This is a genomic window from candidate division Zixibacteria bacterium HGW-Zixibacteria-1 (genome assembly GCA_002838945.1).
GTDB lineage: Bacteria > Zixibacteria > MSB-5A5 > GN15 > PGXB01 > PGXB01.
Genome location: PGXB01000032.1, coordinates 1 through 41,171 on the forward strand (window position 1 = coordinate 1; position 41,171 = coordinate 41,171).

Here is a 41,171-nt window from a genome sequence, read left to right on the forward strand (position 1 = left end):
GTAAATTACGTGATTGAAAGACTGCTAACACGTAATTTACGTGATAGCACGTATGTCGGAGCAATTTCGTCTGCAATGGCGGACCGGCATATTAGCTCTATTGCCGACATGTGAAATATAAAAAAACCCGCCGGGCGGCGGGTTTGTATCGATTGTATCGCAAATAGATTCGATGTTCTTTTATTCGGATTATTCCCCGGGCTTTTCTTCCGGCGTCGCCCCGGTTGGAGCATCGGCAACTTCCGCAGTCTTTTCGACAATCTTCTCTTCGGCCTTGGCCTTTTTGGCTTTGGCTTTTTTGCCTTTGGCGGTTTTCTTGGTTGCTATTTCATCCGCCCCATTTTCGATTGTCTTGTCTTCGAGTTTCTCCGTAATACGCGCCGATTTGCCGGTCAGTTCGCGCAGATAGTACAATTTGGCCTGACGCACTTTACCCTGGCGGGTGCGCTCGATTTTGGAGACATTGGGCGAGTGAATCGGGAATATTCTTTCGACCCCGATACCGGCGGAAACCTTGCGAACCGTGAAGGTCTCATTGAGACCGCTGCCGCGGCGTCCGATAACCGTCCCCTGAAAAACCTGAATACGTTCCTTATCGCCTTCCTTAATCTTCACATGCACCTTGACCGTGTCGCCTGGTTTGAAGATCGGGAGATTCTCCTTCATGTAACCCTTTTCAATCTGGGCAATCCGTTTCATTGATCTATCCTCTCAATTAGCTGTTCTTTTCGTTTTTCTTTAGTTTCTCAATATATTCTATATCGTTTTTATCCAGTTCTATCTCGTCCAGCAGTTCGGGACGGTTCTCAAATGTTTTCTTTATCGCTTCTTTCCTTCTGTACTCCTCAATCAATCTGTGGTTCCCGCCCAGCAGAATTTCCGGGACCCTTAATCCTTGAAACTCTTCCGGCCGGGTATAGACCGGGGCGCCGAGAATATTCTCGCTGTGCGAGTCGGCCATGGCCGATTCGAAATTGCCCAGCACACCGGGGATCAGCCGCACCACGGCATCGGTAATAACCGCGGCCGCCGCTTCGCCGCCGGTCAGGACATAATCGCCGATCGAAACTTCTTCTATCTCGTAAAGCGCCAGAATTCTTTCATCAACACCGAGATAGTGGCCGCATATTACAATCAGCCGATCAAGCAGCGAGTATCCGACCGCCTTTTCCTGTGTGAACTTCTTCCCGGCCGCCGAGGTGAGAAGAATCTTTTCGCCCTGGTTCGATTTGCCGGTGCACCCGAGGTCCTTCAGGCAGGCATAAAGCGGTTCGACTTTGAGGACCATGCCACCGCCGCCGCCGTACGGCGTATCATCGGCGGTGCGATGTTTATCGATAGCATAATCCCGCAGATCGATGATTCGTATGTCAAAGAGCTTATTCTCCAACCCGCGGCCGATAATCGACTGGCTGATGACCGAATCGAACCAGCCCGGAAAGAGAGTTACAATCTCAATCCTCATCCGGTGAGTCAAAAATGCCCTCCGGCGGATTTAATTCAATCAATTTATTCTCTATATCAACTTTCTTCACAAACTGCTTCACGGCCGGGAAAAACCTTCGTTTTCCATCTCCGTCTTCAATCACCCAGACATCATTGGCGGGGAATTCCTCGACAGCCGTCAGTTCCCCAAGCTCCCTGCCGCCGGTATCGACCACCTTGCATCCGACCAGGTCGAAATGATAATAGGCTCCATCCGGCAGCTCATCCAGATCAGTCCCTTTAATATACAGGTAAATGTTGGTCAGCAGCTTCGCCTGTTCGGGACTGTCGATCCCTGTTATCTTCATGGCCGGCCTTCCGGCAACGAACTGGATCGATTCCATTTCGATTTTCTTCCAGCCGGCTTCCGATTCCATCCAGAACGTTCCTTCTTTTTTGAAACGCTCCGGATTATCGGAAATCGGGATTACATATATTTCGCCGGATAAACCCCGGGGTCGACCGAATCGGCCCACGACGATATAATCCGGTTTATTGTTCAACTATTCCAGAATCTCCAAAACTGCTCTTTTGCCTTTCTTGGCCGAAATAGCAGCAATCAGCGTCCGAATCGACTTGGCGGTCTGTCCATGTTTGCCAATGACCTTACCGAGATCTCCTTGGCCGACGCGAAGCTCGTAAACAGTTGTCCGCGCACCCTGAACTTCAGTCAGGTCCACCTGATCAGGATTGTCAACCAGAGCTTTGACGATAGTAACGATGAACTCTTTCACAACAATCTCCTTTGTAGTAGCGGTTTCTGGTTTTAGTTACTGCTTGATAATGAGCACTAATACTGTTATTCTGATTTAGTTGCCTTCTTACTCTTACGCTTCTTGGGACGCTCAGTTATCGTTTCCGCCAGGGTCATTCCCGAGACATCCTCTCCCTTTTTCTGCAAATCATATTTTTTCAGAAACCCGACCTGCTTAAGCAGGCTCGAGACGGTATCAGAGGGAATCGCCCCGTGATCGAGCCAGTAGGTCATTTTATCCTCGAAGACCTTTATCGTGGCTGGTTTTTCAATCGGGTTATAAAAACCCAGGGTTTCCACAAATCTTCCGTCGCGGGGCATTCGAGAATCTGCCGCAACAAACCTGTAGGTCGGTCGTTTCTTCGCACCCAAGCGCTTCAGCCTAATCCGTACTGCCAAAATTCGGTACCTCCATCATCGTATTTCATCACATCTGGAAAGGGTTAGCCCCTTTCGGCAGACCTTTAATTTTGAATTTATTTACGTTCTTTATCATTTTTTGCATAGCGGCAAACTGTTTCAGGAGCAGGTTGACATTCTGGACCGAATTGCCCGATCCGGCGGCAATACGGCTCTTACGACTGCCGTCGATTACCTGCGGATTCTGCCTCTCATACGGGGTCATCGATTGAATTATCGCCTCGACTTTCCGCATTCCTCTCTCATCTATTTGTACGCCTTTGAGGGCCTTTCCGATCCCGGGAATCATGCCGATCAATGACTCCAGCGGCCCCATATTTTTGAGCTGCTGCATCTGATCGTAAAAATCCTCTAGTGTAAAAGCGTTTTTGCGGAGCTTCTTTTCCAGCTTCTCGGCTTGTTCGAGATTAATCGAACTTTGCGCTTTCTCGACCAGCGTCACGATATCGCCCATGCCCAGAATTCGCGACGCCATCCGATCCGGATGGAACGGTTCGAGGTCGGACAACTTCTCGCCGGTCGAAACCATCTTGATCGGGCAGCCGGTGACCCTTCGAATCGAGATGGCCGCGCCGCCGCGGGCATCACCATCCATCTTGGTCAGGACCACGCCGGTCAGGTCCAGTCGTTTATGAAACTGCTCGGCCAGATTGACCGCATCCTGGCCAGTCATGGAGTCGGCCACGAGAAGCATCTCATCGGGCGAAACTTTGGCCTTGATCTGATCCAGTTCGGTCATCAGTTCTTCATCGATATGCAGGCGGCCGGCGGTATCGAGAATGATCAGGTCAATAAAATTCTTCTGCGCATATTTTTTGGCTTCAAGGCAAATCTCGGGCGGCTTCTTGCCGTCAAGGCTGAAAACCTCGACCTCAATCGATTCGCCCAGCACTTTCAGCTGTTTGACCGCGGCCGGGCGGTAAATATCGGCCGCGACCAGAAGCGGCTTTTTGTTTTTGCGTTTGGCCTGAAGCGCCAGTTTGCCGGCCAGAGTCGTCTTGCCGGAACCCTGCAAACCGCAGAGCATATACACGGTTGGCGACTTATCGATCGGCGCCAGGGGGACCGCTTGTTCACCAAGCACCCGAACCAGTTCATCATGGACAATTTTGACAATCTGCTGACCCGGTTCGATCGACTTAAGAACGACTTCGCCGACTGCGGCCTGCTCGACCGATTTGACAAAATCCTTGACGACTTTATAATTGACATCCGCCTCAAGAAGCGCCCGGCGAACTTCACGGAGCGAATCCTGGATGTTCTTCTCCGTCAACTTCCCGGCGCCGCGAAGCTTCTTGAAAATGCCGTCAAATTTATCTACTAACTCACCAAACATATTTCAATACCATAAAACGCCAAAAAGGGGAAAATAAGGAAAAAAAGGCAAACTTCCCCTATTGGCAGAAAACCAATATATATAATTGGCTCAAAAGCGCAAGCGCTTTCTAACCCTTTATTTTACGAATAAATTCAGTGTAATCGGATGCCTTAAAAAACGAAGAGCCGCTTACCAGAATATCAGCGCCGGCTTTATGGAGCTCGGCGGCATTATCCAGCCCGACCCCGCCATCAACCATTATCTCAAATTGCAAGTCGTTGTCTTTGCGATATTTGGCGGCCGTTCGAATTTTATCATAAACATTATTGATAAAGGTCTGACCGGCAAAACCGGGATTGACCGACATCAACAGCAACAGGTCAATTTTGTCAAGATAGGGGTAAACCAATTCAATGCTGGTGGGCGGATTAAGCGTCAGTCCCGGCTTGGCGCCGCCCTTTCTTATTTTGTCGATCAGGGCCATGATTCTGGTCTCATCCGGCCGGTCGCCCAACACATAAACCCAGCGGCGCTCGCCGAGATCCCGCCGGATACCGTCTATTTCGAGATGAAACGTAATATAGTCAACCTTAAGCTTAAGGAAGTCATCGATATAATCCTCCGGTTCGGTCACCATCAGATGCGCGTCATGCGGCAGTGAGCAGGCTTCCACCGAAACTTTCGAGATGGCCGCGCCGAATGAAATATTGGGCGCGAAATGGCCGTCGATAATATCCAGGTGGATCATATCGGCGCCGGCCGCTTCGGCCTGTTTGACCTGCTCGCGGAGACGGCCGAAATCGGCGGCAAGAATGGATGGGGCGATTTTTAACATCCGTTATAAATTCCTATTTAGAATTCTATCTGCTTACGTGGAATATATTTTCAATTAAATTCAAAAGCCAGAATAAAATGGATGTGAACCTTTCAGAGGTATCTTTGTTATTTATCTCAAGTAATCAATAATTTCAAGCGGAGGATTAGCAATGTCAGATAATATACCGGCAATCGGAAGTAAGGCCCCGGCCTTTTCATTACCCAATCAGGACGGCAAAATCGTTAAATTAAATGTCTTCACCGGGAAATGGGTGGCTCTGTATTTTTACCCGAAAGATAACACTCCCGGCTGCACCACTGAAGCCTGCGAGTTCACTGACGGCCTCAAAAGTTTCGAGAAGCTCAATGCCGTCGTTCTCGGGGTTTCGCCCGATTCGCCCACAAGTCATCAGACATTTATAGAGAAGCAGAACCTCAAAATCACTTTATTGAGCGATTCCGACCGCAAGGTAATGATGCAATACGGCGCTTTCGGGACCAAGAAAATGTACGGCAAGGAAGTGCAGGGAGTAATTCGAAGCACTTACCTGATCGATCCGAAGGGGAAAATTGCTTATTCATGGAGCAATGTCAAAGCGGCCGGCCACGCCGACAAGGTCAAAGAGAAGCTGGCGGAACTGGCGAGATGAGCGCCGGCTTTCGAAAACAGTTTACAAATTTCTATGCATTACCGAAACGGGGCGGGTCAATCGACCCGCCTTTTTAATTGGATTTGATTTTATCAGTGATTGAATCTTGATGGCGCCGCGTTTGGTCAATCAGGGAGACAGGTTGCAACCCGGCAAGGTCTTTTCAGCCTTGGCTTTTAGTTCGTTTCGCATCCTTTCGATTACCATAATCAAGGCGCATTGATTTTTAACGAGACGGTAATAAGGCGCCGCCATTCGAGGATCAAGTCTAATATCACCATGGCACTCTTTGAAAAATCCCGAAATTATGCCATCGACAAAGAATGAATCCGAGAATATCTCATATATTTTTTTAATGTCATTCGTTTTTGATTTTTCAAAATCGTCCAAGGCATCGGCCAACTCCTGTTTATTCTCGAAACGAGTTCTTCCCCCCGCAAGAATTGAGGATCGGTAGCGATCCAGAAAACGCGCCACGACAAAGGCGCTGTCACGCGCACCGGAAAGATCATCCAGATAGACTCGCAGCACATCATTGAGCTTTCTATAAGACCGGCATTTCGGCAATTCACATTCAACCGCCCTGGAGTAGAAACGAATAGCATTTATTATATCATTCTTTATATAGTATAAATCGCCAAGCGCATTGAAAGCAGGCGTAAAGGTGGAATCATCATTAATGATCGCCCTGTACGCACATTCGGCCATCTGCAGTTCATTTTTGGTCTCATACGCCTGAGCCAAAGCAAAACGAATCTGGATGCCGTCACGATTAATTGCAAGAGCATTATGGTATTCTTTGACGGCCTCATCAATTTTGCCCATCGTAAACAATGCCTGACCGATATTGTAATGGGCCTCGGCCATGCTGCTGCTGTCGGAGGAATATGCGAGCGATTTGCGCCAGGCCCCGACAGCCTCAATTTCATTTGAAATCGGCTTATTATAAAGGGCATAACCGAGGTTTTGATATGCCAGCCCATAGCATGAATCAAGTTTTATTGCATATCGCAAAGCAGTTACGGCATTGTCGTACTGATTAAGCTTAATATAAACCATTCCAAGAGCATTATAGGCCTTCGCAAATGCGGAATCTTCACTAATTGCCTCATTCAACTCATTCAACGCCGCCCGCATATTGCCGTTCAAATAACAGAAGACTCCCCTTCTATATGAATCCGCCGCCGATTCTCCGGAAAAACAAATTTCGCGAGATAATGACAACAGCGCAAGGAATAGCAATAATGAGATTCTATATATTTTGACCATCCATTTATTCCTTCTTTATATCTTGCAGGCACCCGTATCCGGCCAATCCACGTGAGATATATTTCGATACAAGTTTATCAAAGAAGGCGGGAAATGAAACGCTGTCGGATTGCAGGTAGATAACTGTCCCGATTTCGGTGGTATTATAAAAATGTTTTCTATACTGCTCTTCTTTTACTTCCAGCGGAAAATCCAGATAATATCCTTTTTCAAGAATCATTATGCTGGAACGTCCCGATATTTCATTCTCTATATCGCCGATTAATGAGTGTTGATTACCCGTAAATTGCATCCAGCATAAAGGAACGGGGATTTTCTTAATTGGCATAATTCGAACATGTTTGGAATGACTTTTTGCAACTACCTGCAGACTATCTTCGCTGTATTTCACTTTAAATTGAGCCGTATCGCAATCATCAATCTTTACATATAAGTCAAAAACATGCGGAATAAGAGTATTTGCGGCGGAACGTGCCGCGACGCTTTTTGCGATGCAATTGATATTTACATAGACTGCGCTATCAACAACCATGATTTGGGAATAATAACCAAGGTTATGTAATACCACTTCTATAGTCAATTTATCTGTGGATGCGTTATGATTAATGATAATATCACAGCCGTCAAACGGCTCCGGATTAAGCGCCTTCCAATCATCTTTTTCTACAAAATGACTGCTTGACGGCGGCCTATTGCTTTGCGGATCATTGCTCTGCCCGTAGGCGAGATAACTAGATAACAGAGCAATGGTAAATATTATTATATATTTTCCAAAACCATTCAAAACATTTTTATATTTTGTCTCAAGGAACAATTTAGACCCCGTTCTGAATACAATTTTAATTTATAATGATTATTACATATTGCCCAAACAACAGTCGTGACAGAGGAGTCGAATCATTATTGCTTCTCGACACCGGTCTTTCCCCTGATGATTGGCGATGATTGGAAATGATGCAATTTCAATGATGATGACCGGCCCCGAAAGCCTGTCCGACCCTTAATCCACTTATCCCTTTACAATAATAACGTTATCGTTATCCATTATGTCAAAGAATATTTTCGTTTTGTCAAAAATCATTTATATTGACCGTAATTGTTTTGTATTTGAAGACGGAACAATAGCTTACGGAGAATTGTAAACCTCGACCCCGATACGGGTTGAGTCTCTTATGGACTACGAGTATTTCATAAAAAAGCCGGGTTGAGTAAACGCTCAATCCGGCTTCGGCGATTCGTACCGGCCGCTATATCCCCATCATCTGCCGGACGTATTTCGGGGGCGGGGTGCCGTAGGACAACAATTTGTCGTGGAACTCCTTCATGTTGAATCGGTCGCCCATCTTCGCCTGGTAGTCTTTCCTGATCCGGTTGATCTCGATATTACCGACATAGTACGATGATAGCTGCACCGACGACAGACAGGCACGGCGCCATTTCCCGGCCGCTTCGCCCTGCTCCTGGTAGCCCTCGTTCATCATCATATCCATCGCTTCCTGTTCGGTCATGCCGGCGGTATGAATTTTCCGGTCGATGATGGCGTTGATAAGCATCCGCAGGCGCATCTTGAGCATCTGCATTTTCAGTTCCGGCCCGCCGAAACCTGCGGCCACCATCACCTGCTCGGAGTAGGTCGCCCAGCCTTCGGAAAACGGCCCGGATCCGTAGATGACGCGCACCAGCGTGGGCGCCTTGAACTGGTTGGCGTGGGCCGCCTGCAGGTAATGCCCCGGCATGGCCTCATGCACCGTCAGGTCATAAAGCATGGTGTTATTGTACTCGCGGAAATATGAGGTCACCTGATTCGCATCCCAGTCGGACGGCGGCGGCGAGATGGAATAGAATGTCTTCTGCCCCTTTTCGAGCGGTCCCGGCGATTCGCAATAGGCGACTGCAAAACCGCGCTCGAATTCCGGCATGATGACCACCTCGACCGGCTCACCCGGCAATGTCACCAGTTCTTTATCGCGGACAAAGTCTTCCGCTTCCTTCAGGCAGGCGGTGGCGCACTCGACAATATTGCCGGCATCGGGGTGATCCTCGGCCATTCGGTCAAGAACCGCCTTGACCACTTTTTTCCGGTCGGCCAGGCTTTTCGAATCGCTCTTTTTGGGGAAATACTGTTTGTACAGCGGCAGAGCTGTTTGATAAATCTCTTCCTGGGTGGCAACCATTTCCTCCTCGGCCATCCGGAGAATATCTTCCATGGTCAGATCGGTTTGGAGCCGGTGATGCATCTTGCGGCGGTACATATCCTCGCCTATCCGGAAATCGCCGTTCGAGCGCGGCAGAAGATCCTTTGCGAGCCATTCGGCATAAGTCTCCAATGCCGCCACGGCTTCTTTTTGCACCGGTTCTATTTCCGCCTTCATCTCAGGGACAGAGTCCAGCCAGGCATTGAGGTCATTTTTGACCAGATTGATGGTTCCTTTTATCTGTATCAGGGCGGTTTCGGTCTGGATTTTCGGCGGATTTTTCAGATTGGTCTTGGCCTGTTCCAGTAATCCGGGGACAGCCTGAAGTCGCCCCTTGACACTCTTGAGCCGTTCGGCCAGCGGCGCAAAGTCATTAATCAACAGGGTGTAGATAGCTCCACCCGGATTGTAGCGGCCGGGAGCCCATTCGTAGGCCCGAACCGTATCATCATCGAAAATTCCTGCTTTTATTCCATCGACCAGCAGAGCATAGTCGATTTTGTTGGTATCGTTCAATTTTGCGGGATCGAAGGTCTTTAACGAATCCAGATAGGCAAGATCGTGAGTCATATTCTTCGCGATATTTTCCATGCTGTAATCATTCAGCCGGTGGTCATAGCGGTGGTCGCCGAGTTCGGTGGCCCACTCGGGATTCATTTCGATCATTTTTTCGATATAGCGGTTGGCCAGTTGTTCAAACCGGACGTCCTCGCTTAAGGGCTGGGCGCAGGATAACAGCGCCGCTGCCAGGAATAATAAGAAGATAAAATAATTGTGCCTCATGTTTCCTCTCCAGTCGTGTTGTTATAAAATTTATATGAAGATAATTATGGCAAGGCGGCAAAGCAAATAGAATTTGCCGGATCGGCTGGGGCACCGCTCGAAATAGTATTAGGAATTTCTTGCATTTATTCGCGTATTATTTATAATGTTGAGTTATCATCCAGGGAGTGTTGTTTATGAATAACAAATTGACCGGATACGTTATTGCATTTTTTCTGTTTACCATAATTATTTTAATCTCCTGTGCCACGCTGGGATCCAAGGTCAGGGTTCAACAACCCGAAACGCTGAAACAGCTAAAATGCATTGTACTCACCGAGCCGGTGTTGACGCAGAAATCAGGGGAAACCGTAACTGCCGCCACTGATGAAACCTGGCACGAACTTGTCGACACCAGATTCCTGTATGCTCTTGAAGAAAACGGGCTGGTCGATTTCATCTGCGACGATGACCTGAAAGATGTTATAAATAATGCCACCAAAGATCAGGCTGATCTGGATCGGTATCACCAGGCTATCGAGCGGCCCGTTGCAAACGCCGAAGCCATCCTGAAGACCAAGATGGAAATCAGACTGAAGGACGACAATAAAGGCGATTCATATGTAACAATGCAACTGCATGATGCAAATACCGGCGGAATCATCCTCGAGATTGAATTCAATACCATGTGGGGCAAGGGCTATGTCAATAAGCCGACCACACTGATGACGATCAGGGACGGCATCAGCGGCGCCGTTAAACTGCTGGCTGATCAACTAAGAAAATAATTCACTGAAATCAAATATTCCCGAACTGCCCGTATCCGGATCCGGGTTTTCTATGTAAGTCTAATCCTTTCTCGGATAGATGATAATTATCGGCATTGATGCATGCGCGAAAACCCTCTGGTTGGGAAAATAAATGGCATAGGGATAGCTCCCGAACATGTTAAAATCGGCCGGGACCAGCGCCGATGCCTTATTGTCAGGTTCGATCGAAAGCATATTTGTCCCGAAAATACGCTCATCGGGAAATATGATTACGGCCGGGTCCCGAGTAAGATTATTAAACGTGACCGTGTCGCCGGGATACAAAGTTATCTGACCGGGCGCGACCGTAAAACTGCTGCCATCGGACACAATGGCCGCCAACTGATTATTGACGGTAACGGGATCAATCATCTGCGGACCCTCCTTGCAATGATGGGTTGACTGCACCGATTTAAAGATTGGCGTCAGAAAATATTAATGGTTTTGACTTTCCTTAAATTTATACGCCGGATATATCGATCATCGTGGGCTATTTGAGCCCGTTTCGAAATGATTTTCAAACCGCGCATCAGCCAGCAATCCCTTTAATTCAGGCAGGCATTTCACAAAAGTAAACGGGTAGCCGCCGTCAAGCGCCTTCATAATCAATTTCAGGGCCTTGTCACGGAATCCAAGTTTTTCAAAAACAACACCGGCGCGGGCCATGATTATGATATTTTCGGGGGCCAGGTCCAGTGACTGCTCAATCAATGACAGCGCCCGGGCGCTGTCGCCGGTCACGGCGCTGCATTCGGCCAGGTTGGCCAGCAATTCAGGGTCGCGCGGGTTCACCCGCCGCAGTTCCTCGGCCATATTGATGGCCTTTTGATAAGCGGCATCGGCTCTGGCGGCCTGCCCCGGTATCTGGCCATAGGCAGAGGCAAGATTGGCCCACACCTGATAATCGGTACTGTCGAGCGCTTTGGCCTTTTCATACATGGCAGCGGCATCGATATAGCGATGCTCCATAAAGTGCAGTGTCCCCAGGTTGGAATAGGCGCCATAATTCGGCTCAATCTTCAAAGATTTTTCCCACATCGAGCGGGCATCATCCCAGCGCTCATAATAAAAATAAAGCGCCCCGACATTATTGTAATCGCTGTCGCTTTCGGGCAATAATTTCATAACCATATCCATTTGTTCAAAGGCTTCATCCGGCCGGCCAAGATTAAAGATAAAACAGTCCCAGATCATAATATGCCGTCCAGTAATCCGGTTTTAATTTAATGACTTTTTCATACGTTGTTCTGGCATCTTCAATCCTGTTAAGAGTTACATAGGTGTCGGCCAGTTCGCGGTAAGCTTTGTGCGACGATGGATCAATATCGATGGCCCGCTTAAACTCATCGATGGCGTCTTCGTACTGCCCGGTTCCCTTGTAAATAGAACCCAGAATCACGTGCGATACTGCCACCTGATTGGAGATAGCTATCGATCGCCGGCAATTTTTCAGGGCGGGCTCGATCCATTCCGATGAATTGCTTATTTCATATTTCTCCCAATAAGCGCGACCCAGATCGGCATACGCCAGCGCATATGTCGAATCCTCTTGAAGCGCCAATTTAAAGAGGAAGATGGAGGTATCGATATTTTCGATTTCATTGGAGTGCTGAAGGTAGCCGCAGGCTTTAATGTACAGCTCGTACGCCTCCGGATCGGTGGTGCCGCCCAAAGCCAGGATACGCCTTTCTTCAGGCATAACCTGAAGTTCCAGCACCTCGGCCAGTTCCAGAACGGTTGAATCCTGAAGCGCCGCCACATTGAATAGAGAAGCATCAATGACAATAGAGTTCAACTGCCGCCCGTTTATGGCATCTATGAGATTAAGTGTCATACGAACCTCATCGCCGGCCAGCTGCACACTTCCGGTCACCGCCAGGGTAACGCCAAAGGCCCGCTTGGCCTGATTGACGCTGACTATACGCCGCTCACGCACTTCGCTGGCTGGAATGACCCAGAAAGAATCCTGGAATTGTTCCAACTGTGTTATTTTGCTGGTCAGGGTCTCCATCAGGCCGTCGCAGAAAGCCTGGTTTGCATCATTGTTTCCGATATTGGCAAAGGGCAGCACGGCCAGAAATTTTCTGGCTGGGACCGTTTTAATCCCGAACGTTTTCAGCACCCCGCGCCGCATCGATGGTACAGCCAGCATTGCCGTTGAGACGATAATCAACACCACCAGAAGCGAGGCCAGACTGATCCACAGGCGCCGCCGTAATGGATGCATCGCGGTATAGAATTCCGCGCTGTCGAATCCCGGCAACGACAACTCCCGCCTGATGCGCTTGAAATCGGTAAGCATGTCCCCGACATGCTGGTACCGCATTTCCGGATTTTTGTCCAGAGCCTTATCAATAATCTTTTGCAGACCGTTTGGTACGTCGGCCTTGTACCGCGCCAGTGGTTCGGGAACGGATTGAGTGATGGCGCTGAAGGTTTCCTGGACAGTTCCCTTAAGAAAAGGCTGTCGTCCGGTTATCATTTCATACAGGACGATACCGAGTGAGAAAATATCGCTGCGATGATCGGCCTGACGGCCGTTGACCTGCTCCGGCGACATATAGCCGACCGTCCCGATCGCTACTCCCTTGGGTGTCTGCCTCTCGCTTCCAAGCATCGCAGCCAGCCCAAAATCCAGAAGGCGGCAGCGTCCCTTACTGTCGAGAATAATGTTGGACGGTTTTATATCACGGTGAATGATGCCAGAATTGTGAGCCTCATTCAGCCCTTCGCAAATCTGAATGGCGAAATCGACGATGTTATCCAGGCCAAGCTCGCCGCACTTGATGACATCATGGCAGTCCCTTCCCTCGACCAGTTCCATGGCAAGAAAAGGCCGTCCCTCATACTCGGAAACCTCATATATGGTCACAATATTCGGGTGATTCAGTTTGGCCGCCACCTGAGCCTCACGACGGAAACGAATGCGACAGCTTTCATCGCGGCAGATATCGGACCTGAGAAATTTGAGGGCCGTCTTACGGCCCAACTCGGTATCTTCGGCCAGATAAACTTCGCCCATTCCGCCGGAACCTATTTCTTCGACAATCTGATAATGGCCGATTCTGGTTCCACGGGGAAGAATCATGTACGACCGGGTCTCATCATCCTGGTTGTTTTCTCTATGCAACTAAGACCCCCTGCCTGAAAAGACAACTGCCTTGAAAAGGCAGTAAGACATTTCCAATTTAATAACTATCCTCAAATAAGGCAATATGGAAAATATAAAAATAACTGTCCATATTCGGCATATCTTAAGAATCGAATCTTCAGCAATTTATACGGCATAAATAGGATAATTCCTCGTCGGTTTTCATTATTTACATAAGTTATTATGGTATTTGCACTTCCTAATGGGGGGGCGAACAAAAAAACAGATCGGATTTGAATTTGCCTGATAACTATCGTGGATGTATTCTTCATTAATCGGCATCGATATGGATCGAAAATGCCGTACATTCATCGGAATTACATTGACAAAAAATCTACTTCCGGTTATACTTTATTGGATTCAATCAGGCTGCCACTCAATAAGCGGCCCTGATATTTGGAATATACTACCTTGGGAGGACAACATGAAGTTATCCGGAAAATTAATCTATCTGGTCGTCATGTTTTTTGGCAGCGCAATTTTCGCCATGTCGGCGACTATTAATGTACCGAGCGATCAATCGACAATACAGGATGGTATCGCCGCGGCGGTCGATTATGATACTGTTATGGTTGCACCGGGAACTTATAACGGTCATATAAATTTCAATGGTAAGCTGATCGTTGTTAAATCCAGCGATGGTCCGCTGGAGACGATTATCACCGGTGATGCCGTAGTTTACAGCGCTCTGGTGACATTCAACAGCGGCGAAACTTCGGAGGCGGTTCTGGAGGGATTCACTCTGCTCGGGGGCTGGCTGGGTGTATATTGTGAAGGTTCCGGTCCGACGATTAATTACAATATATTAAAGGATCAACACACGACCGAGTGGGCCGCCATCAGCCTGGCCGCGCCGGGTTATCCGCCCGGTGCCGGTATCGGCCCTGCCCCGGCCGTAATCATAAATAATACGATCATCAATAGTGCCAACGGCGGGATTTCATCATTCTCGACCGAAGCGCCTATTATCAAAAACAACATTATTGCCTTTAATGCGCATTATGGTATTCACCTGCAATCCGTTTCTCTACCGATAGAATTTTCTTACAATGACTTGTATGGAAATGGAGTAAATTATCTGAATTTGTCTCATGATTCCACTTCAATCAGCGAGGACCCGGATTTTGTCCTCGATTACAGGCTCTCCCAGGCTTCTCCATGTATCGATGCCGGCGATCCCGATCCATTATATAATGATCCCGACGGCAGCCGTAATGATATGGGAGCGCTTCCGTCAGGCGAAAACTTCCTGGCTGTTGACAACATAAATTTCGGCCCCGACATTGCCAACCTGAGCATTCCAACTCTAATCCCGGAAATATTTTGGTCTTATCTCAGTTATCCGGAAACTGAACAACAGCAATATGAAATCGAAGTCGGAACGGATGATGACTGGTCCGTCGCCGAAATGTGGGCTCCTGGTCCGGTAAGCTCGAATGAAACCAGTGTCGTCTATAACGGCTTACCGCTGACCGACAGAGGAGCATACTACCTGCGGATTCGAGTGAGTGACGGCAGTAACTGGAGCTCCTGGGAACAGGAGATGTTTATAATCCATACCACTATCATTACTGTCAACGTTCCACTTGATTTTGCCTCAATTCAGGAAGGCATCGACTATGCGTTGAACGGCGATACGGTTCTGGTGGCTCCGGGGACCTATGAAGGACTTATCAACTTCGATGGGAAGTTGATTGTGGTCAGGTCCAGTGACGGTCCGCTGCAAACAGTAATTACGGGCAGTGATTCGGTGTACAGCGCGCTGGTCACATTTAATCACGGCGAAACGCAGGATGCTGTGCTGGAAGGATTCACCCTGCTCGAGGGATGGCTTGGAGTGTACTGCGAAGGCTCCGGTCCAACCATCAAATTCAATCTTTTAAAAAATCAGCATACAACCGAATGGGCGGCCATAAATCTGGCGGCGCCCGGCTATCCGCCAAGCGCCAGGTCCGGTCCGGCTCCGGCGGTGATTGTCAATAACACCATTGTCAACTGTGCCAACGGCGGAATATCGTCATTTTCGACCGAGGCGCCGGTTATCAGGAACAATATTATTGCCTTCAACGGCGGTTATGGAATCCATCTTCAAAAGGCAAGTTATCCTTCGATTTTGGCCTTTAATGATGTTTATGGCAATTCAGTCAATTATATAAATGTCTATCCCGATTCCGGTTCGATAAGCGATGATCCGCTTTTCAATCCCGATTTTACACTGGCGCCGAATTCACCTTGTATCGATGCCGGTGATCCCGACGCGCAGTACAATGACCCTGATGGAAGCCGAAGCGATATGGGGGCCTTGCCGATAGTAAACAATTATCCATTTGCCGCAAATCTCAATTTTGGCGCCGGTGTTAATCCGAATGCCGTCCCGACCCTGACTCCGGAATTCTTCTGGACCTATATCGATCCCGATGCAACGATGCAGCAGCAATATGAAATCGAAGTGGGGACGGATGACGACTGGTCGGTTGCCGAGATGTGGGCCTCCGGTCCCGTTTATTCAGGTGATACAAGTGCTGTTTATGACGGAACGCCGCTCGAAGAACGGGTCCCCTATTTCGTGCGAATCAGAGTCAGCGACGGTGAAACGTGGGGCGGCTGGAATATGAAAGAATTCAAAGTCCGAACCTCCTTTGTCACCATTCTGGTTCCCGGTGATTACGAGACGATTCAGGGGGCCATCGATGCCTCGGATGACGGCGACACGGTCCTGGTGGCGCCGGGAACCTATGATGGGCTCATCAATTTTAACGGCAAGCTGATTGTGGTTCGATCCAACAGCGGCCCGCTGATGACCGTTATCACCGGCAGTGATTCGATGTACAGCGCACTGGTGACCTTCAACCATGGCGAAACGCAGGATGCGGTTCTGGAAGGGTTCACTCTGCTCGAGGGGTGGCTCGGTGTCTATTGCGAAAACTCGGGCCCGACCATAAGATACAACCTTTTCAGGGACCAGCATACGACCGAGTGGGCGGCAATAAACCTGGCCGGATCCGGCTATCCGCCAAGCGCCGGTATCGGCCCTGCCCCGGCTGTGATTATCAATAACACTATTGTCAACTGCACCAACGGCGGGATTTCATCCTTCTCGAACGAGGTCCCGATAATCAAAAACAATATAATTGCCTTCAACGGCGGTTATGGCATCCATCTGCAGGATTCAGCGCTGTCGTCGGCGCTGTCATATAATGATGTTTACGGTAACCCGATCGACTATATCAATGCGGAAGCCGGTTTCGAATCGATAAGCGCCGATCCGCTATTCGATGAGAATTTCAATCTGACCGAAGGTTCACCTTGTATCGATGCCGGTGACCCCGACCCGCTGTACAATGATCCCGACGGCAGCCGCAACGACATGGGCGCCCTGGCGGTCGGAGGTTTCATTCCCGGTGATGCCAACAACGACGACGCCCTTAATATCATGGATGCGGTCTGTATTATCAAGTTCCTGTATAAAGATGGATCTTTGCCGGAACCACAGGCGCAGGCCGATGCCAACGGCGATTCCGCGATTAATCTGCTCGATGTGGTCGTCCTGGTCAACTACCTCTATCGATCAGGGCCGCCGCCGACCAGCCCGAACTAAAAAGGCAGCGATATAAGAAAAGCAGGATCGACTTCAAGTGATCCTGCTTTTTGATTTTATTGAATATAGACGACGTTATATCGAATCGGCAACCAGGGCTTCGGCATGGGCGCGTCCGGCCGGCCAGGCAATCTCGACCACAAACATTCCGCGCAGGTCATTGATTTTATATCCGACCGCGGCGTCATCGGGATACAATTCGGCCAGTTTGGCCGCCGTTTCCGGTTTAATATCGTTCTTCGATCCATGGCAGTTCAAACACATTTCCTGCACATATATCGGTTTGTAATAATAATAAGTCTGCTTACCGGAAATCCTCTTCCATCCGGCGATAAAGGGCAGCGGCTGGGTCACCCGATAGAATTCGGTAAGAATATCAAGTTGCTCGGCGGTTGCCCGGTTGTTCCGGTTGCGGCTCTTGTCGGAGATGCGCATAATCGACCAGCCCTCTTTCGCGTGCGCCATGGCAATCTCGGGCGCCAGTTCGCTGCAAACGGCGATGGCATTGACCGGCCCGCCGGTACGCATCGCTTCGCTAAGCCCTTTCTTCAACGAGAAGGCAAACGACTCGATCTCTTTTTCGGCCGCTCTATTCAGGACGGTTGCATCGGGATACTCGCCGGCCAGCCGTTTTTGTTCGAAGTCTTGGTCGTCGGTCTTTTCCTGATCCTTGCCGCAGCCTGATACGAATAAACCGGCGGCAAAAACAAACGCCGAGAAAAGGGCCATGTACTTTTTCATGAATTGCTCCCTCCAAATCTATAAATGCCGTGCACTAATCAGACATTATTCCGTCGTGGTGACGACCAGATCGATTTCTTCGCCGACTTCCAGCTCGGTCACTTCCTCGACCGACTGCTCCATGACCGTCTCGGGAAGATAATTCTCATTGCGGACGTGCGTCACCAGCCCGACCTTGAGCCCCAGTCCTTTTAGCATCGAAACCGCTTCCTCGAGCTGCTTTCCGACCAGATTGGGCATGAAAACAATGCCCGACAACCGCCCTCGGTTGACCATCAGGTTGACCGGCGACCCGATCAGGATTTCGGTCCCGGTGGCAGGATACGAAAAGACCACCACTCGTTCCGGAAGCGAGTCGGAAAAGGTCCAGGCGACATCGCCCAGTATCAGGTTGGCCGCCTCAATATTGAGCTTGGCCTGCCGCACCGAAAACCCGGCCAGCTGCGGCACTTTGATAAATTTCTGCCCGATCGAGGTAACCACCTTGATAATACGGCCCGATTTCACCATCGTCCCGACCGGGGGATATTGCGACAACACCGTTCCCGGCGGTTTGTCCGGGTGATATTCCTCGGAAGTCACTTCAAGACCAAGATCGACCATTTTCAGAAGTTCGGTCGCATCTTCTTTTTGATAACCGACAACGTCGGGCAACTCGAATTCGGAACCGTGGCGGGTGACGATCGGCATAACCATATCATCCATGAATAAGAACAGGATAATAAAGACCGCGAAGGGATAGCCGGCGAAATGCACAATCCTTCGCTTCCAGCTTCCAGCCGGAAGCCAGGCGGCATATTTCGTTCTGAAGTCGGTCTTACCTTTTTGGTCGCGGTCGATCATATATTTATGTTACAATTTTTTAGCCAAAAGTTCATCAATTATTTTTTGGGCGCGCGATCCTTGATTTTTCGTTTCAGCCGCGCCGCAAATGAGCCGGAGAGGTTGGCAAATCCGGGATATGTTTTCAGAAACCCTCTTTCCGAAACGACATCCCCGGTAAAATACTGTCCGGCCGATTCGAGAGTAAAATTTTTGTTGCGAACGATGAATTCCTCGACAACATCATCGTTTTCCTTGCGGATAATGGTGCAGGTGGAATAAACCAGCAATCCTCCCGGCTTGACCAGCCGGGCGACTCGATCGAGCATGGCCGACTGCACTTTGAAAAGTTTATCGACATTTTCCTGCGTTTTGGTCCAGCGCAAATCGGAATGTTTCCCGGCATTGCCCCACCCGGAACAGGGGGCGTCAAGAATGACCCGGTCGAACGGGCCGCCTTTGAAGTCGAGATTATCTTCGAGAACCGGATTGACGATTTTGACGCCCATCCGCTTGCAGTTTTCGATCAGCAGTTCCAGCCGCGGGCGTGATTTATCGACCGCGGTAATCATCCCCTGGTTGCGCATCCGTGAGGCGGCATAAGTTGCTTTGCCGCCGGGAGCGGCCGCGGCATCAAGAACGTTCATCCCCATTTTGGGGTTCAACAGCCTGACTGCCATGCCGGCTGATTCATCCTGAATATAAATTTTTCCGGTTTTGACAAGTTGATCCTCGAGCGGAAAATTGCCCTCATCAAGATGAAAAAATTCCGGCAGATATTCACCGCCGGCATACTTCAGACCGGCTTCATCGAGAATTTGCTTAACCTCCTCGATCTTGGTCTTGATCAAATTGGCCCGGAATGAAATGCGCGGCGGAAGATTCATCTCGGCCAGCATTTTCTCGGTTCTCTCGAAGCCGAATTCACTCAGACAGTAATTCACGAACCAGTCGGGGAACGAATACATATTGCCCAGATACGAGGCCGGATCCTCGTTCTTATTCCGGAATTTGATTCGTTTCGGGTCCCTTAAAGTCGCTCTCAGGACGGCATTGACCAGGCGGGCGCGCGAGGCATCACAAAAATGATGCGCCAGGTTGACCGATTCCGAAACCGCGGCGGCATCGGGAATGCGGTCGGTAAAAAAGAGTTGGAAAAAACCCAGCCGTAATATGTCGACGAGCCTTTGCGGCATTTTTTCGGATGGTTTGCTGAGAAAAAACCTTATATCATGATCCAGCCGCCTTTTTAACTTGACGGTGCCGTTGACCAGTTGTCGAATGAAGCGTTGATCAAGATCGGTGAATGATTTGCCTTCAGTGGCCAGTGAGATGGCCTCGGCGGCGGTAAACTGACCGCTTTCGATAAGACCCAGAATTTCAATAACCGTGCCACGGACCGGATCAAATTTTGCTTTTTTGTCCGTCATTAATCAAAACTCCATCGGGGTCAGCCGTCGGCCGGTATCATCAATGTACAAAAGTTCCCGGCGGTGACATTTCACGGCTTTTATAGTTTCCTGATCGGCAATACCGGCCGCCAGAATAACTTCGGTGGGCCGCGCATAACCCCCCTCGCCGACACCAAGTTCCATATAAAGTTCCGCCATCCCCGGTTCGGCGGCAGATTCTTCGCGATACTCCAGCGAGAACAGGGCGCCGCGAATATCGACAATTCTGGTTTCCGCTTTGCCGGATCTCTCGATTTCGATCATATCCCGGGCCATGAGCGCTTCTATCATCGCAGGATAATTATCATCCCTGGCCACAAAAGCCTGATAAACCGCCCGGTTGAGACGTCCCGAGAGCGAAACCTTGTTATCTATAACGCCGCGACTGTCGAGAATGAAAAATCCGGGTGGCAATTCTTTGTTGAAGGCGGACGCCATGACCGTATCGAACGGGCGCTCCAGCTGCAGATCGAAATATTCCGCTTCTGATGAATAACCCAGCTGCAGCGGCGGCCCGAATGACAGCTTCATATGCGGATGAAAGCCCTGGGAATACTCCACCGGCAAACCGGCGCGGCGGATGGCCCGCTCGATTACACGGACATTATCCAGATGCGACAGGAAACGAACCAGACCCTTTCGTCCCCATCTGACCCGCACCTTGCTTTTGGTCGGGATGGACGTCGAGCGCGCCGCAAGTTTTTTGCGGGACCGCCCAAAACCGTACATATCATCGTCATCATCATCATCATTTGTTTTTTCGAGGGCAATAACCGCCTGCTTTTTAGGCGGCGCCATCAGAAGGGTCGAAGTACGGTTACGTTCTTTGACCAATTGCTCAGTCGATTGAGCCAGTTGTATGTGGGACCAGGGCAGGATGGCGGAAAATGATTTGCCCTTCAGATATTCATATGGATCGATATTATTTTTCGCAAAAGAGCGCCGCCACAGCTCAAAATCAAAAGTCTCGCCCCAACCGTCGAAACGGGCGCCGTCTTTGAAGGCGGTTTCGATGACATCGGCTAGTTCCCGCCCGCCGCGCCCGATGATTCCTTCCAGAAATGAGAGCTCCGGATCACGAAGTTTGATATTGACCAGAGGATGATGGGCCTTTCTCCTGAGGTAGTCGTTTTTCTCGCGGATGGTTTCCGGCGAAGCCTGCTCATCCCACTGGAACGGGGTGTGCGCCTTGGGGGAAAAGGGCGAGATGGTAACATTGATGATATTCCTGCCCCTGATATTCTTGCCGACATTGACCGAGCGGCGAATCATCTGCACAATGCCCTCGATATCCTCCTCGGTCTCGGTCGGCAGACCGATCATATAGTACAGCTTTACCAGGTTCCAGCCGTTGCGGAAAACCAGATCGATGGTATCATACAGGGCCTGGTCGGTGATATTTTTCCGGATCACCGCCCGCAGCCTTTCCGTCCCCGCTTCCGGGGCAAAAGTCAATCCGGTCTTTCGGGTTGCCTTGATGGCATCGGCCAGTTCCTGGGTAAAGGTTCCCGGCCGCAGCGATGGCAGCGACAACGTGACTTTTTTCTGCTCCAACTCGCGAGCCAGTTCGATGGTCATGGGTATGATATCGGGGTGGTCGCTCGATGAGAGTGACATCAACGATACTTCATCATATCCGGTGCGGCTCACCTGAGCATGAATCTGCCCGATAATATCCGTCTTGGAACGAATCCTGACCGGTTTGTAAATGCTCGAGGCCTGGCAAAAGCGGCATCCATGCGGACAGCCGCGCATGATTTCCACCGCCAGCCGGTCATGCACCGTTTCGATAAAAGGAACAATCTGCTGGTCAGGATAATAGTCGGTCTTTATGGAAGCGACCTTATTGCTTTTAATTTTCGCGGGAGCAAAATCGACCAGAGGCTGATGCGTTAGAGGATCATAGAAGCGCGGAACATAGACCGACGGGAACACCCCGACAACCGCTTCGAGACGGGCGGCGCGTGGTCGACCTTTGGTTTCATTGAGTATTTCCAGCAGCCTGATCAGATCATCCTCGGCCTCACCAATGTAAAAAAGATCAATGAATGGTGCGGTCGGCTCCGGATTGTGCGCCACCGTACCGCCGGCGATTATCAGCGGATGATCATCAGTGCGGTTTTCGGCGCGAAGAGGTATTCCGGCCAGATCGAGAATGTTGAGCATATTGGTAAAGACCATTTCATAAGCAAGCGTAAATCCGACCAGGTCGAACTCGCCCAGCGGCCGGAATGATTCCAGGCTGAACATGGGGATATTTTCGCGCCGCATGACCGCTTCGGCATCCCGGTCCGGTGCAAAGATCCGCTCGCACAGGAACCGGTCGTCGGCATTGATAATATTGTAAAGAATCTGAAGGCCGAGATACGACATCCCGACATCATACATATCGGGATAACCGAGCGCGACTTTGAAGCGGTTTTCGGGATTCTTGACTACTTGTCCCAGTTCGCCGCCAATGTAGCGACCCGGCTTGTTGACGAATGGGAAAAATTTATTTTCTAACAGGTGCTGCATTTACCAATAATGTTTATAAAAAAATACCCGCCTGCAAGAGCGGGGTATTTTATATTATGCCGACCTTAAATCAGCCATAGATTTCCGCGTGATTGCACTTGCAAACACCGACGTTAACCGTGCGGAATCTCCAGCCCTTGTCGGATCTTTCGGCTTTGGCATATTTAACATAGGTAATCATCTGCTCGCATACCGGACAGTTTACCGAATGTTTCTTCTTCGAAGCCTTATCCGCGAAACTCTGTTTCTTCGCCATTAATCAGAATCTCCTCTATCTCAATCGTTTCGTTTTCAAGTTCAAAAATTTCATCTTTGACGGCCAGCAATAGCTCGGTCGCCTCGGATAATATACGTAATTCCGGCCTTTCCGCAAACTGATTTTCGGTAGTTTTTAAAAATCCTGTAGCGGCGCGGTAATCTTTTTCCTTAAGTGCCTGCAGAGCCCGGTAATAGGCTTTTTCGGCGTCATTCAGCACGGCCGCCTCCAAGTCGTTCCTGTTCGATTTCCTTGAGCCGTTTGGCGAACGGGGTCACCTTATAGCCGTTCATTTTGAGAAAATAAATCATCGAACCGGCCAGATGGATAAACATCGTATCTTCTTTGGCCGCAGCCGATTTCAGGACATCGTCGAGAATCTGCAGCAAATGCCACCCTTCGAATTCACCGGAATCGAGGTGTTTTATCTCACGCCCCATAAAATCAAGGAATCTGCCCAGAAGGTTGTCCTCGACCGGTTTTGCCTTCATTTTGAGGATCAGTTTGCGCTTCGGAACAACCCCTTGTTCCCGCCAGTTGTCGATCTGGTCGGAAAGTTTCCGCGAAATCGGATCGGCCGGGTCAAGTCCGGAACGAATATCGCCTAAAAGATTACCGATCGACGCCAGCGATGACATGTCACATTTTTTGGTTTCGACCTTATTGCGGTTTTCGGCAAACCAGTCGCCCAGCCGGTTGTTGATAATCCGCCCCTTGAGCGAATCGCGCGCAATTTCATCAAGGGTATCGACACTTTTAAGCGTACTCATCCGCCCTTCTTCCGATTCGACCACTTTGACGAGAAAATTCTCCAGGGTCGATTCCAGTTTTCTGAGTGTTTGCAGTCGGCTCAACGCTCTTCCTCGATCGAGTTTGGCGCCAGGTCCGCCGGGGACAGGCGGGAGTGAACCGTTTGCTGGATATTTTCAACCGTAGTTTTTTCAGCTTTGGACGGTTTCGACTTCAACGATAGATATTCTTCCAGAAGTTGCGAAACCCGGTCAACCATCGACTGCAGATGATCGGTCGGCTCCTGTTTTTTGCCGCCGACTTTCAGCAGCCCGGCCAGTTTAAGCGCCCCCAGTTTGCGAAGCGTGTCCATCCGGGCAAGCGGTGAGATCTGGACGATTTCCTCGATGGTCCGTTTGCCGTCCACCAGTGAAAGCAGGTTCCATTCTTCGGAATTAAGCGATATACTCGATTTTCTTTCCGGCGGCGTGGCCGCGATGACCGGAACGATATTAAAGTCAGGCATGGCCTCTTTAATCCGATTCAATTCATCGATCCGCCGGTAGCCTTCGAGAATGGCATTCTCGACCGAGATATTGACCGTGATTTCTTCCTCGGTCGGATACTGGTTCTCATAAAACTTGAAGGTCCCGGTCTCCCATGAGAGAAGGGAGTAAATCAATTCTTCCACCTGGCTTCGGACAACATTTTCCAGATCGGCGCGGTCGATATACTTTTTTTCCATCAGTATCTGACCGAGTCGTTTGGAAGAAGCCTCTCTGGCCTGGGTATTGACGGCGTCTTCGAGCTGCTGGGCTGAAAGGCGTCCGCGATCCTTGAGAAGCTGTCCTATATGATAAGTCTGGCGGGGGCCGTAGCCATAGATAATCCGCCCCGACTTGAAATATACCATTACGATATCGTCGTCTTTTTGGATCCCGAGAGTTCCGGTTTTTCGGCTGTTGGCGACAAGCTGAAATATCTCGGGCAACGTGAAACGACCGATATTCCCCTGCAACGCTTGCTCCATCTATGCTCCGATTATTTATAAGGTTTGAGCATAGAATATATACAGTATAAAGACTTTGTCAATTAATGTTTTGGAGAAAATTTATATTCTAAAAATTTAGTCTTTCTTGAGTGTCTCGAATATCTTTGGGAGGGCAAAATGTCCCGACAATAATCCGGGTCTTATATCTTTGCAGGGCGCCTGATCAAAAATGGAAAAACATAAGGCGGGGTGAATACCCTGCCTTTTTAAATATCGTCAAAAAACAATAATTCCGATATCTCACGACGTAATCTATATGAAAGGCAAAATCCGACAAAATCACAAGGAGAACTTCTGTGAAGCGGATAATATGTCTCCTTCTGATTGTCTTTGCCAGCATCATCTTTGAAACATCATCCGGACAATCAAGAAGAAATATTACAATTGAGTCCTTGAAGCAGGATTCGATTCGCATAAGCTGTCTCGATTATCTTGAATACCGCAGTCATCAGCTGAGAGATTATTTTTGTTACCATATTGACAGCGCTAACGTCCTGCAAATATGGGTCGAGGCAAATCTTGATAGTGCAACCCTTGCTTCGGTGAAGGTCGCCGACAGGAATATTGCCATGAATCTAATGAAGGATGTGGGTGAAGCTGTAGCCTTGATGGCCAAATCATATCACTATATTAACCTGTGTCAAATATGCAGGAAACGACCCGACCTTAAGTTTCTGTATGATTGCATGGGAATAAAGAACACTGATTTCGATCCAAAAAAGGCTGAGGAAATCGTCATTGTCGATAGCGTTATTATATTTAGAAAAGTCATATCCTATAAAGAAAATGAAATCGACCCTAAAGAGTTACGTTTTGGTAAATATATATTGGAAACCAGGGATTTTGAGCTTTATGAATAGCAATATGTCAGAAGCAACCCGTGGCGTACCACCGGTATTAGACAAATTAATTATAATATTGTTAATTGTAATTGCCGCTGCCTTAAACTGCAATGAAGCTCCCCGGCCAATCGCTGATGCATCCCGATTCGGTCAAGACACGCTTGGTTTTAGCTGTCTGGAGTACCTGGGAATCGTCCTTGAGGGAGATACATATTGGAATATTCATATTGACAGCAACAGTTTGGCACATATATGGGTGGAAAAGAAATTGGATTCTTCTCTATCGGAAACATACATCAAAATGTCCCGTACATCTTTTACACCTCTCATAAAACTCATGGCGACTATGCATATGGAAGGTGCAAAATTTTCTTACTTGGCTGCAATCCAGGAGGTTGCGGAAAAATGGAATCAATACGGTTATCCTGTACATGACGAAGGCGGTTCGGGAAGTAATGTTGCCGAAAAATGGGATGTTGGAGAAATTGTCATTGATAGTGTATTATTACTGGCGTATATATCTAATCGCAAAAATATAGATGAAAAATACAAAAGGTTTGCCTTATATATACCAAACAGCGATGAATTTAATCTACTCTATTGAATATTACTCCGTCAAATCTTTGGTATCTTTGAAAGCGCCTTTAACCTGCCGTTTGATTTTGAAACCCTTCAAATCCTGGTCCGCTTCGAAGCCGTAACCCATCAGCGTATCACCGTCCTGATAGATCGTGACATAAGCATCGGTCGTGACTTTTTGCTCCAGACCGTTCCAGAAAAGCTGTTCTGTCTCAAGGCGCGAATTATCCTCTTTCGATACGACCACGACATGACCATTCGCCACCATGTATTGCACCGATTCGCGAACCAGCCCGCTGTCGGCGATCAGGTGCGAGGTTTCAATCCCCTTGTGATTATAAAAATGAACGTCGAGCCCCCAGGCCAGGGTGGAATCCTGTTTATTATACTTCTCGATATAATCCGCCTTGATTTCGGTTGATCGGACCGAGCCTTTGAACAGAAATATCGAGGCTCCTTTGATCTGCTGATCGGGACGGATGGCGCTGGTATCGGCCAGTGAACCATCACCCGCCCCCGGCGCCTTGATTTCGTTCTTGTCGCTGCATCCGAAACCAGCCGCCAGAAATAAAACTATGATCACTGCGGTTAATCTAATCATTTTATCCCTTATCTTTATTATCGACTTTTTCTATCCTCTCATCCACCGGTCTCGTCAGCCAGCGGTTGTGAATCCAGATCCACTGGTCCCGGTATTCATCGATTATCTCCTCAAGCGCTTTGGTGCATTTGGCTGTAATATTATACACATCTTTGTCGAAATCGCCGCTCGATTCAATCGTAACTTCCGGTTTGACAATCACTTTATAACGGTCACCGACTCGGACACAGGCCGCCGGGACAAATCCCGCCCCGGCTTTGAGTCCCAGAATCGAATGTCCCACCGGCGTATATGATAGTTTTCCGAAGGCCGGAACGAACTCCGAACGGACGCGCATCGAATCGGTATCCATCAGCACCCCCAGGGCATAGCCGTCGCGAAGAATTCTCATAATCCGGCGCGGCGAATCGGTGGTCGAAATATTTACGATCCCCATCGATTCCCGATTGTCGATCAGAAGCTTGTCCAGTCTTTTATCATACATCTCCCGGCCGATAACCGACACTTTATATCCCCGCTCGGCAAAATATACCGCCAGCAGTTCGAAATTACCGATATGCCCGGTGACGGCAACCATGCCTTTGCCACGATTATATACGGCATCAAAATGCTCCAGACCCTCGACATCGATAAGACTTTTTATCTTCCGGGAATAATGTTTCCTTATTCGGAACACCTCGGCCAGATTTTTTCCGAAATTCATGTACAAATTTTTTATGACTCGCTCGCACTGAGCCGCAGTCAGGCTTTCATGATATACCATCTGCAGCGTCATGTGCGCGGTCGCCCTGTCTTTCGTGCTGAAATAATAAGCGATATATCCGAAAACGCTTCCGACAAAAACCGCCATCGATCGCGGCAGAATATTAAAAAACCATTTAACAAAAACGGCAAAGCGATAGACAAGATTGTTTTTTATTCTTTGCAGTCGCTTATTTTTCACGGGAATCAAACAAGTTTTGATTTCAGAATATCATGCAAATGAATAATGCCGATCGGGTGACCGTCCCTATTTATGACGGGCAGCACCGTTATGGAATATTTTTCCATCATAGCCAGGGCCTCATCCACCAGCGCGCCCCGCTTTATGGTCTTCGGTTTTTTCACCATGACCTCACTCACCGCCCGATCGTGGAACCCCTTATCCTTCTGCACCAATCGCCGCAGGTCGCCATCGGTAAAGATCCCGACCAGCATGTCATCGGCGTCGGCGACCAGCACCGTGCCCAGTCTTTTGCCGGTTATCTCGAGGATGGCGTCGAGCATCGGCGTTTCCGGTTTGACAACCGGTATTTCGGAATTGGTGTGCATCAAGTCCTCGACCCGCATCAGCAGTCTGCGGCCAAGCGACCCGCCGGGATGAAGATGCGCGAAATCATCCGCCGAGAAATTCCGTTCCTCGAGCAGCGCAATGGCCAAAGCATCGCCCATCACCAGCGCCGCCGTGGTCGATGAGGTCGGCACCAGGTTGTTCGGGCAGGCCTCGGATTTGACCGAGCAGTCAAGAACGATGTCGCATTTCGAGGCCAGTGGAGAGGCCATCTGCCCGGTGAGAAGGATTATTTTTACTTCGAGACGTTTGATAGTCGGCAAAATCGTATATAATTCTTCCGTGGCGCCCGATTTGGAAATGGCTATCAGGATATCATCGGTGCGTACCAGCCCCAGGTCGCCATGGACCGCTTCGGCCGGATGCAGAAAGAAAGCCGGTATGCCGATCGATGAAAATGTTGCAGCGACTTTTTTCCCGACCAGTCCGGACTTGCCCATACCGGTCACGATGATTTTTCCCCGGCATTCCAATATGGCCTGTACTGCCAGCGTGAAACTTTCATCGAGCCGTTCGGCCAGATCGGCCACTGCCTCGGCTTCTTTTCTGATTACTTTACGACCGTTTTCAAGAATCATTTTTGCACCTATATTAAATGGGCAGCGGGATCAATGCCGTTGCCGTCGAAATATGCCTGTATAACTTCACGCACCGCCCCTTCGCCGCCCTTCGCCCGGGTAACATAATCAACTTCATCCAGCAGTTCGCTGGCCGAATCGGCTACCGCAATCGACAGCCCGACCTCCCTGGCCAGGCCGATATCCAGAATTTCATTTCCGATAAAGGCTACCTCGGAATGTTTGATACCCAGTTCCTCGAGCAGCGGGGCAATCTGTTTACGTTTGTCAAGCATCTGCTGCAGGACATATTTGACACCAAGATCCTTCATGCGGGTCGTCGTGGCTTCCGATTTTCTCCCCGAGACGACGGCAACTTCCAGCCCGGCCCGCATAGCCAGCACGATAAAAAGGCCATCCGAGATATGGAATTTTTTCATCTCAAGACCATCCGGACCGAAAAATATATGATCATCGGTCAGGACACCATCGACATCCATGGCAAACAGCCGGATTTTTTTCAACCGCGCCTTGAATTCTTCGTAAGTAAGACGTTTCTTATTTTTGCCCGTCATAATCTAATTCTTCACAGCCTCTCTGACTTTCAATATTTCCATGATGAACGTTTCCAGTTTGTCCAGCGGCAGCATGGTCGCCGAATCTGAAAGAGCTTTGGCCGGTTCGGGATGTGTTTCCAGAAAGAGACCGTTTATCCCGATTGCCACCGCCGCCTTTGCGAATGGAATAATAAACTCCGGCTGGCCCGATGAAAAATTGCCCATTCCGCCCGGTAATTGAAGCGAATGAGTGGTGTCGAAAACGACCGGATAACCGAACCGCTTCATTATCAGCAGGGAACGGAAATCGACCACCAAATTGTGATAGCCAAATGATGAACCTCTTTCGGTGAGAAGCACTTTCCCCGATTTGGCCTTGGCCGCAATTTTGTCCATATCTTCCGGCGCCAAAAACTGCCCCTTCTTAATATTAATCCATTTGCCGGTCGCAGCCGCCTGGCGCACCAGTTCGGTCTGGCGGCAGAGGAAAGCCGGGATCTGCAAAATATCGACCACATTCGCGGCCATCAGCACTTCTGTGGTCTCATGGACGTCGGTAAGAACCGGTAATTCGAAATTATCACGAACCTTGCGCAGGATACCCAGCCCGACATCGATTCCATGACCGGCGAATGATTCGCCCGAAAGGCGATTGGCCTTGGCATAGGAAGATTTGAAAATGACATTGAGATGATATTTCTCGGACAGACTTTTCAATCGTTCGGCCACCGTAAAACAGATTTCTTCCGATTCAACAACACACGGCCCGGCAATCAGGAATAGTTCTTTACCGTCAAGAATCCGGTCGATATTCATAAATCCCCCTGTCACCTATAAAACATAGGTTTTTAAAATTTCCGGAAATGCCACTTTATAATATCGCCGTCATTGGTTATATATTTGTCCGAAGCAACCTGTCCCATCGCATCGTTGACCGAATACATCCAGCCATAATTGCCGTTGATCTCGATGGAATCGATAGCCTGGACGAAGTTTCCGGCAATGCTCGGAATAAAATCGACGGCATGATCCCGCTGTGTGATTTCAAAGACGGACTTTCCGGCTTCTCCCTTCAATTCGACAATCAAACTGTCCACGGGAGCCGCATCGGTTTTCGCGGCCGAACCGGCCCTAGCTTCCTTTTCGGAACTCGAACACCCGCATAAAGCAAGAACGATACAGGTAATGACCAAATAATGTAATTTAAATCTAAGCATATCTGTTCTCCAAAACTTCTTATACTCCGGATTTCTTAAAATATGCCATTTAAAGGAGAATGTCAAAAGGAATGGTGCCGGATTAAATGAACGGTCAAAAGGCAAATTTAAGGCTTTTTCAGCAACATTTTCCTCAAATAGAGGTCAAACACAAGTGATGGATATCTGTGAAAATAGCAGGCCGCGAAACAAAACCGTTCAATATCCGTATTTTACAGACAGAACAGAGGAAAAAGATAAACCTGACATATCGAGAGTGAAAAGATGGTCAAAAAAATTCTCCTTATATGCGTGATCGTGGCAGTCATTGCTACTGTCCTTTTCTTTGCCCTCAGCGGCAATGCCAGCAAGACTGGTGACCAGAAAATAATCAAGGTGGAAAAAGGAACGATTATCGACAAAGCTCTGGCCGTGGGGAAAATTGAACCACGTCAGGAAACTTCGGTCAAGTCAAAAATTTCGGGAATCGTCAAAAGGATTTTTGTCGAGGTGGGCGATTATGTCAAAGTCGGCGATCCTCTTATCGATGTTGCTCCCGACCCGACCCCGATCGAATTTGCCACCGCCAAGCGCAATGTCGAGATTTATCAGGTGGCTTTCGACAACGCCAAGCTCGAATACGATCGCTTTAAAACCCTTCTGGACAGAGAACTTATCTCCGATCAGGAGTATGAAAGCAAGAAAGCAACCTACGAAGAAGCGCGCCTCAGGCTGCAACTGGCCCAGGAACAGTTTGATCTGATTCAATCCGGCAATACCCAAATCGCCGACCTGAAAGTTGATAATATAATTAAATCGCAGGTCAACGGCATGGTTCTGCAGAAACTGGTCGAGGAAGGTGACCCGGTCGTTCCGCTGACCTCATATCAGGCCGGCACCGATTTGATGACTTTGGCCTATATGGAGGACCTGATTTTCAAAGGAACGGTCGATGAAATCGACGTGGGCAAACTTAAATTGGGTTTGGCGGCCGAGATCAAGGTCGGCGCCCTGCCCAAGGACACGGTCATGGGTGAGGTCCTTAGGATATCGCCAAAGGCCCGGCTGGATCAGGGCTCAACCGTTTTTGAAGTCGAGATAAAACTGACCGACATGGGCACCAAACTGCTTCGCGCCGGATATTCGGCCAACGCCGATATTATCATTAAAAAGAAAGACAGTATTCTGGTCATTCCGGAAAGGCTGATCGAATTTGTCAATGATACCGCTTATGTCGAGACGCATGACAGCCTTGGTGATACCAACCGCCTGGTCATCGAAGTCGGGCTGTCCGACGGCATCAATATAGAAGTGCTGTCGGGACTTACCGAGGGCGATATGCTGGTCGAACGGCCGCCAAAGGAGATCGAATAGGATGCTTCCGCTCCTGTCCATCAAGCAGTTTTTCCGGGATATGCGCAACCAAAAATTGCGCACCTTTATGACCATGTTCGGTATTCTCTGGGGAACGGCGGCGGTGATATTGCTTATGGGTTTCGGTACCGGGATGTATAAGGCCCAGATGAAAAGGTTTAAAGGATTGGGAGAGAATATAAGCATTATCTGGCCCGGCCTGACATCAAAACCATGGAAGGGCCTGCCCCGCGGACGTCGAGTGATGTTTACCGAAGATGATGTGGCCAGGATCAAGGCCGCGGTTCCCTCGATATTGAGAATTTCTCCCGAGTATGCCCGGGGCAGTATTCCCATGAAAACCGGCAAGAATAATCTGGTCGCCCGAGTGGCGGGCGTCTGGCCGGAATTCTGCGACATGCGAAGCCTGATACCGCAGGAGGGCGGGCGGTTCATCAATGCCCTCGATATGGTTGAAAAGAAACGGGTCGTCTTTCTCGGCAACCGCCTGGCCGAAAGATTGTTCGGTCAGGGGGACCATGTCGGCAAAATTTTTATGATTAATAATGTTCCCTTCACGGTCATCGGGATCATGAAAGAGAAAGACCAGAACTCCTCATATTCGGGGCGTGATTACAATCATGCCTGGATACCGGCCTCAACCTACAGGACCATGTGGTCGAATCGCTATCCCCAGAATATGATTGTCCAGGCCCCCCGGCCGGATATGATGGGCAGGGTCAAACAGGAAATCAAAAATGTCCTGGGTTCGAAATACAATTTTGATCCGAAGGACACCGAAGCGCTCATGATTTGGGACACGACCGAGGGTTTCAAATTCTTTGCCACCTTCTTTCTTGCCTTCCGGGCCTTTCTGGTCGGCATCGGCTGTATGACCCTGGTCACCGGTGGAATCGGCGTCAGTAACATTATGAATGTGGTGCTGGAAGAGCGGACGAAGGAAATCGGCATAAAAATGGCCATGGGCGCCAAGAAAAGAGTCATCATGAGCCAGTTCATGTTCGAAACCATCCTGCTCACCGCCATCGGTGGGACACTTGGATTCCTGATGGCTTTCGGTCTCATGAAGGCGCTGCCGCCGAGCCTTACCGAAGATATCGGCGAGCCGACCATTACTTTTTCCGGCGCCTTGATGGCTGTCGGGATCGTCGGCCTGATTGCCCTGGTTTCCGGTTTTTTCCCGGCCCGGAGAGCCGCTAACCTGGAACCGGTAAAAGCATTGAAATTATTTTAGGTGGAATATGAGCCCATCGATTCTTTACAATATATTTGTCAGGGACTTTCGCAAGCAGCGGAAACGGATGATCCTTACTTTGGTGGCCATTCTCTGGGGCACCATGTCGATTATGATGCTGCTCGGTTTCGGCGAAGGCTTGAAGGTCCAGTTCATGAAGGGGACGACCGGTCTCGGTGAGGGGATCGTCATCATGTGGGGCGGGCAGACTTCGATCGCCCATGAAGGCTTCGGCAAAGGACGGCGGATACCCCTGTATGAAAGCGATATCAAATTTCTCAAAAAAAATATGCCGGAGCTCAAAGAGGTGGCCGGGGAATATATCCGCTGGTCGGTCGAGATCGATTACAATGACAAAATTCTCAATGAAAGAATCAACGGGGTCTTCCCGGTATATCGGGACCTGCGTAATATGATTCCCGAAACGGGCGGAAGATTCATGAATAAGCTGGATATGGACATGAAGCGCCGGGTGGCTTTTCTCGGCGACGGCGTTAAGACCAGGCTTTTTGGAGATGAAGACGCCGTCGGCAAAACCATTTACATTCAAAAAATTCCCTTCAAAGTGGTCGGCGTCATGAAGCACAAGGTGCAGATGAACAGCTACCAGGGTCAGGATGAGGATGTTATTATCATCCCGGCGACAACTTTTGTCAGTATTTTCGGCGATCCCTATTTGGACAATATTATTTACCAGCCGGTGGATATGAATAATACCAAGGCGGTCGAGAAAAGAGTTTTCGAAGTGATGGGGGCCAGATACAAATTCGATCCCAAAGACGACCGAGCCCTGTCATTCTGGGATGTTGTCGAAACCAACCGCATGACGCACGCTATTCTGTTCGGTATTGAAGTATTTCTCGGAATTATTGGCGCCCTAACGCTCCTGATTGCCAGTGTCGGCGTAGCCAATATCATGTATGTATCGATCAAGGAACGGACGCGTGAAATCGGCGTCAAAATGGCGGTCGGCGGAAAGCGCATATATATTATCGGCCAGTTCCTTCTCGAGGCCCTGGGGATAACCTTCCTCGGCGGCTTTTTGGGAATTGCCATTACTTATGTGATAACAGAAATTTTCAAAAAAGTCCCCATCGATAATGAGGCCTTCGAGCTTCTCGGTAGACCGACGATATCGCTTGAAATCGGACTGGTGGTGGTCCTTATTCTCGGCATCATGGGACTTCTCTCCGGATTGTTCCCCGCGATGAAGGCGGCTTCGATCAATCCGGTCGAGGCCTTGAGATATGAATAAATACTCTTTGAGCATACAGGTGTAATCATGATTCAAATGACAAACATAAAGAAAATCTATAACACCGGAAAAATTGTTTTTGAAGCTTTAAAGGGGATTGACCTCGAAGTCAAAGACAATGAATACATCGCCATCATGGGGCCGTCCGGTTCCGGTAAATCTACTCTGATGAACCTGATGGGCTGCCTGGATACGCCGACCGAAGGTGATTACTATCTGGGCGGACGCAAGGTGGACAGCCTGACGGCCAATGATCTGGCGGAGGTTCGCAATCGCCAGGTCGGCTTTGTTTTTCAGGCCTTCAACCTGCTGCCCTATGCCTCGGCCTATGAAAATGTCGAACTACCGCTGCTGTTCTCGGGTATGCGGGCGAAAGATCGCAGGAAAAGAGTAACCGAATTGCTTGCCAGGGTCGGCTTGACCGATAAAACGCTCAATAAACCGACGGAAATGTCGGGCGGCGAAATGCAGCGGGTGGCGATTGCCCGTGCGCTGGGTAACAGCCCGCAGTTGATTTTAGCCGATGAACCGACCGGCAATCTCGATACCAAATCGGGCGGCGAAATTATTAAGATTTTCGACGAACTCTGGCAGGCCGGACATACCGTCATCGTCATTACTCATGATGCCAATATTGCCAATCATTGCCAGCGCATAATCAAGCTCAAGGATGGCTCCATTTATAACGGAAATGGATTCCCGGCCAGAAAGATTGAATCGGCAATAATAAACTGATTTTTTATGTTGTTTTAGACTATATCAGCCGTTAATTAAAGATATCAATGGATTACAATAATCTACTAAGTAATGCCTTTACGTTATCCTGGAAGCACAAGGTGCTCTGGGTTCTGGGCTTTTTTGCCACTTCGACGAGTTATTTCGGGGTGGCTAATAGACTAATTCCCGATAAACCTGACCTCTGGAATTTTGACATTGAGGGCGGTTTTTTTCAGGGAGTTATCGACTGGTTTCGTTTCAACCCTGAAATCTCGATTGCGCTGATAATATTTATCGTCGCCATGGTTCTGTTGCTGCTTCTGATATTTTTTATCTTTAGTCTGATCAGTATTGCCGGTCTTATCGATGGCGTTTACAAAATAGAGAAAAACGAAAGTATAAAACTTTCACAATTATTCAAAACCGGAGCCGCTCATTTCTGGCGTTTCCTGGGATTGTTTCTGATTGCTGTGGTTGTGGGGATAACATTTGCCGTGCTTATCATTTTGCCGATTGTTCTGGCCTTTATCATGACACCTGTTGTGGGCGTTCTCGCTCTGCTGATCGGTATTCCGATCGGTTTCGGCGGGATTTTCTTTTTTGGAAATATATATTCACTCGCCCAGCGTGAAATTGTGGCCTTCGGATCGCCCGTATTTCAGGCTATCGGGGAAGGCTATACCCTTCTAATCAAGCATGTCGGCCCCAATCTCGTAATTTTCCTGATCGGGTTTTTTCTGGAAATTGTATTAATTATCGGCGCGACTGTAATAATATTATTATTCGCCGTCCCGATCGTGTTCATGTCAACCTATTCGACCTGGATACTGGTCGCTTCGATTATTATTATTTTGCCGCTGTTCCTGATGATCGCGATCGTCATCGAAGGTCTTCTCGGGACTTTTTTCAGTTCCCTGATAACTTTGTTCTACCTGGAATTGCGTAAACTCTCGCCGAAACAGGTCATCCCCCCGGCATCGGACCCGGCCACGGCGCAATCGTAATTTTCTCCCGCATAAAGTTCTTGCTTTTCTCTTAATATCATGCCTAATTTAACATCTATGAAAAAAGCGACACTCATTTTGCTGGTTTTTTTAATGGCGGCCGCGGCTATGGCACAGAAAGAGGAAACGACCTTTTTGCCCTACGCCCCAAAACCGCTGCGCACCGATCTGCCGACCGTTGCTTTTAAAACCGACAGCCGCTTACTGATGAAGGCTTTCTATCCCGAATATTATTTCAACGATTATCTGGTCGGGAGAGATATCCGCTGGGTCGAGCGCAATGATTCCGCTTTCATGGCTGTCTGGGACAGCCTCGGCTATGATATTCTGATCAAACTTGAAGAGCTCTCCGGAATAAAATGGCAGGAGCGCAAAATCGACATAAACTTGATGAAATATTTTCGGGCCGATGTCCTTTATGATCCTCCCTGTTTTCCGCTGGAAGGCATTAAGATGGATGACTACATTGAAGTGGGAGCGACCGGGCTGCACCAGGTTCTGAATCTGATAAAATTGCTGGCCGGGCGCAATCTCATGCAAAATGAACTGCCCGGTAATATATATGACCCGATTACGAACCACCCCTTGATGGAAAAGAGCGGCTTTCGTTTCGATGTTCTGACCATCACCCTGACTATGTCCTGCGCGGAACTGATTATACCGGCCGACAGCCTTCAGAAAATTATAAAATCGACCGGTTGGAGACGGCATAATCCGGGCTGGGAAGTGTACCAGAATCATTTCCGGTTTAGCTGGGTATTATCATCCCCGGAACAGCCGTTGTCGTTTTATCTGTCCCGGGAGCCCTATGATTCGCCGCTGGTCAGCCTTACTCGCGCACCGCGCCCGCCCAGACAGGATGACGCCTCAAAGGGGACGGATAACTCTATCAAAATGGCTGCGGGTGGCGGCAAACTCGGTTTCTCGGTAGCCAAAACCCCGTCCGGCCTTCTGCAGGTTGTTGATATTGACACGCTTGGTCTGGCGTATTCCAGCGGCCTGATGCCTGGGGACCAGATTAAAAGAGTCAATGGTGAAATTGTCCGCAATGCCCGGGACCTGATGAGCAAAATCCTCGACAAACTGCACACTGAAGGCGTTTACATGATTGTCATCCGCGATGGCCGCGAGAACGGACTATTGTTTCTTCCCGCCGGTGATCAATATTAATTCCGGTTTCCCTCTGATTGATTTTCATAAAATTGCGGTTATGATCTGGCCCGTATCTGCTTGACATTTTAGATTGATGTCAATATATTCGCGCAACCGTTTAATTAAGCTGAGTGAGAGAGAACAGAGTTTGCTGAAAGAAAAAATCCCCGATGAAGAACATCGGATTGGATTTCACATTAACGGCCGAGGGATTAAGGCCGGCAACATTCTCAAGCCAATCGGAATTCTGTTTTTCCTGTATATTTTTATCCTTTCGATAACGCTTCTGGGCGATGCTTTTAAGCTCTTCGGCAAAGACTTCGCCGAGACATTGATAAACACGACTTCCAACCCTATTGTTGGCCTGTTTATTGGTATCCTGGCTACTTCAATTATCCAGTCATCATCCACCACAACTTCGATTCTGGTCGGTATGGTGGCCAGCGGGCTTATCACCATCGAAGGCGCCATTCCCATCGTCATGGGCGCCAATATCGGAACCACCGTCACCAATGCCCTTGTCTCGCTGACCCATATCACCCGGAGCCGCGAATTCAGCCGGGCCTTTTCCGGAGCCATTGTGCATGATATATTTAACATCCTGTCGGTGGCTATCTTCTTCCCCCTGCAATATTTCACCAATTTCCTGGGTCGCACGGCCATTTTTATGGAGCAGATGTTCGAGGGAGCGGGCGGATTACATTTTATTTCTCCAATTAAAGTGATGACCAAACCGGTTGCGACCATGATAATCGACGCTTTGGGAAAAAGCGCCTGGATGTCGGCAGTTGCCGCGATTCTTCTTCTGTTTATTGCCCTCAAATTTATGGTCGATATCATGAAGTCGCTGGTTCTCAGCCGGGTCGAAGGATTCTTCAGCCGATATATTTTCAGAAATACATCCAGCGCCCTGCTGTTCGGCATCCTCCTGACGTCGATTGTGCAATCATCTTCAATTACAACCTCCCTGATCGTCCCCCTGGTCGGAGCCGGGGTGCTTACTCTTCGACAGGTTTATCCCTACACGCTGGGAGCAAATATCGGGACTACGGTCACCGCCATTCTGGCCTCCCTGGTCACCCAAAACACGGCGGCGGTGGCGGTTGCCTTTGCTCATCTGATGTTCAATGTTTGCGGAATGGCGGTTTTTCTGCCGCTGTCATGGATTCCGATAACTCTGGCCAAAAAATTGGCCCGATTGACATTAAAAAACAGATTTATACCGATTGGATTTATAGTATTGATTTTTTTCCTGATTCCTTTAGCTTTAATTTATCTGTTGAGGTAACCGGTTATGTATAAAAAATTCATGGAGTTGTTCGGGAAGGAAAATCTTCTGGATCAGGCTATCCGGATGACCGAGAAGATGCTGGCGACCGACCGGGAAATGTTTATCGCATCGGTGGAATCCCTGCGCAAAAAAGACCATGCCAGACTGCCCTTTGATATTTACGAGAAGGACAAAGAAATCAACGAGTACGAACGCCTTGTCCGGCAAAATGTCCTGACTCATCTGACAGTTTCCGGCATTCATAATATTGTCCCGGGACTGGTGCTGGTCTCGATTGTGATCGATGTCGAAAGAATCGGCGACTACACCAAGAATATTATCGAGCTGGCCATGGCCCACCCGACTCGCCTTGAAGGCGGCATCTTTGAAAAAGACCTGGCCGATATTGAGAAGATTGTTACCGAAAGATTCGATTCCATCACCGGCGTGATTTCCAATATGGATATTGCGGCAGCTAAAAAAATTATGTCCGACCACAGAAATGTCTCATCCCGCTGCGATCATATAGTGACTGATATTATTCAGGAAAAGGACAAGTCGCTGACACCGGGTGCTGCTTCCACTCTTGCCCTTTATTTCAGATACCTCAAGCGGGTGGCCAGCCATATTACCAATATTGCCAGTTCGATTGTCAATCCTTTTCCCAGAATCGGTTTCAGCTACCAGAAATCCGGCAGCAATAACTCGACTGAGGATACGGAATCCTGAACCGGCCAAGATTATTTGTAATACCGGCTGTGCGGTTTATGAGGCAGCCTGTGTTTTTTAGTTTTTGAAACGGAAATTATTTCTTATTGTTATCGGTAAGATGGAAGAATTCTGGCAATTATTAAATAATAAGTATATCCTCTGGGGCGGGTTTAATCTCCTCGTCCTGGCTATGCTGGCTCTCGATCTGGGCATTTTCCACCATAAGGATCACAGGATTTCTATCAAGGAAGGCCTGGTCTGGTCGGTTATCTGGATTATGGTCGCCCTTATTTTCAATGTCTTTGTCTATTTCTGGCATGGACATACGGCGGCGCTTCAGTTTTTTACCGGTTATCTGATCGAACGAGCCCTCAGTATCGACAATATTTTTGTCTTCATCATGATCTTCACCTATTTCGGGGTTGACGAAAAATATCAGTATAAGGTCCTTTTCTGGGGCATTCTCGGGGCGCTGGTTATGCGCGGGTTGTTTATCGGACTGGGGGCGCTTCTGATTTCGATGTTCCACTGGGTAATTTATATATTCGGCGCCTTCTTGCTCTATACCGGCATCAAAATGGGCATGACCGATGATAAAGAGATCCACCCGGAAAAAAATCCTATTCTTAAATTCGTCCGGAAATTCATGCCGATCACCAAAGATTACCATGAGGGGAAATTTTTCATCCGCCGCCTGGGCAAGACATTTGGGACACCCTTATTTGTGGTTCTCGTCGTGGTCGAGACCACCGATGTCGTCTTTGCCGTTGATTCGATCCCGGCCATTTTTGCCATCACCCGCGACACTTTTATTATTTATACATCCAATGTATTTGCCATTCTCGGCCTGCGGGCGCTCTATTTTGCCATCGCCGGGCTGATGAATATGTTCGCTTATCTCAAGTACGGCCTTTCGGCGATTTTGTCCTTTGTCGGAATCAAAATGCTGGTATCGGGATTTTATAAGATTTCTGATATGCTGTCTTTGGCCATAATCGGGGGCATTCTGGCCCTGTCGATCATCGCTTCAATTATCTGGAAAAAGCCGGAGAGCGACAAACCGGCCGGAATCTAATAGAAGCATTAAGAATAATGACTATTTGAGCTTCGCCTTCTTCTTAAAAGCGGTGGATTTATTCTTGCCCTTGGGCTTCGAAAACGCCCCTTTCTTATCAAATAATTTCCGGGAGATAGCTTTTTTTCTATTTGCTGTTCGAAGTGTGGCCTTTCTTGAAACCTGCTTGGAGAGATTTAGACTATTTATTTTCCCCCTGACAGAAGCCAGACTTCTATTTAGTCTATTTGCAATAAAGGAGGCAGGCTTTGTTTTATATTTATTTTTTAGCAATTCAACCTCTTTTTGAGTCCATGGCCTAGGTGGAGGTGGGGGTGGAATAAATTCCCCATCATCACGCTTCTTGGATTTTTTACCAGAACTTCCTGGAAGATTTTTTGTTTTTAGAGCGGCCCGTCTTTGATTTATTCTAGTTTTATCATTACTTTTTCTAGGCACTTCAACCCCACCTAATTAAAACCAAAGGCTATTGAATTTATCATCTATTGGTATTGGCCTTTGTGTCAATACATTTAAAATTACAAATATAAGTAAAAAAATAAGACCCATTAAGAATGTGCAAAATGCCCTTTTTTTTGCAGTGGCTGCTTTCTTTATTTGATCGCCTGAGTACACTTCGGAGGTAACCACCTTTTCTTGGGCCATCTGCTTGTTAATACGCTTTATTTCTTCTTGAAATGATTGTTGGTAGCACCGCAAATAAACCATTGTTAGCACAATGCAACAAACAAAGAAAAACCAAGAAATAACTAGAAGAAAAAAATAATCCGTAAGGTAATTTTCAAATGCCCCGCTTACTAAAGTCACGGATAAAGCCAAAGCCCCTGAAGTTCCCCCGATTTAGTGGACACGGAGAAAGGATACTATTATTATGATTCTTTCTCATCCTGAGTCCCGAAGGACAGGAGGTGTTCAGATGTTGA

General features: G+C 48.6%; 43 protein-coding genes. 14 read left to right on the plus strand and 29 right to left on the minus strand.

The features are described 5' to 3' along the window. Window positions 1-189: 189 nt before the first annotated feature. The 7 genes from CVT49_11825 to CVT49_11855 all read right to left on the minus strand — a co-directional run bounded on the left by CVT49_11825 (window position 190) and on the right by CVT49_11855 (window position 4,812). The gene (locus CVT49_11825; GenBank protein ID PKK82756.1) at window positions 190-699 is read right to left on the minus strand and encodes a 50S ribosomal protein L19; all 510 of its coding nucleotides are present in this window, start codon (window positions 697-699) and stop codon (window positions 190-192) included. A gap of 16 nt (window positions 700-715) precedes the next feature. Next, window positions 716-1,465 carry a tRNA (guanosine(37)-N1)-methyltransferase TrmD gene (locus CVT49_11830; protein PKK82757.1) on the minus strand — a complete coding sequence of 250 codons (750 nt, stop codon included), beginning with the start codon at window positions 1,463-1,465 and terminating at the stop codon, window positions 716-718. Next, a complete protein-coding gene (gene rimM, locus CVT49_11835; GenBank protein ID PKK82758.1) occupies window positions 1,455-1,988 on the minus strand; it encodes a 16S rRNA processing protein RimM in 534 nt (177 codons plus the stop codon). The genes CVT49_11830 and rimM overlap by 11 nt, the downstream gene beginning before the upstream one ends. Further along, the gene (locus tag CVT49_11840; protein ID PKK82759.1) at window positions 1,989-2,219 is read right to left on the minus strand and encodes an RNA-binding protein; all 231 of its coding nucleotides are present in this window, start codon (window positions 2,217-2,219) and stop codon (window positions 1,989-1,991) included. It abuts the gene before it with no gap. Window positions 2,220-2,284: 65 nt separating this feature from the next. Continuing rightward, window positions 2,285-2,638, minus strand: a complete 354-nt coding sequence (locus tag CVT49_11845; GenBank protein PKK82760.1) for a 30S ribosomal protein S16 — start codon at window positions 2,636-2,638, stop codon at window positions 2,285-2,287. 28 nt (window positions 2,639-2,666) lie between these two features. Further along, window positions 2,667-3,995: a signal recognition particle protein gene (locus CVT49_11850; GenBank protein ID PKK82761.1), complete on the minus strand. Its 1,329-nt coding sequence runs from the start codon at window positions 3,993-3,995 to the stop codon at window positions 2,667-2,669. Between the two features lie 109 nt (window positions 3,996-4,104). Continuing rightward, on the minus strand, window positions 4,105-4,812 hold the full coding sequence (locus tag CVT49_11855; GenBank protein PKK82762.1) for a ribulose-phosphate 3-epimerase: 708 nt from the start codon (window positions 4,810-4,812) through the stop codon (window positions 4,105-4,107). Window positions 4,813-4,963: 151 nt separating this feature from the next. On the opposite strand from CVT49_11855, the gene CVT49_11860 reads away from it, so the two are divergent. Continuing rightward, window positions 4,964-5,443, plus strand: coding sequence for a thioredoxin-dependent thiol peroxidase (locus CVT49_11860; protein ID PKK82763.1), 480 nt, complete (start codon window positions 4,964-4,966; stop codon window positions 5,441-5,443). 129 nt (window positions 5,444-5,572) lie between these two features. On the opposite strand, the gene CVT49_11865 is transcribed toward CVT49_11860, so the two are convergent. The 3 genes from CVT49_11865 to CVT49_11875 form a co-directional block, all read right to left on the minus strand. Continuing rightward, window positions 5,573-6,712 carry a hypothetical protein gene (locus CVT49_11865; GenBank protein PKK82764.1) on the minus strand — a complete coding sequence of 380 codons (1,140 nt, stop codon included), beginning with the start codon at window positions 6,710-6,712 and terminating at the stop codon, window positions 5,573-5,575. Window positions 6,713-6,716: 4 nt separating this feature from the next. Further along, the gene (locus CVT49_11870) at window positions 6,717-7,526 is read right to left on the minus strand and encodes a hypothetical protein (protein ID PKK82765.1); all 810 of its coding nucleotides are present in this window, start codon (window positions 7,524-7,526) and stop codon (window positions 6,717-6,719) included. Between the two features lie 433 nt (window positions 7,527-7,959). After that, window positions 7,960-9,690: a DUF885 domain-containing protein gene (locus CVT49_11875; protein PKK82766.1), complete on the minus strand. Its 1,731-nt coding sequence runs from the start codon at window positions 9,688-9,690 to the stop codon at window positions 7,960-7,962. A gap of 176 nt (window positions 9,691-9,866) precedes the next feature. On the opposite strand from CVT49_11875, the gene CVT49_11880 reads away from it, so the two are divergent. Then, a complete protein-coding gene (locus tag CVT49_11880) occupies window positions 9,867-10,457 on the plus strand; it encodes a hypothetical protein (protein ID PKK82767.1) in 591 nt (196 codons plus the stop codon). 60 nt (window positions 10,458-10,517) lie between these two features. On the opposite strand, the gene CVT49_11885 is transcribed toward CVT49_11880, so the two are convergent. From CVT49_11885 to CVT49_11895, 3 genes are all read right to left on the minus strand, one after another. Beyond that, window positions 10,518-10,850 (minus strand): hypothetical protein, encoded by a 333-nt coding sequence (locus tag CVT49_11885; protein ID PKK82768.1) that lies wholly within the window; start codon window positions 10,848-10,850, stop codon window positions 10,518-10,520. Window positions 10,851-10,958: 108 nt separating this feature from the next. After that, a complete protein-coding gene (locus tag CVT49_11890; protein ID PKK82769.1) occupies window positions 10,959-11,672 on the minus strand; it encodes a hypothetical protein in 714 nt (237 codons plus the stop codon). Then, on the minus strand, window positions 11,647-13,608 hold the full coding sequence (locus CVT49_11895) for a hypothetical protein (protein PKK82770.1): 1,962 nt from the start codon (window positions 13,606-13,608) through the stop codon (window positions 11,647-11,649). Before CVT49_11895 ends, CVT49_11890 begins: the two co-directional genes overlap by 26 nt. Before the next feature lie 280 nt (window positions 13,609-13,888). Here CVT49_11895 and CVT49_11900 point away from each other — a divergent pair, with 280 nt between their 5' ends. After that, complete coding sequence (locus tag CVT49_11900; protein ID PKK82771.1) at window positions 13,889-17,227, plus strand: hypothetical protein; 3,339 nt, start codon at window positions 13,889-13,891, stop codon at window positions 17,225-17,227. Between the two features lie 75 nt (window positions 17,228-17,302). Here the strand turns inward: CVT49_11900 and CVT49_11905 are convergent, their stop codons facing one another. From CVT49_11905 to CVT49_11940, 8 genes are all read right to left on the minus strand, one after another. Beyond that, entirely contained in the window at window positions 17,303-17,968 is a 666-nt protein-coding gene (locus CVT49_11905) for a hypothetical protein (GenBank protein PKK82772.1), read from the minus strand. A 45-nt stretch (window positions 17,969-18,013) separates the two neighbouring features. Further along, the gene (locus CVT49_11910; GenBank protein PKK82773.1) at window positions 18,014-18,811 is read right to left on the minus strand and encodes a hypothetical protein; all 798 of its coding nucleotides are present in this window, start codon (window positions 18,809-18,811) and stop codon (window positions 18,014-18,016) included. 38 nt (window positions 18,812-18,849) lie between these two features. Further along, complete coding sequence (locus tag CVT49_11915; GenBank protein PKK82774.1) at window positions 18,850-20,220, minus strand: hypothetical protein; 1,371 nt, start codon at window positions 20,218-20,220, stop codon at window positions 18,850-18,852. Window positions 20,221-20,223: 3 nt separating this feature from the next. Further along, window positions 20,224-22,758: a hypothetical protein gene (locus CVT49_11920; GenBank protein ID PKK82775.1), complete on the minus strand. Its 2,535-nt coding sequence runs from the start codon at window positions 22,756-22,758 to the stop codon at window positions 20,224-20,226. Between the two features lie 70 nt (window positions 22,759-22,828). Then, entirely contained in the window at window positions 22,829-23,014 is a 186-nt protein-coding gene (locus CVT49_11925) for a hypothetical protein (protein PKK82776.1), read from the minus strand. After that, on the minus strand, window positions 22,986-23,246 hold the full coding sequence (locus CVT49_11930; protein ID PKK82777.1) for a hypothetical protein: 261 nt from the start codon (window positions 23,244-23,246) through the stop codon (window positions 22,986-22,988). Before CVT49_11930 ends, CVT49_11925 begins: the two co-directional genes overlap by 29 nt. After that, window positions 23,224-23,868: a hypothetical protein gene (locus CVT49_11935; protein PKK82778.1), complete on the minus strand. Its 645-nt coding sequence runs from the start codon at window positions 23,866-23,868 to the stop codon at window positions 23,224-23,226. The genes CVT49_11930 and CVT49_11935 overlap by 23 nt, the downstream gene beginning before the upstream one ends. Next, window positions 23,865-24,773, minus strand: a complete 909-nt coding sequence (locus CVT49_11940; protein ID PKK82779.1) for a hypothetical protein — start codon at window positions 24,771-24,773, stop codon at window positions 23,865-23,867. Before CVT49_11940 ends, CVT49_11935 begins: the two co-directional genes overlap by 4 nt. A 317-nt stretch (window positions 24,774-25,090) precedes the next feature. Here CVT49_11940 and CVT49_11945 point away from each other — a divergent pair, with 317 nt between their 5' ends. After that, window positions 25,091-25,654: a hypothetical protein gene (locus tag CVT49_11945; GenBank protein PKK82780.1), complete on the plus strand. Its 564-nt coding sequence runs from the start codon at window positions 25,091-25,093 to the stop codon at window positions 25,652-25,654. After that, window positions 25,647-26,240, plus strand: a complete 594-nt coding sequence (locus CVT49_11950; protein ID PKK82781.1) for a hypothetical protein — start codon at window positions 25,647-25,649, stop codon at window positions 26,238-26,240. The genes CVT49_11945 and CVT49_11950 overlap by 8 nt, the downstream gene beginning before the upstream one ends. A 3-nt stretch (window positions 26,241-26,243) precedes the next feature. On the opposite strand, the gene lptC is transcribed toward CVT49_11950, so the two are convergent. The 6 genes from lptC to CVT49_11980 are packed head-to-tail and all read right to left on the minus strand — an operon-like array spanning window position 26,244 to window position 30,582. Then, window positions 26,244-26,816 carry an LPS export ABC transporter periplasmic protein LptC gene (gene lptC / locus CVT49_11955; protein PKK82782.1) on the minus strand — a complete coding sequence of 191 codons (573 nt, stop codon included), beginning with the start codon at window positions 26,814-26,816 and terminating at the stop codon, window positions 26,244-26,246. 1 nt (window position 26,817) lies between these two features. Further along, complete coding sequence (locus tag CVT49_11960; GenBank protein ID PKK82783.1) at window positions 26,818-27,780, minus strand: hypothetical protein; 963 nt, start codon at window positions 27,778-27,780, stop codon at window positions 26,818-26,820. Then, window positions 27,765-28,724: a hypothetical protein gene (locus CVT49_11965; protein ID PKK82784.1), complete on the minus strand. Its 960-nt coding sequence runs from the start codon at window positions 28,722-28,724 to the stop codon at window positions 27,765-27,767. The genes CVT49_11960 and CVT49_11965 overlap by 16 nt, the downstream gene beginning before the upstream one ends. An 8-nt stretch (window positions 28,725-28,732) precedes the next feature. After that, window positions 28,733-29,278, minus strand: a complete 546-nt coding sequence (locus tag CVT49_11970) for a hypothetical protein (GenBank protein PKK82785.1) — start codon at window positions 29,276-29,278, stop codon at window positions 28,733-28,735. Between the two features lie 3 nt (window positions 29,279-29,281). Next, entirely contained in the window at window positions 29,282-30,076 is a 795-nt protein-coding gene (locus CVT49_11975; GenBank protein PKK82786.1) for a 3-deoxy-8-phosphooctulonate synthase, read from the minus strand. A 32-nt stretch (window positions 30,077-30,108) separates the two neighbouring features. Continuing rightward, on the minus strand, window positions 30,109-30,582 hold the full coding sequence (locus CVT49_11980; protein PKK82787.1) for a hypothetical protein: 474 nt from the start codon (window positions 30,580-30,582) through the stop codon (window positions 30,109-30,111). 159 nt (window positions 30,583-30,741) lie between these two features. Between CVT49_11980 and CVT49_11985 the strand changes: the two genes are divergently transcribed. The 9 genes from CVT49_11985 (at window position 30,742) to CVT49_12025 (ending at window position 40,248) form a co-directional block, all read left to right on the plus strand. After that, entirely contained in the window at window positions 30,742-31,830 is a 1,089-nt protein-coding gene (locus CVT49_11985) for an efflux RND transporter periplasmic adaptor subunit (GenBank protein PKK82788.1), read from the plus strand. A gap of 1 nt (window position 31,831) precedes the next feature. Next, complete coding sequence (locus CVT49_11990) at window positions 31,832-33,064, plus strand: ABC transporter permease (GenBank protein PKK82789.1); 1,233 nt, start codon at window positions 31,832-31,834, stop codon at window positions 33,062-33,064. A 7-nt stretch (window positions 33,065-33,071) separates the two neighbouring features. After that, window positions 33,072-34,319: an ABC transporter permease gene (locus CVT49_11995; protein PKK82790.1), complete on the plus strand. Its 1,248-nt coding sequence runs from the start codon at window positions 33,072-33,074 to the stop codon at window positions 34,317-34,319. A gap of 27 nt (window positions 34,320-34,346) precedes the next feature. Continuing rightward, window positions 34,347-35,054 (plus strand): macrolide ABC transporter ATP-binding protein, encoded by a 708-nt coding sequence (locus CVT49_12000; GenBank protein ID PKK82791.1) that lies wholly within the window; start codon window positions 34,347-34,349, stop codon window positions 35,052-35,054. Between the two features lie 101 nt (window positions 35,055-35,155). Continuing rightward, complete coding sequence (locus CVT49_12005) at window positions 35,156-36,040, plus strand: hypothetical protein (protein ID PKK82792.1); 885 nt, start codon at window positions 35,156-35,158, stop codon at window positions 36,038-36,040. 57 nt (window positions 36,041-36,097) lie between these two features. Next, on the plus strand, window positions 36,098-37,210 hold the full coding sequence (locus CVT49_12010) for a hypothetical protein (GenBank protein ID PKK82793.1): 1,113 nt from the start codon (window positions 36,098-36,100) through the stop codon (window positions 37,208-37,210). A 76-nt stretch (window positions 37,211-37,286) separates the two neighbouring features. Further along, window positions 37,287-38,480 carry a hypothetical protein gene (locus tag CVT49_12015; protein ID PKK82797.1) on the plus strand — a complete coding sequence of 398 codons (1,194 nt, stop codon included), beginning with the start codon at window positions 37,287-37,289 and terminating at the stop codon, window positions 38,478-38,480. 6 nt (window positions 38,481-38,486) lie between these two features. Continuing rightward, complete coding sequence (locus CVT49_12020) at window positions 38,487-39,191, plus strand: hypothetical protein (protein ID PKK82794.1); 705 nt, start codon at window positions 38,487-38,489, stop codon at window positions 39,189-39,191. Window positions 39,192-39,291: 100 nt separating this feature from the next. Further along, window positions 39,292-40,248, plus strand: a complete 957-nt coding sequence (locus tag CVT49_12025; protein PKK82798.1) for a hypothetical protein — start codon at window positions 39,292-39,294, stop codon at window positions 40,246-40,248. A 21-nt stretch (window positions 40,249-40,269) separates the two neighbouring features. Here CVT49_12025 and CVT49_12030 read toward each other — a convergent pair whose 3' ends face one another. Further along, window positions 40,270-40,686, minus strand: coding sequence for a hypothetical protein (locus CVT49_12030; GenBank protein ID PKK82795.1), 417 nt, complete (start codon window positions 40,684-40,686; stop codon window positions 40,270-40,272). A 15-nt stretch (window positions 40,687-40,701) separates the two neighbouring features. Further along, window positions 40,702-41,067 (minus strand): hypothetical protein, encoded by a 366-nt coding sequence (locus tag CVT49_12035; protein ID PKK82796.1) that lies wholly within the window; start codon window positions 41,065-41,067, stop codon window positions 40,702-40,704. Window positions 41,068-41,171: the final 104 nt, after the last annotated feature.

Excerpts from the sequence above, each read along its gene's own strand:
- CVT49_11825 (PKK82756.1), bottom strand. The coding sequence starts at position 699 with ATGAAACGGATTGCCCAGATTGAAAAGGGTTACATGAAGGAGAATCTC.
- CVT49_11830 (PKK82757.1), bottom strand. The coding sequence starts at position 1,465 with ATGAGGATTGAGATTGTAACTCTCTTTCCGGGCTGGTTCGATTCGGTC.
- CVT49_11850 (PKK82761.1), bottom strand. The coding sequence starts at position 3,995 with ATGTTTGGTGAGTTAGTAGATAAATTTGACGGCATTTTCAAGAAGCTT.
- CVT49_11855 (PKK82762.1), bottom strand. The coding sequence starts at position 4,812 with ATGTTAAAAATCGCCCCATCCATTCTTGCCGCCGATTTCGGCCGTCTC.
- CVT49_11860 (PKK82763.1), top strand. The coding sequence starts at position 4,964 with ATGTCAGATAATATACCGGCAATCGGAAGTAAGGCCCCGGCCTTTTCA.
- CVT49_11865 (PKK82764.1), bottom strand. The coding sequence starts at position 6,712 with ATGGTCAAAATATATAGAATCTCATTATTGCTATTCCTTGCGCTGTTG.
- CVT49_11875 (PKK82766.1), bottom strand. The coding sequence starts at position 9,690 with ATGAGGCACAATTATTTTATCTTCTTATTATTCCTGGCAGCGGCGCTG.
- CVT49_11880 (PKK82767.1), top strand. The coding sequence starts at position 9,867 with ATGAATAACAAATTGACCGGATACGTTATTGCATTTTTTCTGTTTACC.
- CVT49_11885 (PKK82768.1), bottom strand. The coding sequence starts at position 10,850 with ATGATTGATCCCGTTACCGTCAATAATCAGTTGGCGGCCATTGTGTCC.
- CVT49_11890 (PKK82769.1), bottom strand. The coding sequence starts at position 11,672 with ATGATCTGGGACTGTTTTATCTTTAATCTTGGCCGGCCGGATGAAGCC.
- CVT49_11900 (PKK82771.1), top strand. The coding sequence starts at position 13,889 with ATGTATTCTTCATTAATCGGCATCGATATGGATCGAAAATGCCGTACA.
- CVT49_11905 (PKK82772.1), bottom strand. The coding sequence starts at position 17,968 with ATGAAAAAGTACATGGCCCTTTTCTCGGCGTTTGTTTTTGCCGCCGGT.
- CVT49_11910 (PKK82773.1), bottom strand. The coding sequence starts at position 18,811 with ATGATCGACCGCGACCAAAAAGGTAAGACCGACTTCAGAACGAAATAT.
- CVT49_11915 (PKK82774.1), bottom strand. The coding sequence starts at position 20,220 with ATGACGGACAAAAAAGCAAAATTTGATCCGGTCCGTGGCACGGTTATT.
- CVT49_11920 (PKK82775.1), bottom strand. The coding sequence starts at position 22,758 with ATGCAGCACCTGTTAGAAAATAAATTTTTCCCATTCGTCAACAAGCCG.
- CVT49_11925 (PKK82776.1), bottom strand. The coding sequence starts at position 23,014 with ATGGCGAAGAAACAGAGTTTCGCGGATAAGGCTTCGAAGAAGAAACAT.
- CVT49_11940 (PKK82779.1), bottom strand. The coding sequence starts at position 24,773 with ATGGAGCAAGCGTTGCAGGGGAATATCGGTCGTTTCACGTTGCCCGAG.
- CVT49_11950 (PKK82781.1), top strand. The coding sequence starts at position 25,647 with ATGAATAGCAATATGTCAGAAGCAACCCGTGGCGTACCACCGGTATTA.
- lptC (PKK82782.1), bottom strand. The coding sequence starts at position 26,816 with ATGATTAGATTAACCGCAGTGATCATAGTTTTATTTCTGGCGGCTGGT.
- CVT49_11965 (PKK82784.1), bottom strand. The coding sequence starts at position 28,724 with ATGATTCTTGAAAACGGTCGTAAAGTAATCAGAAAAGAAGCCGAGGCA.
- CVT49_11970 (PKK82785.1), bottom strand. The coding sequence starts at position 29,278 with ATGACGGGCAAAAATAAGAAACGTCTTACTTACGAAGAATTCAAGGCG.
- CVT49_11975 (PKK82786.1), bottom strand. The coding sequence starts at position 30,076 with ATGAATATCGACCGGATTCTTGACGGTAAAGAACTATTCCTGATTGCC.
- CVT49_11985 (PKK82788.1), top strand. The coding sequence starts at position 30,742 with ATGGTCAAAAAAATTCTCCTTATATGCGTGATCGTGGCAGTCATTGCT.
- CVT49_11990 (PKK82789.1), top strand. The coding sequence starts at position 31,832 with ATGCTTCCGCTCCTGTCCATCAAGCAGTTTTTCCGGGATATGCGCAAC.
- CVT49_11995 (PKK82790.1), top strand. The coding sequence starts at position 33,072 with ATGAGCCCATCGATTCTTTACAATATATTTGTCAGGGACTTTCGCAAG.
- CVT49_12000 (PKK82791.1), top strand. The coding sequence starts at position 34,347 with ATGATTCAAATGACAAACATAAAGAAAATCTATAACACCGGAAAAATT.
- CVT49_12010 (PKK82793.1), top strand. The coding sequence starts at position 36,098 with ATGAAAAAAGCGACACTCATTTTGCTGGTTTTTTTAATGGCGGCCGCG.
- CVT49_12015 (PKK82797.1), top strand. The coding sequence starts at position 37,287 with ATGTCAATATATTCGCGCAACCGTTTAATTAAGCTGAGTGAGAGAGAA.
- CVT49_12020 (PKK82794.1), top strand. The coding sequence starts at position 38,487 with ATGTATAAAAAATTCATGGAGTTGTTCGGGAAGGAAAATCTTCTGGAT.
- CVT49_12025 (PKK82798.1), top strand. The coding sequence starts at position 39,292 with ATGGAAGAATTCTGGCAATTATTAAATAATAAGTATATCCTCTGGGGC.